The 57,151-nt window shown below is 71.9% G+C and carries 51 protein-coding genes and 3 rRNA genes (2 of these 54 only partly in view); 15 read left to right on the forward strand and 39 right to left on the reverse strand.

All coding sequences use genetic code 11. The annotated features are described in order from the left end of the window. Positions 1-345 carry the 3' portion of a TetR/AcrR family transcriptional regulator gene (locus EDD33_RS14055; protein ID WP_123391591.1) on the forward strand. The gene continues 384 nt to the left of window position 1, outside the view, so the window shows 345 of its 729 coding nt (coding positions 385-729); its start codon lies beyond the left edge, outside the window; it ends in the stop codon at positions 343-345. Continuing rightward, on the forward strand, positions 342-638 hold the full coding sequence (locus EDD33_RS14060) for a DUF4873 domain-containing protein (RefSeq protein ID WP_246003520.1): 297 nt from the start codon (positions 342-344) through the stop codon (positions 636-638). Before EDD33_RS14055 ends, EDD33_RS14060 begins: the two co-directional genes overlap by 4 nt. Positions 639-872: 234 nt before the next feature. Here EDD33_RS14060 and EDD33_RS14065 read toward each other — a convergent pair whose 3' ends face one another. The 4 genes from EDD33_RS14065 to EDD33_RS14080 are packed head-to-tail and all read right to left on the reverse strand — an operon-like array spanning position 873 to position 3,704. Then, a complete protein-coding gene (locus tag EDD33_RS14065) occupies positions 873-1,076 on the reverse strand; it encodes a zinc-ribbon domain-containing protein (protein ID WP_123391592.1) in 204 nt (67 codons plus the stop codon). Between the two features lie 41 nt (positions 1,077-1,117). Continuing rightward, a complete protein-coding gene (locus tag EDD33_RS14070; protein WP_148077103.1) occupies positions 1,118-2,467 on the reverse strand; it encodes a hypothetical protein in 1,350 nt (449 codons plus the stop codon). A 14-nt stretch (positions 2,468-2,481) separates the two neighbouring features. After that, the gene (locus tag EDD33_RS14075) at positions 2,482-3,183 is read right to left on the reverse strand and encodes an ABC transporter ATP-binding protein (RefSeq protein WP_123391594.1); all 702 of its coding nucleotides are present in this window, start codon (positions 3,181-3,183) and stop codon (positions 2,482-2,484) included. Beyond that, a complete protein-coding gene (locus tag EDD33_RS14080) occupies positions 3,180-3,704 on the reverse strand; it encodes a PadR family transcriptional regulator (RefSeq protein ID WP_123391595.1) in 525 nt (174 codons plus the stop codon). Before EDD33_RS14080 ends, EDD33_RS14075 begins: the two co-directional genes overlap by 4 nt. Positions 3,705-3,793: 89 nt before the next feature. Here EDD33_RS14080 and EDD33_RS14085 point away from each other — a divergent pair, with 89 nt between their 5' ends. The 5 genes from EDD33_RS14085 to EDD33_RS14105 all read left to right on the forward strand — a co-directional run bounded on the left by EDD33_RS14085 (position 3,794) and on the right by EDD33_RS14105 (position 8,415). Then, on the forward strand, positions 3,794-4,210 hold the full coding sequence (locus EDD33_RS14085) for a MarR family winged helix-turn-helix transcriptional regulator (protein WP_246003521.1): 417 nt from the start codon (positions 3,794-3,796) through the stop codon (positions 4,208-4,210). 25 nt (positions 4,211-4,235) lie between these two features. After that, positions 4,236-5,462: an MFS transporter gene (locus EDD33_RS14090; RefSeq protein ID WP_123391598.1), complete on the forward strand. Its 1,227-nt coding sequence runs from the start codon at positions 4,236-4,238 to the stop codon at positions 5,460-5,462. A gap of 156 nt (positions 5,463-5,618) precedes the next feature. Further along, on the forward strand, positions 5,619-6,347 hold the full coding sequence (locus EDD33_RS14095) for a GntR family transcriptional regulator (RefSeq protein ID WP_123391599.1): 729 nt from the start codon (positions 5,619-5,621) through the stop codon (positions 6,345-6,347). Continuing rightward, positions 6,344-7,366 (forward strand): 1-aminocyclopropane-1-carboxylate deaminase, encoded by a 1,023-nt coding sequence (locus EDD33_RS14100; RefSeq protein ID WP_123391600.1) that lies wholly within the window; start codon positions 6,344-6,346, stop codon positions 7,364-7,366. Before EDD33_RS14095 ends, EDD33_RS14100 begins: the two co-directional genes overlap by 4 nt. A 398-nt stretch (positions 7,367-7,764) precedes the next feature. After that, positions 7,765-8,415: an SPFH domain-containing protein gene (locus tag EDD33_RS14105; protein WP_123391601.1), complete on the forward strand. Its 651-nt coding sequence runs from the start codon at positions 7,765-7,767 to the stop codon at positions 8,413-8,415. A gap of 177 nt (positions 8,416-8,592) precedes the next feature. Here the strand turns inward: EDD33_RS14105 and EDD33_RS14110 are convergent, their stop codons facing one another. The 4 genes from EDD33_RS14110 to EDD33_RS14125 are packed head-to-tail and all read right to left on the reverse strand — an operon-like array spanning position 8,593 to position 12,170. After that, positions 8,593-10,395 (reverse strand): DEAD/DEAH box helicase, encoded by a 1,803-nt coding sequence (locus tag EDD33_RS14110; RefSeq protein WP_123391602.1) that lies wholly within the window; start codon positions 10,393-10,395, stop codon positions 8,593-8,595. Then, on the reverse strand, positions 10,392-11,402 hold the full coding sequence (locus EDD33_RS14115; protein ID WP_123391604.1) for a zinc metalloprotease: 1,011 nt from the start codon (positions 11,400-11,402) through the stop codon (positions 10,392-10,394). Before EDD33_RS14115 ends, EDD33_RS14110 begins: the two co-directional genes overlap by 4 nt. Next, a complete protein-coding gene (locus tag EDD33_RS14120; RefSeq protein ID WP_082534245.1) occupies positions 11,399-11,674 on the reverse strand; it encodes a DUF3039 domain-containing protein in 276 nt (91 codons plus the stop codon). The genes EDD33_RS14115 and EDD33_RS14120 overlap by 4 nt, the downstream gene beginning before the upstream one ends. A 13-nt stretch (positions 11,675-11,687) precedes the next feature. Beyond that, positions 11,688-12,170 (reverse strand): hypothetical protein, encoded by a 483-nt coding sequence (locus tag EDD33_RS14125; protein ID WP_123391605.1) that lies wholly within the window; start codon positions 12,168-12,170, stop codon positions 11,688-11,690. 126 nt (positions 12,171-12,296) lie between these two features. Between EDD33_RS14125 and EDD33_RS14130 the strand changes: the two genes are divergently transcribed. After that, positions 12,297-12,941 (forward strand): TetR/AcrR family transcriptional regulator, encoded by a 645-nt coding sequence (locus EDD33_RS14130; RefSeq protein WP_123391606.1) that lies wholly within the window; start codon positions 12,297-12,299, stop codon positions 12,939-12,941. Here EDD33_RS14130 and EDD33_RS14135 read toward each other — a convergent pair. From EDD33_RS14135 to EDD33_RS14155, 5 genes are all read right to left on the reverse strand, one after another. Beyond that, positions 12,929-13,975, reverse strand: a complete 1,047-nt coding sequence (locus tag EDD33_RS14135) for a DUF3048 domain-containing protein (RefSeq protein WP_170169831.1) — start codon at positions 13,973-13,975, stop codon at positions 12,929-12,931. The genes EDD33_RS14130 and EDD33_RS14135 overlap by 13 nt on opposite strands. 93 nt (positions 13,976-14,068) lie before the next feature. Then, a complete protein-coding gene (fabG, locus tag EDD33_RS14140; RefSeq protein WP_123391608.1) occupies positions 14,069-14,827 on the reverse strand; it encodes a 3-oxoacyl-ACP reductase FabG in 759 nt (252 codons plus the stop codon). 59 nt (positions 14,828-14,886) lie between these two features. Continuing rightward, entirely contained in the window at positions 14,887-15,300 is a 414-nt protein-coding gene (locus EDD33_RS14145; protein ID WP_123391609.1) for an HIT family protein, read from the reverse strand. 8 nt (positions 15,301-15,308) lie between these two features. Continuing rightward, positions 15,309-17,693 carry an FdhF/YdeP family oxidoreductase gene (locus tag EDD33_RS14150; RefSeq protein ID WP_246003522.1) on the reverse strand — a complete coding sequence of 795 codons (2,385 nt, stop codon included), beginning with the start codon at positions 17,691-17,693 and terminating at the stop codon, positions 15,309-15,311. Positions 17,694-17,759: 66 nt separating this feature from the next. After that, entirely contained in the window at positions 17,760-18,701 is a 942-nt protein-coding gene (locus EDD33_RS14155) for an EamA family transporter (protein WP_246003523.1), read from the reverse strand. An 84-nt stretch (positions 18,702-18,785) separates the two neighbouring features. Here EDD33_RS14155 and EDD33_RS14160 point away from each other — a divergent pair, with 84 nt between their 5' ends. Next, complete coding sequence (locus EDD33_RS14160; protein ID WP_123391611.1) at positions 18,786-19,667, forward strand: LysR family transcriptional regulator; 882 nt, start codon at positions 18,786-18,788, stop codon at positions 19,665-19,667. On the opposite strand, the gene EDD33_RS14165 is transcribed toward EDD33_RS14160, so the two are convergent. Genes EDD33_RS14165 through EDD33_RS14185 form a run of 5 tightly spaced genes read right to left on the reverse strand, consistent with a single transcriptional unit; the run spans position 19,664 to position 22,955 of the window. Further along, positions 19,664-20,047, reverse strand: a complete 384-nt coding sequence (locus EDD33_RS14165; protein ID WP_123393459.1) for a hypothetical protein — start codon at positions 20,045-20,047, stop codon at positions 19,664-19,666. The genes EDD33_RS14160 and EDD33_RS14165 overlap by 4 nt on opposite strands. Before the next feature lie 10 nt (positions 20,048-20,057). Continuing rightward, a complete protein-coding gene (locus EDD33_RS14170) occupies positions 20,058-20,561 on the reverse strand; it encodes a metallophosphoesterase family protein (protein WP_123391612.1) in 504 nt (167 codons plus the stop codon). 4 nt (positions 20,562-20,565) lie between these two features. Then, a complete protein-coding gene (locus EDD33_RS14175) occupies positions 20,566-21,360 on the reverse strand; it encodes an isoprenyl transferase (protein ID WP_123391613.1) in 795 nt (264 codons plus the stop codon). After that, a complete protein-coding gene (gene recO, locus EDD33_RS14180) occupies positions 21,360-22,091 on the reverse strand; it encodes a DNA repair protein RecO (protein WP_123391614.1) in 732 nt (243 codons plus the stop codon). Before recO ends, EDD33_RS14175 begins: the two co-directional genes overlap by 1 nt. Positions 22,092-22,106: 15 nt before the next feature. Further along, positions 22,107-22,955, reverse strand: a complete 849-nt coding sequence (locus tag EDD33_RS14185) for an alpha/beta fold hydrolase (RefSeq protein ID WP_123391615.1) — start codon at positions 22,953-22,955, stop codon at positions 22,107-22,109. A gap of 105 nt (positions 22,956-23,060) precedes the next feature. On the opposite strand from EDD33_RS14185, the gene EDD33_RS14190 reads away from it, so the two are divergent. Further along, positions 23,061-25,829, forward strand: coding sequence for a PAS domain S-box protein (locus EDD33_RS14190; RefSeq protein WP_170169832.1), 2,769 nt, complete (start codon positions 23,061-23,063; stop codon positions 25,827-25,829). Between the two features lie 13 nt (positions 25,830-25,842). Here the strand turns inward: EDD33_RS14190 and leuA are convergent, their stop codons facing one another. From leuA to EDD33_RS14210, 4 genes are all read right to left on the reverse strand, one after another. After that, the gene (gene leuA / locus EDD33_RS14195; RefSeq protein WP_123391618.1) at positions 25,843-27,567 is read right to left on the reverse strand and encodes a 2-isopropylmalate synthase; all 1,725 of its coding nucleotides are present in this window, start codon (positions 27,565-27,567) and stop codon (positions 25,843-25,845) included. 147 nt (positions 27,568-27,714) lie between these two features. Then, positions 27,715-30,198 (reverse strand): GH92 family glycosyl hydrolase, encoded by a 2,484-nt coding sequence (locus EDD33_RS14200; protein WP_246003524.1) that lies wholly within the window; start codon positions 30,196-30,198, stop codon positions 27,715-27,717. Between the two features lie 106 nt (positions 30,199-30,304). Beyond that, positions 30,305-31,735, reverse strand: coding sequence for a sensor histidine kinase (locus tag EDD33_RS14205; RefSeq protein ID WP_148077105.1), 1,431 nt, complete (start codon positions 31,733-31,735; stop codon positions 30,305-30,307). Positions 31,736-31,743: 8 nt separating this feature from the next. Then, on the reverse strand, positions 31,744-32,304 hold the full coding sequence (locus tag EDD33_RS14210) for a heme NO-binding domain-containing protein (RefSeq protein WP_123391621.1): 561 nt from the start codon (positions 32,302-32,304) through the stop codon (positions 31,744-31,746). Positions 32,305-32,532: 228 nt separating this feature from the next. Here EDD33_RS14210 and EDD33_RS14215 point away from each other — a divergent pair, with 228 nt between their 5' ends. Together EDD33_RS14215 and EDD33_RS14225 are read left to right on the forward strand one after the other, a co-directional pair. Continuing rightward, positions 32,533-33,354, forward strand: coding sequence for a septum formation family protein (locus EDD33_RS14215; RefSeq protein ID WP_123391622.1), 822 nt, complete (start codon positions 32,533-32,535; stop codon positions 33,352-33,354). Beyond that, positions 33,351-34,235, forward strand: coding sequence for a septum formation family protein (locus EDD33_RS14225; RefSeq protein ID WP_170169833.1), 885 nt, complete (start codon positions 33,351-33,353; stop codon positions 34,233-34,235). Before EDD33_RS14215 ends, EDD33_RS14225 begins: the two co-directional genes overlap by 4 nt. A gap of 15 nt (positions 34,236-34,250) precedes the next feature. Here EDD33_RS14225 and hisF read toward each other — a convergent pair whose 3' ends face one another. From hisF to EDD33_RS14260, 7 genes are read right to left on the reverse strand one after another with little or no spacing between them, the layout of a single operon-like run. Further along, entirely contained in the window at positions 34,251-35,012 is a 762-nt protein-coding gene (gene hisF, locus EDD33_RS14230; RefSeq protein ID WP_123391626.1) for an imidazole glycerol phosphate synthase subunit HisF, read from the reverse strand. Then, on the reverse strand, positions 35,009-35,818 hold the full coding sequence (priA, locus tag EDD33_RS14235; RefSeq protein WP_123391627.1) for a bifunctional 1-(5-phosphoribosyl)-5-((5-phosphoribosylamino)methylideneamino)imidazole-4-carboxamide isomerase/phosphoribosylanthranilate isomerase PriA: 810 nt from the start codon (positions 35,816-35,818) through the stop codon (positions 35,009-35,011). Before priA ends, hisF begins: the two co-directional genes overlap by 4 nt. A gap of 35 nt (positions 35,819-35,853) precedes the next feature. Continuing rightward, positions 35,854-36,495: an imidazole glycerol phosphate synthase subunit HisH gene (gene hisH / locus EDD33_RS14240; RefSeq protein ID WP_211332555.1), complete on the reverse strand. Its 642-nt coding sequence runs from the start codon at positions 36,493-36,495 to the stop codon at positions 35,854-35,856. 47 nt (positions 36,496-36,542) lie between these two features. Next, entirely contained in the window at positions 36,543-37,151 is a 609-nt protein-coding gene (gene hisB / locus EDD33_RS14245; RefSeq protein WP_123391629.1) for an imidazoleglycerol-phosphate dehydratase HisB, read from the reverse strand. Beyond that, on the reverse strand, positions 37,148-38,302 hold the full coding sequence (locus EDD33_RS14250) for a histidinol-phosphate transaminase (protein ID WP_425463853.1): 1,155 nt from the start codon (positions 38,300-38,302) through the stop codon (positions 37,148-37,150). Before EDD33_RS14250 ends, hisB begins: the two co-directional genes overlap by 4 nt. Continuing rightward, complete coding sequence (gene hisD, locus EDD33_RS14255; RefSeq protein ID WP_123391630.1) at positions 38,299-39,603, reverse strand: histidinol dehydrogenase; 1,305 nt, start codon at positions 39,601-39,603, stop codon at positions 38,299-38,301. The genes EDD33_RS14250 and hisD overlap by 4 nt, the downstream gene beginning before the upstream one ends. Positions 39,604-39,653: 50 nt before the next feature. Beyond that, entirely contained in the window at positions 39,654-40,532 is an 879-nt protein-coding gene (locus EDD33_RS14260) for an aldo/keto reductase (RefSeq protein WP_123391632.1), read from the reverse strand. A 66-nt stretch (positions 40,533-40,598) separates the two neighbouring features. On the opposite strand from EDD33_RS14260, the gene EDD33_RS14265 reads away from it, so the two are divergent. Together EDD33_RS14265 and ybaK are read left to right on the forward strand one after the other, a co-directional pair. After that, complete coding sequence (locus tag EDD33_RS14265) at positions 40,599-41,264, forward strand: LON peptidase substrate-binding domain-containing protein (protein WP_123391633.1); 666 nt, start codon at positions 40,599-40,601, stop codon at positions 41,262-41,264. Between the two features lie 4 nt (positions 41,265-41,268). Beyond that, on the forward strand, positions 41,269-41,769 hold the full coding sequence (gene ybaK, locus EDD33_RS14270) for a Cys-tRNA(Pro) deacylase (RefSeq protein ID WP_123391634.1): 501 nt from the start codon (positions 41,269-41,271) through the stop codon (positions 41,767-41,769). A 12-nt stretch (positions 41,770-41,781) separates the two neighbouring features. Here ybaK and EDD33_RS14275 read toward each other — a convergent pair whose 3' ends face one another. The 10 genes from EDD33_RS14275 to EDD33_RS14320 form a co-directional block, all read right to left on the reverse strand. Next, positions 41,782-42,330: a hypothetical protein gene (locus tag EDD33_RS14275; protein WP_123391635.1), complete on the reverse strand. Its 549-nt coding sequence runs from the start codon at positions 42,328-42,330 to the stop codon at positions 41,782-41,784. Positions 42,331-42,348: 18 nt separating this feature from the next. Next, complete coding sequence (dnaE, locus tag EDD33_RS14280; protein WP_123391636.1) at positions 42,349-45,870, reverse strand: DNA polymerase III subunit alpha; 3,522 nt, start codon at positions 45,868-45,870, stop codon at positions 42,349-42,351. Between the two features lie 221 nt (positions 45,871-46,091). After that, positions 46,092-46,208, reverse strand: a 5S ribosomal RNA gene (rrf, locus tag EDD33_RS14285). Between the two features lie 92 nt (positions 46,209-46,300). Continuing rightward, positions 46,301-49,417: ribosomal RNA gene (locus EDD33_RS14290) — 23S ribosomal RNA — on the reverse strand. A 396-nt stretch (positions 49,418-49,813) separates the two neighbouring features. Then, positions 49,814-51,332, reverse strand: a 16S ribosomal RNA gene (locus tag EDD33_RS14295). The 16S, 23S and 5S rRNA genes sit together here, the layout of an rRNA operon. Before the next feature lie 492 nt (positions 51,333-51,824). After that, positions 51,825-53,108, reverse strand: coding sequence for an MFS transporter (locus EDD33_RS14300; protein WP_211332556.1), 1,284 nt, complete (start codon positions 53,106-53,108; stop codon positions 51,825-51,827). Then, positions 53,072-53,839, reverse strand: coding sequence for a GNAT family N-acetyltransferase (locus EDD33_RS20720; RefSeq protein ID WP_123391637.1), 768 nt, complete (start codon positions 53,837-53,839; stop codon positions 53,072-53,074). Before EDD33_RS20720 ends, EDD33_RS14300 begins: the two co-directional genes overlap by 37 nt. Next, the gene (locus EDD33_RS14310; RefSeq protein WP_123391638.1) at positions 53,826-54,764 is read right to left on the reverse strand and encodes an RluA family pseudouridine synthase; all 939 of its coding nucleotides are present in this window, start codon (positions 54,762-54,764) and stop codon (positions 53,826-53,828) included. Before EDD33_RS14310 ends, EDD33_RS20720 begins: the two co-directional genes overlap by 14 nt. Then, positions 54,761-55,369, reverse strand: coding sequence for a signal peptidase II (gene lspA / locus EDD33_RS14315; protein ID WP_170169834.1), 609 nt, complete (start codon positions 55,367-55,369; stop codon positions 54,761-54,763). Before lspA ends, EDD33_RS14310 begins: the two co-directional genes overlap by 4 nt. Next, entirely contained in the window at positions 55,342-55,758 is a 417-nt protein-coding gene (locus EDD33_RS14320) for a TraR/DksA family transcriptional regulator (RefSeq protein WP_246003525.1), read from the reverse strand. Before EDD33_RS14320 ends, lspA begins: the two co-directional genes overlap by 28 nt. Positions 55,759-56,282: 524 nt before the next feature. On the opposite strand from EDD33_RS14320, the gene ileS reads away from it, so the two are divergent. After that, positions 56,283-57,151, forward strand: partial view of an isoleucine--tRNA ligase gene (gene ileS / locus EDD33_RS14325; RefSeq protein ID WP_123391641.1) — the beginning only. Its footprint extends 2,356 nt past the window's final position; only the first 869 of its 3,225 coding nucleotides appear in the window; it begins with the start codon at positions 56,283-56,285; its stop codon lies off the right edge, out of view.

The raw sequence follows: 57,151 nt of genomic DNA on the forward strand, positions 1-57,151 counted from the left end.
CTGATCGCCGCCCACCCGCACGTGTTCTTCCTGCTCGTCGAGCACCCCACGACCGACGACCCCCTGGCCGACGGCAAGGAGATGGTCGCCGCGACCATCGCCCGCACCCTGGGCGACGTGCTGCGCGACCTCGGCCTCGACGCCGCCGGCGCGGAGCCGTGGGCGCACGGCCTGGTCGGGCTCGGCCTCTCCACCGGCGAGTGGTGGCTGCGGCGCCGGACGATGAGCCGCGCGGCGGTCTCGCGCTACCTCAGCTCGTTCGTCTGGCACGCCTTCGAGGGCATCGCCTCCGAGCACGGCGTCGTCGTCGACCGCCAGGGCAAGCTGCGGCTGGTGGCCGAGTGAGCGCGCCGGGAGCCCCCGACACCGTGGTGGCGCACGAGCCCCAGGAGTCCTACGACGGCCCGGCGACCCTCGACGGCCTCGCCGTCCAGGTGCGGCTGCGCGGTCACTTCCAGCCCATCGACGGGCTCTTCCACTGGTGGGGCCGCGTCGCGGCCGACGACTCCCTGGACGACGCCCGGTCCGGGTCGCGCGTCACGCTGCGCACGGTGTACGGCGAGGCGCCTGCCCGGCTCTCCGACCGCGACCCCTGGGGTCGGTTCCGGGTCAGCGGGACGGGGCGGCCTCCGTTCTAGGGGGGCTCGCCGGGTGGCGTCGGAGCAACAACCCCGGCGGAGCGACCGACTCCCCGGCGCAGCCGCCCGGCGTACGTCGGCCCGCGGACCCACTGCTGCACCAGCGTCGCCGGTGCACCCCAGGTGCCGCGCCCGTGTGTCGCCCGCTCCTGATCACCCGGACGTCCGGGTGATCAGGACCTGACCGGGAGCGAGGGTCGCCCCACGCCGCACCGGAGGACCGAGGCGTCCCGCTCAGACGACGACCGAGGTGCCGCAGATGCCGCACACCTCGAGCTCCTGCCGCTTCCACCGGGCGACGGGGACGAAGAAGAGGGTGAACTGGCGGTACTGCCGCATCCGCGCCCACCGTGTCGTGTTGTGGCAGCGCGGGCAGGCGCGGGAGTCGCCCGGGCCGAGGTGGCGCTGCTTGGTGCCGAAGCCGAAGAGGAGGAACACCGCGCCAGCCTAGGCAGGCGGGCTCAGCTTGATCAGGCGGCTCAAGGGGTGCGCAGGTGCTCGGGGTCGACGACCCGACGCGCCACGGGGCCGGTCACCGCGACCGAGGCGCGCACTGCGCACGCGGCCAGCAGCGGCGTCACGAGGACGCACGCGGCGGCGAGGAGCAGGGGCAGGGGGCCGTTCGTGACGTCGAGGAGCCCGGACCCTCCTAGGGTCCACGTCCCGAGCAACGCCCCACCGAACGACATCGGCACGGCGACGAGGTATCCCTCCCACCGCTGCGAGCGCCGGACCTCGGAGGCTGGCACGCCGAGCGCGTGCAGCGAGGCCATGGAACGGCGACGATCTGTCAACGTCTCCACGGAGTGCACCGCCAGCGTCAGGCTCACCACCACCAGGCTCACCACCAGACCGAGAGCGACGAGCGCGTAGGAGACGACGAAGAAGAAGTCCGCACCGCCGGTCGCGGCCAGGTCCCCGAGCAGCACCCCGACCCCGCCTGCCACCAGGCCGACCCCTCCGACCGCCGCGCCGGCGCGCCCTGCCGACCGGGGATCCACGACCAGGCGCCGGGAGGCGAGCAGGGCGGGGACCGTGGTCGCGCGGGACTGCACCACGCGACCGGCGAGGTGCGCGACCCACGGGCCGGTGCTGACGAACGCCAGGACCGTGAGCGCGAGGAGCACGAGCGTGCCCACCCCGTCCAGCACCGCGTAGGCGACGCTCGGGACCAGGTCCGCGACCACGGTGAGGAGCACGAGGGCGGCGAGGACCCAGGCGCCCCAGTGACGGGGCGCGTACGCCGCCCCACGACGCGTCACGCCGTGGGGCGCGTCGGTGACCCCCGAGCCGGTGCGAAGGCCGAGCGCGACCCCGAGGCCGGTGACCCCCACGACCACCAGCACCACCATCCACCACGTCGGGGAGACCGAGGTCGGCACCAGCGCGAGCGAGTAGCCGTAGTCGCCGATCACCAGCGACGGACCTCCGTCGGCATTGCCACCGAGGAGCGACCGCAGCACGTGGAAGCCCACGACCCCGAGCAGCGAACCCACCAGCGCCGGGACCGCGACCTCGCCCGCCCCCAGGAGCCGCGCCTCGCCGGCCGTGACCCCCGCGACCCGCAGGCCAGCCAGACGACGCTGGCGCGCGGCGTTGCCGAGCCGCAGCGCCTGGTGGAGCAGGAGCAGCAGCGGCACCACGAGCAGGGTCATTCCGAACGCGGCGCCGTAGCGCAGCCCGGGTTCCTGAACCACGTTGAATAGCAGCTCGTCGGGAACGGCAGGCAGCATCAGCACGGCGACCACCACGAGCGCCAGCGAGGTCACCACCGCCGTTGTCGCTGCGACCAGGGCCGGACGAAGCCGACCACCCTGGAGCAGCAGCACCAACGCGAGCGTCGTCACCGCACGGCCGCCGGGTCCTCGACGGCACCGTCGCGCAGCACGACCTCGCGATCGGCGTACGCCGCGACGCGGTTGTCGTGCGTCACCAGCAGCACCGCGGCACCGGTGGACCGCGCGGTCGAGACCAGCACCTCCATGACCTCCTCGCCGCTGACCCGGTCGAGCGCACCCGTCGGCTCGTCGGCGAAGACGATCGACGGCCCCGTCACCAGGGCGCGGGCCATCGCGACCCGCTGGGACTCCCCGCCCGAGAGGTCGCCGGGCAGCGCGTCGGCCAGGCCGCCGGCACCGAGCCGGTCCAGCCACGCCAGCGCGGCGGTGCGGGCGGCGGCGCGGCCGTGCCGCTCCATCAGCAGCGGGACCATGACGTTCTGCACGGCGCTCAGCTCGGGCACCAGCTGGCCGAACTGCAGCACCAGCCCGAACTCGCGGCGCCGCAGCCGCGTTCGCGCCGCCTCGGGCAGGTCGTCGAGCCGTGTGCCGTCATGGGTGACCGAGCCGGCCTCGGGGCGGAGCACCCCGGCCAGGCACAGCAGCAGCGTCGACTTGCCACTGCCGGACGGGCCGGTCAGGGCCACCACCTCGCCCTGGGCGACCTCGACCGAGGCGCCGCGCAGGGCCTCGGTGCGGCCGAAGGACTTGCGCAGGGCGTGCGCCCGCAGCAGCGCCGTGGCGCCTGTCGCAGCAGAGCTGGTCATCGCAGTGCGTTCCCCTCGTCGGCGACCCGTGCGGCCGCGTCGTCCAGCCACCTCAGGTCGGCGTCGAGGTGGACGATGGTGTGGTCGAGCGCGATCCGCGCCTCGACGTCGGGCGCCGCGCGCTGCTCGGCGACCAGGGCCCGCATGCGCTCGAGGTGCAGCGCGCGCTGGGCGGCCAGGAACGGTCGGGCGTCCCGATGCAGGCGCAGCGCGGTGACGGTCTTGCGCACCAGCTCCTCCGCGGCGTACGGGCCGGGCTGCTCGGGGGTGGCGAGCCAGTCGAGCAGCGCCTCCTCGCCGACCTCGGAGATGGCGTAGACGGTGCGTTCGGGACCGCTCCCGCCCTCGGTGGCGGCGACCTGGACCTGTCCGTCGCGCTCGAGCCTCGCCAGCGTCGCGTAGACCTGGCCATAGGCCAACGGCTTGGCGCCGGGCAGCCGGGCATCGTGCTCGCGCTTGAGGTCGTAGCCGTGCGCGGGACCTCCGGCGAGGACCCCGAGCAGCACGTGGGCGGTGGACATGGCGCGACTATACACACAATGACTACTCGGAGTGAATAGCGCCCTTTGAGGGTTGCGCCTCGATAGCCTCCCTATGCATACTAGTTGTCGTGAGCAACCATGACCTGCAGGACCTCAGCAACGAGTTGGTGGTCCTCACCGCCCGGCTGGTGCGCGTCGTACGCCGCAACGATGTCGGCGTCCCGGCCGCGAGCACCCGCGTGCTGAGCCTGCTCGACGAGCTCGGACCCGCCACGGTGAGCGCGCTCGCCGAGGCCGACCGCTGCCGCCAGCCGACGATGACCGGGCTGGTCAAGGGCCTCACCGACAAGGGCTGGGTCGATCGCTCCCCCCACCCCGACGACGCCCGCTCGACCCTGGTCGCGCTGAACGAGGCGGGCCGGGCGCAGCTCACCGAGGTGCGCGCGCGCAACGCCGCCCTCGTCGCCGACCGCACCGCGTCGGCCGGGCTCTCGCCGGAAGACCTCGCCACCGCGGTGGCGGTCCTGCGCGAGCTCGTCTCCTGACCACCCACCACCTGCAGAGGAAGTCATGCTGAAGCAACCACGCGCCGTCTGGGCGGTCGCGTTCGCCTGCGTCATCGCCTTCATGGGCATCGGCCTGGTCGACCCGATCCTGAAGTCCATCGCCGCCCAGCTGGACGCCACGCCGAGCCAGGTCTCGCTGATGTTCACCAGCTACATGGCGATCATGGGCATCGCGATGCTGGTCACCGGCGTCGTCTCGAGCCGCATCGGCGCCAAGCGCACGCTGCTCTCGGGGCTCGTGCTCATCATCGTGTTCGCCGCGCTGGCCGGCGCCTCGGACTCGGTCAGCGCGATCGTGGCGTTCCGCGCCGGCTGGGGCCTGGGCAACGCGCTCTTCGTCGCCACCGCGCTGGCCACCATCGTGATGTCGGCCCGGGGCTCGACCGGTCAGGCGATCATCCTGTTCGAGGCGGCGCTGGGCATCGGCATTGCCTCCGGCCCGCTCATCGGCGGGGTCCTGGGCGAGCAGTCCTGGCGCGCGCCGTTCTTCGGCGTCTCGGTGCTGATGGTGATCGCACTCGTCGGCACGGCGATCTTCCTGCCGAGCACCCCGCCGACGGGGCGTCGTACGTCACTCGCGGACCCGTTCAAGGCCCTCACCCACACCCCGCTGCTGATCGTCGCGGTCACCGCGATCTTCTACAACATCGGCTTCTTCACCATCCTCGCCGCGGGCCCGTTCGCGCTGCCCGAGCTCGGCATCATCGAGATCGGCTGGGTCTACTTCGGCTGGGGCCTGCTGGTCGCCCTCGTCTCCGTGGTCGTCGCCCCGCTCGTGCAGCGGGCGATCGGCACCGTGCCGGCCATCCTGGCCACGCTCGTGCTGTTCACCGCCGACCTCGCGGTGATGGCGATCTGGGCCGACCACCCGACCGTCGTCATCGTCGGGATCGTCGCCTCGGGTGCCTTCATCGGCAGCAACAACACCCTCATCACCGAGGCCGTGATGGGTGCGGCGCCGGTCGAGCGGCCGGTCGCGTCCGCGGCGTACTCCTTCGTCCGGTTCACCGGTGGCGCCGTCGGCCCCTACGTCGCGCTGCGGCTCTTCGGCTCCGAGGCCGCCCCGCACGTCCACGCGCCGTTCTGGTTCGGCGCGGTCATGGTCGCGATCGGTGTCGTGGTGCTGGCCGTGGGCGCCCGCACCGTCGCTGCCACCACCCGCCACGGGGAGACCGCCGAGGAGGCGCAGCGCGACGAGGCCGAGGCGGTCCTCGTCGGCGACCTCGACTGACCGACCCGCCGTCCGGACCCCGCCCGCACGGCCCGGTAGTCCCTGACGTTCTCGCCCCTCCTCGCACCGATCCGGGGCCAGAACGTCAGGGACTACCCGTCTTGGGACCGCCCTCCCCACTGGCCAGCCCGCCCGATCCGTGCTGCAATATATTGCATGCCGCTCACCTCCACCCCCGTCCCGCGGCGACTGCTGCGCGACGACGTCCACGACCGGCTGCGCGACGCGCTGGTCAGCGGCGACCTGGCGCCGGGCGAGCAGCTGCGTGACGGTGAGCTCGCCGAGCAGCTCGGGGTCAGCCGTACGCCGGTCCGCGAGGCGCTGCTCCGCCTCGAGCGCGCCGGCCTCGTCGCCACCGTCCCCGGCCGCTCCACCGTGGTCACCACCCCGGACGCGCGCACCCTGCGGGAGGCCAGCGCCGTGGTCGCGGCGATGCACGAGCTGGCCGTCCGCGAGGCCGCTCCCCTGCTGACCGCGCCCGACCTGGAGGAGATGCGCCGGGCCGGCGAGGCGTTCGCCGCGGCGATCGCGGCCGGCGACGTCGAGGCCGCCCTCGCCGCCGACGACGTGCTGCACGGCGTGCCCGTCCGCGTCGCCGGCAACCGCGCCGTGGCCGACGTCCTCGACCAGCACACCCCGTCCGTACGCCGCGCCGAACGGCTGCGCTTCGCCTCGCTGGCCGGCCACGACTCGGTCGTCCGGCACGCCCGGCTGCTCGACCACCTCGCCGCCGGCCGCGCCGACGACGCCGCCGCCGTCGAGCGCGAGACCTGGCGATGCCTCGACCACCTGGTCGACCTGACCCCCGACCCCACCACCACCGGCCCCGCCACCCCCGACCCCACTACCACCGACCCCGCCACCACCGAGGAGCACCCCGCATGAGGCTGCACGACTTCGAGCGCTACCCGCTGACCTTCGGCCCGAGCCCGGTCCACCGGCTCGACCGCCTCACCGACCACCTCGGCGGCGCCGCGGTCTGGGCCAAGCGGGAGGACGTCAGCTCCGGCCTGGCGTACGGCGGCAACAAGACCCGCAAGCTGGAGTACATCGTCCCCGACGTGCTCGCCTCCGGCGCCGACACGCTGGTCTCGATCGGTGGCTACCAGTCCAACCACACCCGCCAGGTCGCCGCCGTCGCCGCCAAGCTCGGGCTGGGCTGCCGGCTCGTGCAGGAGCGGTGGGTCGACTGGGACGACCCGGTCAACGACAAGGTCGGCAACATCCTGCTCTCGCGGATCATGGGCGCCGACGTGCGCCTCGACGACAGCGGCTTCGACATCGGCATCCGCGCCTCGTGGGAGGACGCGCTGCGCGAGGTCGAGGAGTCCGGCGGCACGCCGTACGCCATCCCGGCCGGCGCCTCGGAGCACCGCCTCGGCGGGCTGGGGTTCGCCAACTGGGCCTTCGAGGTGGCCGAGCAGGAGCGTGAGCTGGGCGTCTTCTTCGACACCGTCGTGGTCTGCACCGTCACCGGATCGACCCACGCCGGCATGGTCGCCGGCTTCGCCGCGCTCGAGGACCTCACCGGACGGCGGCGCCGGGTGATCGGCATCGACGCCTCCGCGACGCTGGAGAAGACCCGCGCCCAAGTGGCCCGGATCGCCCGCCACACCGCGGAGCTGATCGAGCTCGGCCGCGACCTGCGCGACGACGAGATCACCGTGCTGGAGGGCTGGGCCGGCGACCTCTACGGCATCCCGGTCGAGTCCACGATCGAGGCCATCCGGCTCAGCGGGCGGCTCGAAGGGATGATCATCGACCCCGTCTACGAGGGGAAGTCGATGGCCGGCCTCGTCGACCTCGTCACCAGCGGCGACATCCCCCGCGACTCGACCGTGCTCTACGCCCACCTCGGCGGCCAGCCGGCGCTCAACGCCTACAGCGGGATCTTCGAGGGATAGATCTGTCCCCTAGGGCGGTGGGTCGGTGCGTCGTACGAACCGGCTACTCCGGCGACCAGCCCGCATGACGCATCGCGGGTGAAAACCCGTGACGCCGGCCCCCGCATCGTCGTACGTTCTCCCGCGGAGAGGCCAGCGGCCGGGGTCGGAGTTCCGCGCCCCGCGTCCCGCGCGTCGGCCGTCCGGGTCCTGCTCAGGCAGGGTGCACACCACGCACCCGAGGTTCAACTCCTCTCCTCCGCGTCGGCCGGTGGCCGTACGCCGCCGCACGCCCTGCGGCCCCGCCAGTCAGCACGACGGCGGGCGCCCCGCGCGCGGTGGTGGCCGCCGGCCGGCGCGGACCGCACCGCCCACCCGTCCCACCCGTCCCACCGTCGCGACCCGGAGGAGGTCCCGCCATGTCCCTGCTCACCCTGACCGTCCACGTCGGCGAGTCCCTCGTCGTGCAGCGCGCCGGACGCGCGAGCACCGCCCTGGGCCCCGGGCGCCACCCGCGCCCGTGGCGGGGCCGGGTGCGCCGCGTCGAGCTGCGCGAGCAGCTCACCCGGGTGCCGACCCAGGAGGTGCCGACCGCCGACGGCGTGGCCGTGAAGGTCTCGGCGGTGCTGCGCTGGCGCGTCGTGGACCCCGTGCGCCACGTCGAGGCCGCCGTGGAGCCGGTCGAGGTCGTCTACCTCGCCGTGCAGGTCGCGCTGCGGGAGGTCCTCGCCGCGCTGCCGCTCGACGAGGTCGCCGCGCGGGTGCGCACCGTCGCGGCCGAGCCGCTCCTCGCCGCCGCACGGCGTGCGGGTGCCACGACCGGTGTCGAGGTGCTCGAGGTGGTGGTCAAGGACGTCGTGCTGCCGGCCGAGGTGCGGTCGGCGTACGCCGAGGTCGTGACCGGGCGGCAGCGTGCGGTCGTCCAGCTCGAGGCGGCCCGGGCCGAGACCGCGGCGCTCCGGTCGCTCGCCAACGGCGCCAAGCTGCTCGACGAGCACCCCGCGCTCGCGCGGCTGCGGATCGTGCAGGCGCTGCCGCCCGGCTCCACGGTCCGGTTGGGCGAGGAGTAGCGGCCACCGGTGCGTCGTACCAGCTCGTCGTGGGCCGTCGCCGTACGACGCTCCACGGGCCGACAGCGCGAAGCGGACGATTCGGGCGCCGGCGCACCGAAACTGCCCGTGGCTGCCCGGTTCGTCCCGGTCCCGCGGGCAGTTTCACCGGCTGGCCGGTGAAACTGCCCGCCGCCCCTACCCCTTCGTCGCCCACTCCCGGATCTTCTCGATCCGGGCCTCGAGCTCGGTGGCGGTGGCGGCGGCGGCGGGAGGGCCGCCGCACTGCTTGCGCAGGGCGGCGTGGGTGATGCCGTGGGGCTGGCCGGTGCGGTGGAACCACGCGGCGACGAGGCCGTTGAGCTCGCGGCGCATCGTGGCGAGCTGCTCGTGGGTGGCGACCTGGCGCGGGGCGTGGTCCGCGACGCCCGAGGCCGCGGCGGAGGCGGCGGCCCGTCCCGCCGAGGCCGTACGCCGCGCGCGCTCGCTCTGGCGGTGGCGGAGCAGGTCGCGCACCTGGTCGGCCTCGAGCAGGCCGGGGATGCCGAGGAAGTCCATCTCCTCCTCCGACCCGACGTGCACCTCGCCCTCGTGGCCGAACTCGCCGCCGTCGTAGAGCACCCGGTCGAACCGGGCCTCGGAACCCATCGCCTCGAAGACGCCGAGCTGGTCGTCGCTCGCGCCCTCGCTCGCGTTGGCCTGGGCGAGCAGCTCGTCCTCGGCGGCGAAGATGTCGTCCTCGTCGGTGATCCGGCGGCCCAGCACGTGGTCGCGCTCGAGCTCGAGCTGGCCGGCGTGGCCGAGCAGCACCGGCACCGAGGGCAGGAAGATCGACGCGGTCTCGCCGCGCTTGCGGGCGCGCACGAAGCGCCCCACCGCCTGGGCGAAGAACAGCGGGGTCGAGGTCGTCGTGGCGTAGACGCCGACCGCGAGCCGCGGCACGTCGACGCCCTCGGAGACCATCCGCACGGCGACCATCCAGCGCGAGCCGTCCTCGGAGAACGCGGCGATCTTCTTCGAGGCGGCCTTCTCGTCGGAGAGCACCACGGTCGGCTTGTCGCCGGTGATCTCGGTGAGCAGCCGGGCGTAGGCGCGGGCCGAGGTCTGGTCGGTGGCGATCACCAGGCCACCGGCGTCGGGGACGTGGCGACGCACCTCGGACAGGCGGCGGTCGGCCGCCTGCAGCACCGACGGCATCCACGACCCCGTCGGGTCGAGCGCGGTGCGCAGCGCCTGGGCGGTCAGGTCCTTGGTGAGCGGCTCGCCGAGCCGGGCGGCCACCTCGTCGCCGGCGCGGGTGCGCCACTGCATCGCGCCGCTGTAGGCCAGGAACAGCACCGGGCGGACGACGTGGTCGGCCAGCGCGTGGGCGTAGCCGTAGGTGTAGTCGGCCACCGAGCGCGGCACGCCGTCCTCGCCGGGCGCGTAGGTGACGAACGGGATCGGGTTGACGTCGGAGCGGAACGGCGTCCCGGTCAGCGCGAGCCGGCGTCGCGCCGGCTCGAAGGCCTCGCGTACCGCCTCGCCCCACGCACGCGCGTCGCCGGCGTGGTGCACCTCGTCGAGGATGACCAGGGTGTTGAACCGCTCGGTCCGGATCCGGTGGGCGAGGGGGTTGGCGGCGACACCGGCGTAGGTAAGCGCGACCCCGACGAAGTCGGCGCTGGTGCGGCCCTTCTTGCCGCCGTACTCCGGGTCGAGGGCCATGCCCACCTTGGCCGCCGCCTCGGCCCACTGGGTCTTGAGGTGCTCGGTCGGGGCGACCACGGTGACCCGCTCCACGACCCGCCGCTGCAGCAGCTCGTTGGCGACCGTCAGCGCGAAGGTGGTCTTGCCGGCCCCCGGGGTGGCGACCGCCAGGAAGTCGCGCGGGTTGCGCTCGGCGTACGACGCCAGCGCTGCGGTCTGCCACGCGCGCAGGCTGCCGGCGGTGCCCCAGGCCGCGCGGCCGGGGTACGCCGGCGACAGGTCGATCTGCGCCGGGGGGTGAGCCTCGGTCAAGAGCGCCCGGACCGGTACTGCGCGAAGGCGGTGTCCATGCGGCGCACCTGGCCGGCCGTGAACTCGGTCATGCAGGCGTCCAGCGAGTAGTCCATGAAGTTGTGGATCGGGTCGAGGCCCGGATCGTCGGGACAGGTGTCGCGACCCTCGGTGCAGTCGAACTCCGGCTGGGCCTCGGCCGCGGTGTCCACGACGAGGTCGCCGCTGCCCTCGCAGCCGCCCTGGAAGGTGTGGAACAGGCCCATCCAGTGACCGACCTCGTGGACGAGCGTGTCGCCGGAGTTGTAGCCGCGGGCCAGCCCCCCGGGCATCGCGTCGACGTTGATGCTGACGTGGTCCAGCTCGGTGCCGGCCGCGCGCCACGGGAACCGGGCCCACCCGAGCACCGGCAGGCCGTCCTCGCCGCCGCGGTTGAGGTAGAGGTTGAGGGCGTCGGCGCCGCCGCGGTGCAGGGCACGCTTCATCCGGTCGTCGCGGGGGCCGTTGTTGTAGGCGTGGTACCAGCCGTCGCGCTTGGTGTAGTCGGTGCGCTCGAGCTCGAAGGTGTAGCGCGTGGGGGCGTTCTGCGCACCCTGCCCACCGGCGAAGGCGTTGTTGAGGATGCGCAGCGCCTGGGCCACGCGCTTGGGCCCGAACGGGTTGCGCTCGCGGGGGTGGGTGCCCTTGATGACGTGGACGTAGACCGGGACGGTCACGCGCGACGGCAGCACCGGCTCGACCTCGGCCCGCATCGAACGACGGGTGGTCTCCGACGGCACGACGGCCCGGAGGTCGGTCTCGGTGATGGTGGGGGTGTCCTCGAGCTGGCCACGGCGCCAGACCGGGACGTCCTGGTCGCGCAGCGCGGCACCGGTGAGGCAGGGCACGACCGAGACGGCCGAGGCCCCGGCGCCGGAGACGGCGCTCAGGTCGGTGGTCGCGGAGGCGTGGGCAGCCAGGGGCAGCGTGGGGGTGGTGAGCCCCAGCGCCGCCGCGGCCACGAGGGCCAGCGTGCGGCGGGGCCTCACTCGTCGCCCTCCTGGCCGCCGCGCATGGTCTCCCAGATCTCCTTGCACGACGGGCACACGGGGTACTTCTTCGGGTCGCGGCTGGGGATCCACACCTTGCCGCAGAGCGCGATGACGGGGGTGCCGTTGACCATGGCGTCCATCAGCTTGGCCTTGGGCACGTAGTGGGAGAACCGCTCGTGGTCACCGGAGTCGGTGGGCACGGTGCGTTCCTCGACGCGCGTGTCCTCCAGGACGCCGGTCCCGAAACCGGGTGTCTGTGGGCTGCTCACCCCGGCATCCTACCTACGCCGGGACGAGCGCCCGGATCCGATCGGCCAGGGCGGGTCGCACCAGCGCGCGGCCCTCGGCCAGCAGCGTGCGGCCGTTCACCGAGGCGAGGGGCACGCCGGCGGCACGGGCCAGCAGGCCGTGCTCGGCGGCGGTGGAGCGCTCCAGCAGCCGGCGTACCTCGGGCGAGCGGGGGTGCTCGGCCTCACGGTCCAGCAGCCGTCGTACGCCGCGCATCTGCTCGGCCGTGGTGGCCCAGGCCAGCGCCACGGCGCGCGGCCGGTCGGCGACCGGCACGTCGAGGGCGCGGTCCAGCTGGGCCCCGAGCCGGGCGTGCCAGCGCAGCGTCAGCGCGCCCAGGAGGTCGAGGTCGTCGGCGAAGGCCTGGTCGAGGCCGCGGACGTCCTGCGGCAGGACGCCGTCGAGCCGGCGGTCGAGCACCTCGACCACGGAGCGCAGCACGTCGCCGCGTCGTACGGAGGGGAGGGAGCGGGTCATGGGAAGCACCTTTCCGTGAAGGTTCACATACCGAAGGTACGTACTCTCAGTATGTACCCCGCGCCCCGGTCCGTTCACGGACCTCGCGGGTGACCTCACCCACACCCCCGGCCCTATGCTGCGCGGGTGTCCCCCGCCTCGCTGCGCCGGCGTCTCACCGGCTCCTCCCGCCGCGCCCTGCTCGACGCGGCGCAGGCGCAGTTCACCGAGCACGGCTACCGCGGCACCAGCCTGGACGCCGTCGTCGCGGCGGCCGACCTCACCAAGGGCGCGCTCTACCACCACTTCAGCGGCAAGCAGGCCGTCTTCGAGGCGGTCTTCGCGCAGGTCGAGGCCGACGCAACCCAGACGGTCCGCGACGCCGTGGCCGGGGTGGACGACCCGTGGGAGGCCGCCCTGGCCGGCCTGCGCGCCTTCCTCGTCGTGGTCCGGCAGCCGACCTACCAGCGCGTGGTGATGCAGGAGGGGCCGGCGATCCTCGGCCACGAGCGGTTCCGCGAGCAGGAGGAGCGCTCCAGCTACTCCCTGGTGCGCGAGGTGGTGGGACGGGTGCTGGAGGTCTCCGGCGACGACCTCGACGACGCCATGCGCGAGACCTTCAGCCGCATCATCTTCGGCGCCGTGCAGGCGGCCGGCGAGGACGTGAGCACCGCCCCCGACCCCGCCGCGGCCGTACGACGCGTCGAGGCGGCCATCGGCTTCCTGCTGCTCGGCGTCCGCCAGCTCGCCGAGCAGGGCGTGACGCTCACCGACCCCGGTCAGCCCGACTGACCGACCGAGACCCGACCGCCGTCCTCGTCGGTGGGCACCAGCTCGATCCAGGTGCGCCCCGCAGGCACGCTCAGCGGCCCCGTCTCGGTCTGCAGCCGCAACGGCCCGCCGGGCCGACGCTTGGTCCACGTGCCGCGCACCAGCTCGCCGCCGTGCAGGAGCATCGCCTCGCCGCTCCCGGCGAAGACCGTCTCGGGCACGCGGTTGCCGGCGGGGTCGAGGTAGCCCGCGTCGCGCTGCCGCACCCGCAGCACCAGCAGGGTGTCGGGGTCGAAGCGCTGACCCTGGGCGGCGAAGCTGTTGTCGTTGACGTACTTCCCGCGCGCGAAGCGCCACGAGGTGGTGTGCTCGTCGCTGAAGACCGCGTCGAGGCTGCGCGCCCGGGTCCCGCCCGGGAAGTCGGCCTCGCTCCCCCACGGCAGGTAGCTCGGCGGCACCACGGGGTCCTCGCTCAGCGACGCGACCAGCGCCGGCAGCCTGACCATGAGGTCGTAGGGCTTGGTCCGTGCCGCGTCGCGGTAGTAGCCGGTGCCGGTGAGGTCGTCGAAGGCGACGATGCCGGCGTCGCGCACCCGCTTCAGCGTCGACGGCGCCGCGCCGCTCGCGGCGACGATGCCGAGGGTCGGCTTGACGATCCCGATGTCGGTGGCACGCATCGAGCGCACCGGGCCGACCACCGCGGGGACGTCCTCGTAGAACATCACCGCCAGCCGGGTCATGCCGCCCTCGACGAGCTCCTCGGTGATCAGGTCGGCCTGGGCCAGCCCGACCTGCGGGGCGCTGGCGCGGGTGTTGTCGACCTTGGCCACCACGACCGGGTGGTCGGGGGTGCGCTCGGTGACCGGGCGGCCGGTGAGCGGCCACAGCGCAGCCAGCTCGGTGCCGCCGGACACCGGCTGCGACGCCGGCTCCTTCTCGGCGTCCGGAGCGGCGCTGCAGGCGGTCAGGCCGACCAGCCCGGCGGCGAGCAGGCCGGCGAGGAGCGACGCGCGGCGCCGCGGCACGGCGGCGGACGGGCGTCCGGGGGGCGTCATGGGCAGCAGCATGACCGAGCGGGCCCCGCAAACAGCGCAAGGCCCGCTCGTGTCCACCGACCGGTGCGGTCGGCGGTGTCGCCCGGGGCGACGTCAGATCTTGGCGCCACCGTCGACGTAGAGCGTCTGACCGGTGATGTACGACGCCTCGTCGCTGGCCAGGAACGCGGCGGCGGCCGCGATGTCCTCGGGGAAGCCGACGCGCTTGACCGGGTTGCGGTCGGCCGCCGCGGCGCGGAAGTCCTCGACGCTCATGCCGACCCGACGGGCGGTGTCGTCGGTCATCTCGGTGGCGATGAAGCCGGGCGCGATGGCGTTGACGTTGACGCCGAACTTGCCCAGCTCCAGGGCCAGGGTGCGGGTGAAGCCCTGCACACCGGCCTTGGCGGCGGAGTAGTTGGCCTGACCGCGGTTGCCGTTGGCCGAGACGCTGGAGAGGCCGACGATCTTGCCGTACTTCTGGTCCACGAAGGTCTTCTGCACGGCCTTGCTCATCAGGAACGCGCCCTTGAGGTGCACGCCCATGACGAGGTCCCAGTCGTCCTCGGTGAGCTTGAAGAGCAGGTTGTCGCGGGTGATGCCGGCGTTGTTGACGAGGATGTGGACGCCGCCCAGCTCCTCGACCACGCGCGCGACGGCCGCCTCGACCGACGCCGCGTTCGCGACGTCGCAGCCCACGCCGATGGCGCCGGCGGCTCCGCCGACCTCGGTCGCGGTCGCGGCTGCCTGCGTCTCGTCGAGGTCGAGGATCGCCACGGCGGCGCCCTCCTCGGCGAAGCGGCGTGCGATGGCGGCGCCGATGCCTCGTGCCGCGCCGGTGACGATGGCCACCCGTCCGTCGAAACGACCCATGTCGTCGGTCTCCTCAGTGATGGTCGGATCGGGCCGTGCGGCCCGTGGTTACCCGCCGGTCACTCTAACGAGGCAGCCAGGCGCGCGGCCCAGGTGTCCCGCTCGGCGACGTCGGCGTAGGTGGTGCGGGGCCAGAAGAAGCCCCGCAGCCCGTCGCCCTTGGTGCGGGGCACGACGTGGCAGTGCAGGTGCGGCACCGACTGCGAGACGGTGTTGTTCATCGCCACGAAGGACCCCTGCGCACCGAGCGCGTCCACCATCGCCGTGGCCAGACGCTGCGCCGCGACGAGGAACGGGTCGCGCAGCGCCGCGGGCAGGTCGGGCAGGGTCTCGACGTGCTGGCGCGGCACCAGCAGGGTGTGGCCCTTGAACAGCGGCCGGATGTCGAGGAAGGCGACGAGGTCGTCGTCGGCCCACACCACCGAGGCCTCGGCCTCCCCCGCCGCCACCTGGCAGAACAGGCAGGCGCGCACGGGTCCGGTCAGCTCATCACGTGCGGCTCGACGTCGGACTTGTGGCCCTCGTCCGAGCCGACCGCGTCCCCCCGGCCCTCACTGGCGTCCTGGTCCTGCTGCTGGGGCACCAGCCGGATGATGACCCCCTTGGAGGTCGGGGTGTTGCTGCTCTCGGCGGTGGAGTCGAGCGGGATCAGCGGGTTGGTCTCGGGGTAGTACGCCGCGGCGCACCCGCGCGGGGTGTCGAAGCGCACGATCCGGAACTCCGCGGCCCGACGCTCGGTGCCGTCCTCCCACTCGCTGACCAGGTCGACGACGTCGCCCTCGGACCAGCCCTGGTCGCGGATGTCGTCCTCGTGCATGAAGATCACCCGGCGGCCGTTCTCGATGCCGCGGTAGCGGTCGGAGAGGCCGTAGATCGTGGTGTTGAACTGGTCGTGGCTGCGCATGGTCTGCAGCAGCAGCCGGCCCTCCGGCACCTCCAGCACGCTCATCGGGACCACGCTGAACACGGCCTTCTCCTGCTTGGTGGGGAAGGTGCGGGTGTCACGCGGCGGGTGGGGCAGCACGAAGCCGCCGGGCTGGTCGACCTTCTCGTCGTAGGCCCCGCAGCCGGGGACGGTGATCGAGATGGCGCGCCGGATCTCGGTGTAGTCGGCGCGGTAGTCGCTCCACGGCACCGGGCCGCTCGTGCCCAGGGTCGCCTCGGCGATCGAGCAGACGATGTCGACCTCGGAGCGCAGGTGCGGACCGGCCGGCTGGAGCGGGCCCTTGGACGCGTGCACGGCCGACATGGAGTCCTCGACGGTGACGCGCTGCTCGCGACCGCCGGTGAGGTCCTTCTCGCTGCGCCCCAGGGGCGGCAGGATCAGCGCGGTCTTCCCGCACTTCACGTGGGAGCGGTTGAGCTTGGTGGTGACCTGGACGGTCAGCTCGGCCTGCTCCATCGCCTCCTCGGTGACCACGGTGTCGGGTGCCGCGGAGACGAAGTTGCCGCCCATCGCCACGAACACCTTGGCCTTGCCGTCGCGCAGCGCGCGGATGGAGTCGACGGTGTCGAGCCCGTGCTCGCGCGGCGGGGTGATGCCGTGGTGGGACTCGAGGGCGTCGAGGAAGTGGTCGGGGACCTTCTCCCAGATGCCCATGGTGCGGTCGCCCTGCACGTTGGAGTGGCCGCGCACCGGGCACAGCCCGGCGCCGGGCTTGCCGATGTTGCCCTGCGCCAGCGCGATGTTGACGAACTCCTTGATGGTGCCCACGGAGTTGCGGTGCTGGGTGATGCCCATCGCCCAGCAGTGCACCGTCGCGTCGGACTCGACGAGCATCTGCGCGGCCTCGCGGATCTGGGCCTGGCTCAGGCCGGTGGCCGACTCGACGCGGTCCCAGTCGAGCACGCGCAGGCCGGCGGCCCACTCCTCGTAGCCCACCGTGCACTGGTCGATGAAGTCGTGGTCGAACACGTCCTGGCCCGCGGCGTCGGCCTCGAGCAGGACGTGGCCGATGGCCTGCCACAGCGCCAGGTCGCCGTTGATCCGGATCTGCAGGAACGTGTCGGCCAGGCCCTGCCCGACCGTCATGCCCTTGACCGTCTGGGGGTTCTTGAACTTCATCAGCCCGGCCTCGGGGAGCGGGTTGATGGCGAGGATCTTGGCGCCGTTGCGCTTGGCCTCCTCCAGCGCGGAGAGCATCCGCGGGTGGTTGGTGCCGGGGTTCTGGCCGCTGATCACGATGAGCTTCGCGTGGTGGACGTCGTCGAGGCTGACCGAGCCCTTGCCGATGCCGATCGTCTCGGCGAGCGCGACCGAGGTCGACTCGTGGCACATGTTGGAGCAGTCCGGCATGTTGTTCGTGCCGTAGCTGCGGGCGAAGAGCTGGTAGACGTACGCCGCCTCGTTGGAGACCTTGCCGGAGGTGTAGAACACCGCCTCGTCGGGACTGTCGAGCCCGCGCAGGTGCTCGCCGATCAGGGCGAACGCGTCGTCCCAGGAGATGGGCTCGTAGTGCGTCCCGCCGGCGCGGCGCACGACGGGGTGCACGAGGCGTCCCTGGTGACCCAGCCAGTAGTCGCTGCGGTCCTGCAGGTCGGCCAGGCTGTTCTCGGCGAAGAACGAGGGCGACACGGTGCGCTTGGTGGCCTCCTCGGCCACGGCCTTGGCGCCGTTCTCGCAGAACTCCGCGGTGTGGCGGTGCTCCGGGTCGGGGTCGGGCCAGGCGCAGCCCTGGCAGTCGAAGCCGTCGGCCTGGTTGAGCTTGAGCAGGGTCCGCGCCGTGCGGTAAGGGCCCATCTGCTGCAGCGACCGCTTCATCGCGACCGCCACCGCGGTCACACCGGCAGCCTCGTGCTTGAGGCTCCCCACGTGCAGGTCGTTCTCGTCGATGTCGTCCATGGGGGTCTTGCGTCGCAGCGCCATGCGCCATGTGTACCCCGGAGGTCACAGCCCTCACACCGGCCCCTCCCCCGAGGTCGCGCCGCCGGGTCAGGCGGGGTGGGTCGGCTGCTCGACCTGGCGGGCGCCGGTCCGCTCGGCGCCGACGCCGGCGAGGACCACGAAGCCGATGCCGAGCACGGCCGGCCCGGTGGGCACCTGGCCGAGCAGGAGCAGCCCCAGCAGCAGGGCGAACCCGGGCTCGAGGCACATCAGGGTGCCGAAGGCCGCCGTGGTGAGCCGCCGCAGCGCGAGCAGCTCCAGCGAGAACGGCACCACCGGCAGCAGCAGCGCCAGGCCCAGCCCGGCCAGCCACAGCCCCGGGGTGAGCCGGTCGAGCACGTCGGCCCCGGTGAGCAGCACGTACGCCGTCCCGACCAGCGCCGCGACCGGCATCGAGACCGAGAGCCCCGCGAGCCCGGCGACCTGGTCGCCGACGCGCTGCGTCAGCAGGATGTACGCCGCCCAGCAGCACGCCGCCCCCAGCGCGAAGGCCACGCCCACCGGGTCGGCACGACCCGACCAGGGCTCGGTCAGCAGCAGCACCCCGGCAGCGGCCACGAGCGGCCACACCCAGCGGGCGCTCCCCCGGCCGCGCAGCACCGCGACCGAGAGCGGGCCCAGGAACTCCAGGGCGCTCGCCGTGCCCAGCGGCAGCCGGGCCACCGCCTGCATGAACAGCAGCGTCACCGAGGCGGTCACCACGCCGAGCGCGACGCAGGCGGCGAGCGTGGAGCGCGACGTCGCGCCCGACCGCAGCAGCCGCCACGGCCGGCCGAGCAGCGCGAAGAACGCCCCGGCCCACACCAGCCGCAGCCAGGCGGCCCCCTCGGCACCGACGGTGCCGATCAGCCCGACCGACAGCGCCAGCCCGAGCTGCACGCACAGCATCGAGGCGGTCGCCATGGCCGCGCCGGCGCGGGAGCCGCCGAGGACGGGCGTCCCGGCCGGCCCGCCGGGGTGCGCGGGGGCGAGGGGGGTGGAGGTGCTCACGACGAGCAGTCCACCCGACCACGACCGTCCGCGTCCACGTGAGCGTGCTGGACACACCGTCCAGTCCCGCTGGACGATGACGCCATGGACGTACGCCGGCTCCGGCTGCTGCTCGAGCTCTCCCGGCTGGGCTCGATGCGCGAGGTGGCCGATGCGACCGGGCTCAGCACCTCGGCGGTCTCCCAGCACCTCGCCGCGCTGGCCCGCGAGGCCGGCACCGACCTGCTGGAGCCCGTGGGTCGCCGGGTCCGGCTCACCCCCGCGGGCCTGCGGCTGGCCGACCACGCCGTGACGATCCTGGCCGCCGTCGACGCCGCGCGGCTCGACCTCGACCCGGACGCCGAGCCGGCGGGCACGGTGCGGGTGGGCGGCTTCGCGACCGGCGTACGACGATCGCTGCTGCCGGTGGTCCGCGACCTGGCCGCGACCCACCCGCGCGTCACGGTCACGGTGCGCGAGCACGAGCCGCTGGAGGCCCACGCCCTGCTGGAGTCCGACGACCTCGACCTGGCGCTGACCTACGACTACGACCTCGCCCCGGCCGCCGTCGCCCCGACCCTGCGGCTGGTCCCGCTCTGGAGCACCACCTGGGGGCTGGCGGTGCCGGCCGAGGAGCCGGTCCGCGACGCCCACGACCTGCGTCGCTGGGCCGACCGGCCCTGGATCGTCAACTCGCGCAACACCGCCGACGAGGACGCCGTCCGGATCCTCGCGGCGACCGCCGGCTTCTCCCCCCGCCTGACGCACTTCCTGGACAGCCTCGACCTGGTCGAGGACCTCGTCGAGCAGGGCCTCGGGGTCGGGCTGCTGCCCGTCGACCGGCCCACCCGCCCGGGCGTGCGCGTGCTGGACCTGGCCGGCACCGGGGTGGTGCTCACGGCGTACGCCGCCACCCGTCGCGGCCGCGACGCCTGGCCCCCGCTGCGCCTGCTCCTCGACCGGCTCCGCGCGCCGGGGGGCTCCTAGCCGTCGAGGTCGACGGGCAGCGGCAGCGGACGTACGCCGCCCAGCCGCTTGTGGAACCGGACGTGCTCGGCGCGCCGGCCGAGCGCCTCCCACAGCGCCTCGTGCGCCGCCCACGGGAGCGGCTCGTCGCCGGTGCGCCAGGTCGGGCCGAAGCCGACCCACACCGGCACCCACGTGGCCGCGCAGTCCCACGCGCCGCGTCGTCCCATCAGCAGCCGGCGCCGCACCTGGAACTCCTGGCGCGGGCCGTCCTCGCAGATCGGGGCGGTGCGGACCGGCCACACCCGCAGGTCCAGCGCCATCAGCGAGAGCTCGAGGTCGGCGAGCACGCACGGGTCCACCAGCACGGTGGCGACGTTCTCGTGGGGTGCCCGGCTCACCCGTCGCACGCTAGCCCCGCGGTCGGTCGACCGGGAAGATCCTGGCCGAGACGATCCGCCCCTCGGTCAGCACCAGCTCGCCCATCGTCGGGCGCGGCTGCCGGCGCTTGTCGGTCGGCGACCCGGGGTTGAACGCCCGCTGCCCCGCGTGGACCTCGTCCCACGGGATGTGGGAGTGGCCGAACACCACGAGGTCGGCCTCGGGGAACCGCTTCCGCAGCCGCGCGCCCCTGCCCTTCGCCGGTCCGCTGTCGTGCAGCATCGCCACGCGCACCCCCGCCAGCTCGGTCTCGAGCACGTCCGGCGCACCCCACGCCGCGACGTCGTCGCCGTCGTTGTTGCCGCGCACCACGAGCACCGGGGCCCACGCCGCCAGCTCGTCGAGCACCCCCGGCGTGCACACGTCGCCGGCGTGCAGCACCAGGTCGACCCCCTCCAGGGCGCGGGCCACCCCGGGCGGGCAGCCCTTCCAGAACCGCGGCGCGTGGGTGTCGGCGAGGACGGCGACCCGCACGCGGTCAGGCCTGGCCGTAGCGGCGGTTGCGGCCGGCGTACTCCTCGACGGCCGCCCACAGGTGGCGGCGGTCGACGTCGGGCCAGAGCACGTCGGTGAAGACCAGCTCGCTGTAGGCAGCCTGCCAGAGCATGAAGTTGGAGAGCCGCTGCTCCCCGGAGGTGCGCCACACCAGGTCGGCGTCGGCCAGCTCGGGCACGTAGAGGTAGCGCGCGAAGGTGCGCTCGTCGACCCGGTCGGGGTTCACGCGCCCGGCCGCGACGTCCTGCGCCAGGGCGCGCGCCGCGTCGGCGAGCTCGGCCCGGCCGCCGTAGTTGACGCACATCGTCAGCGTCAGCACGTCGTTGTCGCGGGTCAGCTCCTCGGCGACCTGGAGCTCCTTGATCACCGAGCGCCACAGCCGCGGCGCCCGACCGGCCCACCGGACCCGCACCCCGAGCTCGTGCATCTCGTCGCGTCGCCGTCGGATCACGTCGCGGTTGAAGCCCATCAGGAACTTCACCTCGTCGGGCGAGCGCGACCAGTTCTCGGTGGAGAAGGCGTAGGCCGAGATCGCCTTCACGCCGACCTCGATCGCGCCCTCGACGACGTCGAACAGCGACGACTCGCCCTCGGTGTGGCCGGCCGTGCGCGGCAGCCCGCGGTCCTTGGCCCAGCGGCCGTTGCCGTCCATCACGATCGCGACGTGCTGCGGCACCAGCTCGGCCGGCAGCACGGGCGCGGTCGCACCGCTGGGGTGCGGGTCGGGGCGGCGCACCTCGGTGCGCGCGGGCACGGCCCGCCTCGACGTGCGCCGCATCAGGTCTCGCTCAGGTGGGGCAGGGAGCGCAGGCCGCGCTCGAGGTGCCAGGAGACGTACGCCGCGACCAGCCCGCGCGACTCCTTGCGGTGGCGCTGCTCGGCGACGTCGACGACGTCCCAGTGGCCCGCCAGCAGCGCCCCCATCAGGGTGAGCGTCTCGCCGGCCGGGTTGGCCGAGCCGGGGACCCGGCACACGGTGCACAGCGAGCCGCCGGCCGCCGGGCTGAAGGCGCGGTGCGGCCCCTCGAGGCCGCAGCTCGCGCACGCCGAGAGCGAGGGGGCGTAGCCCGCGACCGACAGCGAGCGCAGCAGGAACGAGTCGAGCACGTCACCGGGGCGGTGCTCCCCCGCGGTCATCGCGCGCAGCGCCCCGACGAGCAGGAGGTACTGCTGCACCGAGGGCTGCCGCTCCTCGCTGACCAGCCGCTCGGCGGTCTCCAGCATGACGCTCGCCGCGGTGTAGCGGTCGTAGTCGGCCGAGATCACCGACCCGAACGGCGAGCGCGTCTCGGCCTGGGTGACGGTGTCGAGGTTGCGGCCCACGGCGAGCTGGAGGTCGACGTGGGTGAAGGGCTCCAGCCGGGAGCCGAAGCGCGAGGAGGTGCGTCGTACGCCGCGGGCCACCGCTCGGACGACGCCGTGCTCCCGGGTCAGCAACGTGATGATGCGGTCGGCCTCGGCCAGCTTGTGGGTGCGCAGCACCACCGCTTCGTCGCTGTACAGGGGCATGGGGACATTGTCCCCTCAGCTCCCCACGCTGCGCGGCACCGCCTCGCGCGCGAAGCACTCCGCGACGAAGTCCGAGGCCAGGCCGCTGAGCCGCGCGGGCCGGGCGCGCCACTCCAGGATCGAGCGCGCCTCCACGAAGCGGGCGTGGGGCATCTCCCCGGCCAGCATCGCGGCGTCGGCGGCGGGGTGGATCGGGTCGCTGGGGTGGCCGACCACCATCGCGGGCGCCTGGATCCGCTGCCGCATCCGCGACGAGGGCGCGATCCGGCCGAAGAAGATGCCGTGGATGGCCGCGGCCATCGGCGCCGGGCGCTGGTCCATCGTGTCCAGCGCGATGCCGGTCCAGAACGGCACCAGGCCCCGCGGCACCGCCCGGGTCACCGCCCGCAGCGCGGAGACGCTGAGCGGGACGAAGCGCGAGGCGAACAGCAACGGCGCGAAGGCGAGGATGCCCGCCTCGAGCGCGTTGTCGAGCACCGGCATCTCCAGCAGCAGGCCGCGGACCCGTTCGGGGGCCAGGGTCGCCACCTCGAGCGAGGTGTTCGCGCCGAGCGAGGTGCCGCCGATCACCGCGGTGTCGGCGCCGAGCTCGTCGAGCAGCGCGATCACCTGCTCGCCGAAGGCGGTCATTGAGTAGAGCAGCGGGTCGTCGGGCCGGTCGGAGCGGCCGTGGCCGAGCAGGTCGAGGGTGACGACGTGGTGGCCCTGGGCGGCCAGGTGGCGGGCCAGCGGCTGGTGCATCCGGCGCGGCATCAGCTGGCCGTGGAGCAGCACCACCCAGCGGTCGCCGCCGCCGTACTCGGTGAACTCCAGGCGGTGCCCGTCGTGGAAGAACTGACCGATGCGCTCGGAGACCAGGCTCATGGGGTCACCTTGGCAGGCCCACGCGAACCGCGCGACGGTCTCGTCCAGATCACGGAGGGGACCAAACGTGCCGTCCCCGGGCGGGTGAGGGGTGAGAATCACCGCGTGCCCACGGAGACCACCCGCCGTCGTCTGCTGCTGGCGGGCCTCGTCGCCGCGGCGTACGCCTCCGGCGTGGGTGCGCTGCTGGCCGCCTCCAGCCTGGACGTGACGGTCTCGTGGTGGCCCGCGGCCGGGTTCGGCCTGCTCGCCCTGCTCGCCTGCCAGCCGCGGGAACGGCCGTGGACGGCGCTGCTCCTGCTGGTGGCCTGGGCCGCCGCCAACCTGACCGCCGGGCGGCCGCCGCTGCTGTCGGTGCTGTTCGCGCTGGGCAACACCGCGGAGGCGGTCGTCGTGCTCGTGCTGCTCCTGCGCTGGACCGGCGGCCGGCTGCGTCGCCTCGTCGACACCTGGCTGCTGGTGGTGGCCTCGGCTGCGGGCGCCGTGGTCGCGGCCGCCGTCGTCGCCGTGGGCTACACCGTGGGGCTGGACCGGCCCTTCGGCCCGACCGCGCTCGTGATCGGACCCGCGCACCTGGCCTCGCTGGTGCTGCTCGGCCCGCTCGGCATGCTCGGGGACGTACGCCGCGGCACGGCCGGTCGCCGCGGCGAGGTCGCGCTGCACACCGGCCTGCTCCTGCTGGTCGCCGCGCTCGCGTTCGGCCCGGGCGGCGACCTGCTCCCAGGACTGGGCCTGCTGCCGCTGCCGCTGCTGGTGTGGGCGGCCGCCCGCTTCGAGGTGCGCACGGTCGTGCTCCAGCTGGTCGGGCTCGCGGTGGTGGTCTCGGTGGGCACCGCGGCGGGCTGGGGGCCCTTTCCGGTGCTCGGCGCCGCCAACGCGACCACCGCGGGCCTGGTCTCCCAGGTCTACCTGATCTGCGCGGCCCTGATCGCACTGCCACTCGTGCAGGCGATGCGGGAGCGCGAGCAGGCGCTGACCCGCACCGCGGCCAGCGAGCGCGTCTTCCGGCGCAGCTTCACCGAGTCGCGGGTGCCGGTGCTGCTGGTCCACCGGCGGCAGGGACGGCTGTGGGTCGCCGAGGCCAACCCGGCCACGGCCCGGCTGCTCGGCCGTCCCGCGCACGAGCTCGTCGGGCGCGGCGTCGAGGAGCTGCTGACCTCCCCCGGGCTCGACCTCGACGGGGCCGGCGGGAGCAGCGGCGCCGAGGGGTGGTCGGGCGACATGGGCGTGGTCGGCCAGCCCCGGACCCGCCTCGAGGGCATCCTCTCGCTGCTGGACACCGCCGGTGAGCAGGCGTCGTACTCCCTGCACCTGATCGACCTCACCCAGCCACTGGAGCTGCAGGAGCGGCTGCGCGCGGAGCGCACCTACACCCGTGCGGTGATCGACACCGCCTCCAGCCTGATCGTGGTGACCGATGAGCACGGCACCGTGATCGCGGCCAACCCGGCGACCTCCCAGATGACGGGGTACTCCGCCGAGGACCTCGTCGGCCGGCCGATCTGGGAGACGCTCGTCCCGGCCCACCAGCGGCTGCGGTTCAGCGAGCTGGTGGCCCACCTGCCCTCGCTCCCCCGCTCCGGCGAGACCACGGTGATGACCCGCGACGGCGAGCACCGCAGCGTGGTGTTCTCCAACGCGGTGCACACCAACGGGCCCGGCGAGCCGGTCACGCTGGTCTTCAGCGCCACCGACGTCACCGACGCCCGCGAGAGCGCGGGGCTGGTGCGCCACCTGCTCCGGTCGGCCACCACGATGGCCTTCGTCGGGACCGACCTCGACGGCCGGATCACGTTGTTCAACCCCGGCGCGGAGCGACTGCTGGGCCTGCCCGCGGCGCGGGCCGAGGGCCGGCTGCTCACCGACTTCCTGCAGCGGGTCGAGGCCGCCGACGCCGACGCCCCGCTCACGCTGACCGACCTCCTGGCAGGGGGCGGGTCCGAGCTCGCGCCGGAGACGCGTGACTGGCTGCTCCTGGCAGACGGCCGCTCACCGCTGCGGATCTCGATGACGAGCAACCCGGTCACCACCGGCCGCGGCACGGTCTTCGCCTACCTCTTCGTGGCCCACGACGTCACCGACACCCGTCGCAGCCAGGAGATCCTGGTCAACGCGCTGCGCCGCGAGCGCCAGGTCGTGGCGCGGCTCCGTGAGCTCGACCACGCCAAGGACGACTTCGTCTCCACCGTCAGCCACGAGCTGCGCACCCCGATGAGCAGCATCATCGGCAGCGCCGAGATGCTGCTCGACGGGCTCGTGGGCGACCTCGACCCCGCCCAGCAGCAGCTCGTCGAGGTGGTCGAGCGCAACGGCGCCCGGCTGCTCTCGCTGGCCGACGACCTGCTGCTGCTCGCCACCTCCGACGCCGGGGGCCGCACCGAGCAGACCCAGGACCTCGACCTGCGCGACGTGGTCCGGGAGAGCATCGCCTCGGTCGACAGCGCGCTCGCCGGCCGGCGGCTCGAGACGTGCTGGGACCTCCCCGACCAGCCGGTGCCGGTCAGCGGCGAGCCGAGCCACCTGGAGCGCGCCTTCACCAACCTGCTCACCAACGCGGTGAAGTTCACCCCCGACGGCGGGCAGGTCGCGCTGCGGCTGCGCCAGGCCCCCGAGCACCGCACCGCCCTGGTGGAGGTCACCGACACCGGCCTCGGCATCGACGCCGCCGAGCTCGACCAGGTCTTCGACCGCTTCTACCGCTCGGCCACCGTCCAGGAGCAGGCCATCCAGGGCACCGGGCTGGGCCTGGCCATCGTGCGCACCATCGTCGAGGCGCACGACGGCCGGATCGACGTCGCCTCGACCCCCGGGCAGGGCAGCACCTTCGGCGTCACGCTCCCCTTGCGTCGTACGCCGTCCGTCCGGCCCGGGTGAGCCGGACGCCGCCTCAGCGCCGGTTGACCGCCGAGATGACGGCCTTGAGCGAGGCGGTGACGATGTTGGCGTCCAGACCCACGCCCCACAGCACCTTCTCCCCCACCGCGCACTCGACGTAGGCCGCCGCGATCGCGTCGCCGCCCGAGGACAGCGCGTGCTCGGCGTAGTCGAGCACGCGCACGTCGAACTCGTGCGGCAGGGAGTTGATCGCGTCCACGAAGGCCGCGATCGGGCCGTTGCCCGAGCCGTGCAGCGACTGCAGCTCGCCGTCGACGTAGACCCCGACCTCGAGCTGGTCCTTCTCGCCCGCGGCCGAGGAGGTGTGCACGGAGTCCAGGCGCAGCGGCGTCGTGGGGTTGAGGTACTCCCCCTGGAAGGCCTCCCAGATGGCGGCCGGGCCCATCTCGCCGCCCTCGCCGTCGGTGCGCTCCTGCACCGCGCGGCTGAACTCGATCTGCAGGCGACGGGGCAGGTCGAGCTTGTGCTCGGACTTCATCACGTAGGCCACGCCGCCCTTGCCGGACTGGCTGTTGACCCGGATCACGGCCTCGTAGGTGCGGCCGACGTCCTTGGGGTCGATCGGCAGGTACGGCGCCTCCCACGGCTGCTCGCCCACCGGGCGGCCCGCGTCGGCGGCCTCCTGCTCGAGTGCCTCCAGGCCCTTCTTGATGGCGTCCTGGTGGGACCCGGAGAAGGCGGTGTAGACGAGGTCGCCCGCGTAGGGGTGGCGCGGGTGGACGGGCAGCTGGGTGCAGTACTCGACCGTGCGCCGCACCTCGTCGATGTCGGAGAAGTCGATCTGCGGGTCGACGCCCTGGCTGAACAGGTTCATCCCCAGCGTCACCAGGCAGACGTTGCCGGTGCGCTCGCCGTGGCCGAACAGGCAGCCCTCGACCCGGTCGGCACCGGCCATCTGGGCCAGCTCGGTGGCGGCCACGGCGGTGCCGCGGTCGTTGTGCGGGTGCAGGCTGATGGTGGTGTGCTCGCGCCGAGTCAGCTGGCGGGAGAACCACTCGATCTGGTCGGCGTAGACGTTGGGCGTCGCGACCTCGATCGTGGCCGGCAGGTTGAGGATGATCTCGCGCCCGTCGTCGGGCTGCCACACGTCGGAGACCGCCTCGCACACCTCGAGCGAGAAGGGCAGCTCGGTGCTGGTGAAGATCTCGGGCGAGTACTCGTAGCCGATGACGGTCTGGCCGAGGTTCTGCTCGGCGTACTTCATGAACAGCTCGGTGCCGCGCACCGCGATGTCCTTCACCTCGTCGCGGCTGGCGCGGAAGACGACCTTGCGGAACATCGGCGCGAGCGCGTTGTAGAGGTGGATGTTGGCGTGGTGGATGCCGACCAGCGACTGGGTGGTGCGGTCGATCAGGTCCTCACGGGCCTGGGTCAGCACCGAGATGGTGACGTCCTCGGGCACCTTATCGCGCTCGATCAGCTGGCGCACGAAGGCGAAGTCGGTCTCGCTGGCGCTGGGGAAGCCGACCTCGATCTCCTTGTAGCCCATCTTCACCAGCAGGTCGAACATCCGGTGCTTGCGCTCGGGCGACATCGGGTCGATCAGCGCCTGGTTGCCGTCGCGCAGGTCGGTGGAGAGCCACCGCGGCGCCTGGGTGATGGTCTGCGAGGGCCAGGTGCGGTCGGGCAGGTCGATCGGCGGGAACGGCCGGTAGCGCTGCACGGGCATGCCGCTCGCGCGCTGGGTGTTGCTGAAGCCTGAGTGCTGCAGGGTCATCGGGTGTCCTCGGGTTCGCTCTCGGGTCGCCCAGGTGGGCGGGCCGGGCACGACGAGCTCTCCGCAGCGAGGAGGTCCGGCGGGTCAGACCTCGCTGCGGCAGCGAAGGAGGAGGCTGCGCATCATCGGTGCCACCCTACCCACAGCTCAGCGGCCGTGGTCGACCGGCAGGTCGCGCGGGCCGGTCCCCCACCGGGTGTCGGGCCGGGTGGCGAGGTCGAAGCGCAGCTCGCCACCGCGGTTGAGCACCGAGGCGGGCAGCCAGCTGCGGGTGGTGCGGCGACCGTCGACGCGCAGCCCCTCGACGTACACCGCGTCGGCGGAGGCCTCGGGGGCGCGGACCGTGATGGTCCGACCACCACCCCGGTGGATCCGCGCCAGGGAGAAGGTCGGGCTGGAGAGCAGCACCTCGCCGCGGCTGGGGGTCTGGGGGTACATCCCCAGGGCGCCCCAGACGTACCACGCCGACATGGTGCCGAGGTCGTCGTTGCCGGGCAGGCCGGTGGGGCCGGTGCCGTAGACCAGCCGCAGGTAGGCCCGCACCGTCTCCTGGGTCTTCCAGGGCTTGCCCAGCGCGTTGTAGAGCCACGGGATGTGGATGCCGGGCTCGTTGGTCGGGTCGTAGCGCAGCGGGTCGACCGTGGTCGACCAGTCGCCGTCGGGGGTGCGGAAGAACGCGTCGAGCCGCTCGGCCGCGCGCTCCCGTCCGCCCATCAGCTCGGCCAGGCGCTGCACGTCGTGCTGCACCATCCAGGTGTACGTCGCCGACGTGCCCTGCGCGAAGCCGTCGCCGGTGGCCGGGGTGAAGGGCGAGAGCCAGGAGCCGTCGGCGTTGCGTGCCCGCTGGTAGCCGCCCTCGGGCGTAGCCGCCGGGTCGAAGGTGTTCTCCCACCAGCCGGCCCGCTCCGCGAAGCGGCGCTGGGTCGCGGTGCGGCCCAGCCGCCCGGCCCAGTCCGAGAGACCGTGGTCGGCGGTGGCGTCCTCGAGGGTCTCGGCGGCACCACCCCAGCAGTGACAGTCGTCCTGGGGCGCGTAGCCGAGCCGGAGGTACTCCGCCAGGTTGGGCCGCATCCCGGCGCACTGGCCGGGGCAGCCGTAGTCGGAGAGGCCGTCGGGGTGCGGCACGCTCGCCTGTCGCACCAGCGAGTCGAGGGCGGCACCGACCTCGAAGTTGCGCACCCCGAGCGCGTGCATGCCGGCCAGGGTGGGGCCGCTGGGGTCGCCGGTCATCACCCGGGTGGCGCCGTTGACGTGCACCCACCTGTCCCAGACGCCGCCCCGCTGCCGGGAGAGGTTGAGCAGCGACTGCGCGAAGTCGCCCGCCACGTCGGGGTTGAGCAGGGCGAGCAGCTGGGTGTGGGCGCGGTACTGGTCCCAGCCCGAGAAGTTGCCGTACTGCGCCTGCTGACCGAGGCCGAGCCGGCGCACGGTCCGGTCGGCCCCGGGGTAGGTGCCGGCCACGTCGCTGGTCACGTTGGGCTCCAGCGCCGCGTGGTAGAGCGAGGTGTAGAACGCGGTGCGCTCGTCCCGGGTGCCCCCGGCGACCTCGATGCGACGCAGCTGGGCCTCCCAGGCCCGCGACCCGGCGGCCGCCACCCGGCGCACCGTCGCCCGGCGGCCGACCTCGGCCTGCAGGTTGGCCTCGGCGGCACGGGCGCTGGTGTAGGACAGGCCGACCCGCATCGTCACCGGCCGGTTGCCGCGGGAGGTGTCGAAGCCGACGTACCCGCCCGACCCGCGGCCGCGTCGCAGGTCGCCGGTCTCGTAGCCCTCGCCCCCGCTCGCCCGGGTCGTGCCCGGTCGCAGGTCGCCGTCGACCCAGGTGCCGGTGCGCGCGAAGTCGCGGTCGAAGTGGGCCGTGAAGTGCAGCCGGTAGTAGGAGAACTTGTTGCTGCCGCCGCCGTTGGCCCGCCGGCTGCAGAACCCGCCGGTGAGCACCGAGCCTTTGACGGTGCGGGCGCGGCGGTCGATACGCACGTCGGCGTCCTCGCTGCCGTTGAGGGAGTTGGAGACCCGGAAGAGCAGGTTGGCCTCCTCGCCGCGCGGGAAGGCGATCGTGCCGACGCCCGCCCGGGTGGTCGCCGCGAAGTCGGTGCGCACGCCGTTGGCCAGCCCCAGCGCGTAGCGGCCGGGCTCGGCGACCTCGTCGTCGTGGGAGAAGTCGCTGGCGTACGTCGCGTCGGTGCTGTCGGCGCTGGGCGAGACCGTCATCGCCCCCACGTGCGGGAAGATCGGCACGTCGCCCGCGGCGCCGGGGTGGCACCCCGCCCCGTTGACGTGGGTGAGGGCGAACCCGCGCATCCGGGTGGTGTCGTACTGGTAGCCGTTGGCGGCGCCGGTGTCGGTCTGGTCGCCCGTGGTGCTGGTCGGCGACCAGGACAGCATCCCGAACGGACGCACCGCGCCGGGGTAGGTGTTGCCGCCGTTCGCGGTGCCGATCAGCGGGTCGACGTAGCGCACCACGTCGCGCACCGTGCGGTCGGTCTCGCGGGGGGCGGCGGCCGCCGCTCCTGCGGGTGCGCCGAGCGCACCGGGCAGGGCCAGTCCGGCGAGCCCCACGGCCAGGGCCAGGAGCGGGACCGTCCGGCGGGAGGCGGTGCGGCGTACGGCGGCGCGGGCACGAGCGGTCACGAGGAGCCTCCGAGAGCGATGGGGTGCTGAGCCCATCCTGCCCGCATGTACGCCCGGGGTCGACGCACCGAACGCCGGGCCAACGAGGTCCGGCTGGAGGACGGGCTCAGCCCGCCCGGGGCAGGCGTACGACGACCGTCGTGCCCTCCCCCTCGGCGGACTCGATCTCCACGGTGCCGTCGTGCCACTCCACCACCGACTGCACCAGCGCCAGGCCCAGGCCGGTGCCCTGGATCTCGTCGGCGACCGAGAGCGAGGACCGGAAGAACCGGGAGAACAGGCGGTCCTGCTCGGCGAGCGGGATGCCGATGCCGCGGTCGACGACCCGCATCACCACCTGCTCGTCCTCCAGGTTGAGCCGCACCGTCACCGACCCGCCGTCGTGGCTGAACTTCACCGCGTTGTTGAGCAGGTTGAGCACCACCCGCTCCAGCTGGGTCCGGTCGCCCACCACCGCCGGCAGCGCGGCCTCGGTGACCAGCGCCAGCTCGAGCTGCTTGGCGTGCGTCGCGGGCGCCAGGGTCTGCTGGCAGTCGGCGACGACCAGCGCGAGGTCGAGGGGCCGCAGGTCGAGGTTGACCTGCTCCGCGTCGTACGCCGAGAGCGCCAGGAGGTCCTCCACCAGCGACCGCAACCGGCCGACGTTGCGCTCGATGATCGTGATGCCCTGCGAGACGTCCTCGCTCAGGTCGCCCATCCCGCCCTCGCTCATCATCTCGAGGTAGCCGACGATGCTGGTCAGCGGCGTGCGGAGCTCGTGGCTGACCGTGGAGATGAAGGCGTCCTTGGCGCGGTCCAGGTCCTCGAGGCGGCGCACCGACTCGCGTTGCTGCTCGAAGGCCTGCACCTGCACCAGGGAGGCGACGAGGTCGTGCGAGACGCCCTGGCAGATGGCGATCTCGCGGGGTTGCCAGCCGCGGGGCCGGATCGAGGACAGCAGCAGCCACCCCACCACCTCGTCGCCCACCGCGATCGGGACCGCCGCCAGGGCGAGGACGCCCAGCGCCGCGACCACCTCGGCGGCGCCGGCCTCGTCGAGCCGGTCGTCCTGCTCGACGTGGGCGACCTGGAGCGGGACCAGCTGCTGGGCGGCCTCGAGCAGCAACGAGGTCAGCGGTTCCGGGAGGTCGACGAACGACGAGGGCTGCGGCAGGTCGGCCGCCTCGTCCGACCCGGTCCACGAGCCGCGGACGGCGGAGTAGCGGTCGGCGTCGACCAGCAGCACGTCGCAGCGGTCGACCATGGTGGCCTGGCCGACGGACTCCGCGGCGCGGTTGACCACCTGGGCGGAGTCGAAGTCCTGGCGCAGGGCGCGGGCCAGCTCGGTGACGACGCGGTCCTGGTCGGCCTTCTCGAGCAGCTCGGCCTGGGCGCTGCGGAGCTCGCGCACCGAGTCGTAGAGGTCGGCGGTTGCCCGCTCGCCGATGGACTCGGCCGCCTGGCGGCGGGCCTGCTCGCGGCGCAGCTGTCGGCGCAGGCGGCGTACCTCGGTCACGGGATCCGCGGACCCCGAGGTCTCGGAGGAGAGCAGTTCCATGCGGTCGATCAGCCTGTCCTGGTCGTCACGCGCAGCGTGCACTGGGGCGCGTCGTGGAGCTGGCACACCTGGTGGCGCACCTCGGTCGTCTCACCGTAGACGGTCCCGGTGCCCTCGATCATGCCCACGGCGAGCCAGCACAAACGACGCGCGGAGCGGTAGTGCACGTCCAGGGCACGGCCTCCTCCGGGCACGGGGCCTGCGACCTCGGTGACGGTGAAACGGGGCGGTGAGGCGTCCGGGTGGAGCTTGCGGACCTCGCGGTGGACGACCTCGTCGAGGGTCCGCAGGAAGCCGAGCGTGTCCTCGCAGCGGGCGAAGTGCTCGGGGTGTCGCTGCGCCAGGCCACGCGCCGCGTGACGGCCCAGGTCGCGGGCCAGCTCCTCGGGCGCGACGTCGAACAGCTGTGCACCGGCCTCGACCAGCAGCGGCAGCTCCTCGTCGGGATAGCTGCCCAGGCTGGTCCACGCGCCCTCGAGACCGGCCCGCTCCAGCAGGGTGTCCCAGACCTCGTCGCCGTGTGCCAGCACCACGGCCTCCTCGACGAGGTTCAAGATGACGCCCTTCATCCGTCCCCCCGTCCGCACCCGTGCCAGCACCGTCGGGACGGGAGCCTAGGTCGCGGGACGGTCCCACGCTCGGTGCACGACCGTGTCCTGGGCCCCGGTCTAGAGGGGTGGCCCGCGGGTGCGGCAAAGGCGCCCGGACCGGGTCCTGGACGAGGTAGGCGGACTTGCGTCGCGTGAGGTGACCTGGCGGTAGCATCGCCCCACCGCGCCGACCGAGAGGGGACCCCGGTGACGCAGCACCCGACCGGGGCACTCCGGCACGACCGGCGCGCAGCACCGCTGCTGCTGCTGCTCGCGCTGGCCCTGCTGCTCTCGGCCTGCTCCTCCGCCCCGCTCGCCCCCAAGGCGGCCTCGGACCGGGCCGACCCGCCCGAGCTGGGCGCCTGCTACCGGCTGGTGCCGAAGGACGTCGAGAGCCCGAGCAACGACGCCGAGCCGGTCGCCTGCGGGTCCGAGCACACCGCGCAGACGTTCGCGATCGGCACGCTCCCCGACTCCACGGGCGACGGCTACGACGACCGGGGCCACGGCAAGTGGATCTACCCCCGCTGCGAGGCCGCCTTCGAGAAGTTCCTCGGGGTCGACGAGAGCCTGGCGATGCGGATCCAGCTGAGCTGGGCGTGGTTCCGCCCCTCCGAGAGCGCCTGGGACGACGGCGCCCGGTGGTACCGCTGCGACCTGGTCGGCGGGACCACGGAGAGCACCGCCTACCGCGCGCTGCCCGAGCCGACCAAGGGCCTGTTCCGCGCCAAGCCCCCCGAGGAGTGGCTGACCTGCGCGACCGGCGCCACCGTGCTCGGCTCGACCAAGGTCCCCTGCTCGGAGAAGCACGACTGGCGGGCCGTGACCACCATCAAGCTGGGCGACAAGGGCGATCCCTACCCTGGCGAGCGGCTCACCCAGGTCCGCACCCGCGACTTCTGCTCCGACTCCGTCGGGGCGTGGATGAACTACCCGGTGGACTACGAGTTCGGCTTCACGTGGTTCAAGCAGGGCGAGTGGCAGGCGGGCAACCGGCGGTCGATCTGCTGGGCCAAGACCGACCGATGAGGCCCCCGGTCGCGCAGGGGCTGGCAGCCCTGGTCGCCACCGTCCTGCTGGCCGGCTGTGCCGGCGGGGCCGGGTCGTCCGGGTCGTCGGGGTCGTCGGGGTCGTCGGGGTCGTCGTCGTCGTCCGGGTCCTCGGCGACCCCGTCGGGCGGGTCGACGTCCTCCTCCCCCAGCGCCACCCCCGCGCCCGCCGCCCCCGCCGTCGGCGAGTGCCGCTCCTTGACGCTCGACCGCGCCACGGTGCCGGTCGACACCACGTCACCCGTGGGCTGCCGCACCCGCCACACCGCCGTGACCGTGAAGGTCGGGATGCTGCCCCTGGTCGAGGCCGGCCACCTGCTCGCGGTCGACTCGGCGACGGTCCGCGCTCGGGTCGCCCGGGCCTGCCCCGCCTCGCTGCTCGAGCGGGCCGGGGGCGACGAGACCGCGCGACGGTTGAGCCGGCTGCGGGTGGTGTGGTTCACCCCGTCGGTGGAGCAGGCCGACGCCGGCGCCGACTCCTACCGCTGCGACGTCGTCGCCGTGCGCGACGAGGACCGCCTGCTGCCGCTGCCACCCCGGCTGACCGGCCTCCTCGACCGACCCGGCGCGCTCGACCGGTTCGGGACCTGCGGCACCGCGGCGCCCGACGCCCGGGGCTTCCGCCGCGTCGCCTGTGCCGACCCCCACCGCTGGCGCGCGATCGACACCGTCGACCTGCCGGCGGACGCGCGCTACCTCGACGGCGCCGTCACCGACCGCGGCGACAGTGCCTGCGAGGACGTCGCCGCGTCGCGGGCCGACGGGGCGCTGCGCTACTCCTGGTCCTTCGAGTGGCCGACCCGGCCGCAGTGGCGCGAGGGCCAGCGCTACGGCTGGTGCTGGGTGCCGCAGGGCCGCTGACCGGTCGGCCGGAGGTCAGCGCACCGGGTGGCCGGCGTCGCGCAGGGCGGCCTTGACGTCGCCGATGCGCAGGGTGCCGAAGTGGAAGACGGTGGCGGCCAGGACGGCGTCGGCCCCGGCGTCGACCGCGGGGGCGAAGTGCTCGACCCGCCCGGCTCCCCCGCTGGCGATCACGGGGACACCGACCTCACGTCGTACGGCGCGGATCAGCTCGGTGTCGAAGCCGTCCTGCGTGCCGTCGGCGTCCATGGCGTTGAGCAGGATCTCGCCGGCGCCCAGCTCCGCGGCGCGGGCCGCCCACTCCAGCGCGTCCAGGCCGGCCGAGGTGCGGCCGCCGTGGGTGGTGACCTCGAACCCCGAGTCGGTGCCGGGGGCACGCCGGGCGTCGACGGAGAGCACCAGCACCTGGTTGCCGAACCGGTCCGCGATCTCGGCCACCAGCTCGGGGCGTCGGATCGCGGCGGTGTTGACCGCCACCTTGTCCGCGCCCGAGCGCAGCAGCCGGTCGACGTCGGCGACGCTGCTCACGCCGCCCCCCACCGTCAGCGGGATGAAGACCTGCTCGGCCGTGGCGGCCACGATCTCCATCGTGGTGGAGCGCCCCTCGTGGGAGGCGGAGATGTCGAGGAAGGTGAGCTCGTCGGCCCCCTCGGCGTCGTAGAGCCGCGCCAGCTCGACCGGGTCGCCGGCGTCGCGCAGGGACTGGAAGTTCACGCCCTTGACCACCCGGCCCCCGTCGACGTCGAGGCACGGGATGACGCGGACGGCGAGGCTCACGGCCGGAGGTCCGCGGGGGTCTCGGCCGGGTCGGCCGGGGGCCGCGGCCGGTCGGGCCAGGTGAGGTCGAGAGCGTCGGGCAGGGTGAACCGGCCCTCGTAGAGGGCGGTGCCCACGATGGCGCCCTCGACGCCGTCGGCCAGCAGCCCGGTCAGCGCCTCGAGGTCGGCGAGCTCGGTGATGCCGCCCGAGGCGACCACCGGCCGGTCGGTCTCGGCGCACACCGCGCGCAGCAGGTCCAGGTTGGGGCCCTGGAGCATCCCGTCCTTGTTGACGTCGGTCACGACGTAGCGGGCACAGCCCTCGGCGTCGAGGCGGGCCAGCACCTCGTAGAGGTCGCCGCCCTCCTGCGTCCAGCCGCGCGCGGCCAGGGTGCGACCCCGCACGTCCAGGCCCACCGCGACCCGGTCGCCGTGCGAGGCGATCGCCCGGGCGCACCACGCCGGCTGCTCCAGCGCGGCGGTGCCGATGTTGACCCGGCGACAGCCGGCCGTCATCGCGGCCTCGAGGGACTCGTCGTCGCGGATGCCGCCGCTCATCTCGACGTCGATGTCGAGGGTGCCGACGATGCGGGCCAGCAGGTCGCGGTTGTGACCGCGCCCGAAGGCGGCGTCGAGGTCGACCAGGTGGATCCACTCCGCCCCGGCCTCCTGCCACCGCAGTGCCGCCTCGACCGGGTCGCCGAACCGCTTCTCCGAGCCGGCGACGCCCTGCACCAGCTGCACGGCCTGGCCGCCCGCGACGTCGACGGCGGGCAGCAGCTCGAGGTGCGGCGCGGGGATCTGGCTGGCGGGGTGCTGGGTCATCGTGTCCTTCGCAGGTGGCGGGTCGGTGGGGCGGTTCAGGCGCGCGGCAGGGTCGCGACCCAGTTGCGCAGCAGCGCGGCGCCGGCGTCGCCGGACTTCTCGGGGTGGAACTGGGTGGCGGTCAGCGGGCCGTTCTCGACCGCGGCGACGAAGCGGTCGCGCTGGTCGCCGGAGCCGTGCTCGGCCCAGGTCACCAGCGGGGGGCGGGTGCGGCCGTTGGTCTGCAGCGTCCAGTCGCGCACGCCGTAGGAGTGCACGAAGTAGAAGCGCTCGCCCTCGATGCCGGCGAACAGCCGCGACCCCTCGGGCACCTCGACGGTGTTCCAGCCCATGTGGGGCACCACCGGGGCCTGCAGCCGCTCGACCACGCCCGGCCACTCGTCGCAGCCGACCGTCTCCACGCCGTGCTCGACGCCGCGCTCGAAGAGGATCTGCATGCCCACGCAGATGCCGAGGACCGGGCGGCCCCCGGCGAGCCGGCGGCCGATCACCTCGTGGCCGCGCACCGCGCGCAGGCCCTCCATGCACGCGGCGAAGGCGCCCACGCCGGGCACGACGAGCCCGTCGGCGTCCATCGCGGTGGCGTGGTCACTGCTGAGCGTCACCTCGGCACCGGCCCGCTCCACGGCCCGGACGACCGAGCGCAGGTTGCCCGACCCGTAGTCGAGGACGGTCACGCGCGGGGCGCCCGGGGCGGGGGCCGCCGAGGGAGCCTGACCGGCGCTCAGAGCGCGCCCTTGGTCGACGGGACGCCCGTCTCGCGGGGGTCCAGGGCCACGGCGTCGCGCAGCGCCCGGGCGACGGCCTTGAACTGCGCCTCCACGATGTGGTGGGGGTCGCGGCCGCCGAGCACCCGGACGTGCAGGGTGATGCCGGCGTGGTGGGCGAGCGACTCCAGCACGTGGGCGGTCAGCGAGCCGGCGTACGGCACACCGGAGCCGCCGATCAGGGCGTAGACCTGCCCCTCGGGCTCGCCGGAGTGCACGAAGTAGGGGCGGCCGGAGACGTCGACGACGGCCTGCGCCAGCGCCTCGTCGAGCGGGACCAGCGCGTCGCCGTACCGCTTGATCCCCCGCTTGTCGCCGAGCGCCTCGCGCAGCGCGGCACCGATCACGATCGCGGTGTCCTCGATGCTGTGGTGGCCGTCGATGTGGACGTCGCCCTCGGTGCGCACGCTGAGGTCGATCAGCGAGTGGCGGCCGAGGGCGTCGAGCATGTGGTCGTAGAAGCCGACGCCGGTGGCGATGTCGGTGCGGCCGGAGCCGTCGAGGTCGAGCTCGACGACGACCGAGGACTCGTTGGTCCGTCGCTCGATGCGGGCGGTGCGGCTCATCGGCCGCCTCCTTCGGTGGTGGTGTCGAGCGCGGCGGTGAGCGCGCTCCGGAAGGCCTGCATCTCCGCCGGGGTGCCGACGGAGACCCGCAGCCAGCCCTCGGGGCCGGTGACGCGGATCAGCACACCGGCGTCGAGCAGCTGCTGCCACACGTCCTGCCGGTCGGCGAAGCGGCCGAAGAGCACGAAGTTGGCGTCGCTCTCGGCGACCTCCAGCCCCTGCTCGCGCAGCCAGGTCACGGTGCGGTCGCGCTCGGCGCGCAGCTCCTCGACCCGGCCGAGCAGCTCGTCGGCGTGGCGCAGCGCGGCCAGCGCGGTCGCCTGGGTGACTGCAGAGAGGTGGTAGGGCAGCCGGACGACGCGCAGCGCGTCGCACAGCTCGGGTGCGGCGGCGAGGTAGCCCAGCCGGGCCCCGGCCAGCGCGAACGCCTTGCTCATGGTGCGGGTCACGACCAGGTTGCGGTGCGCAGGCAGCAGCTCGAGGGCCGAGGGCGTGCCGGCACGCCGGAACTCGGCGTAGGCCTCGTCGATGACCACGACGCCGGTGTCGCCGACCAGCTCGCACAGCGTGCCGATGACGTCGTGGGGCAGCGCCGTGCCGGTCGGGTTGTTGGGCGAGGGCAGCAGCACGACGCTGGGCCGGTGCTCGGCGATCAACCGCTCGGCCTCGGCGAGGTCGAAGCTGAAGTCGTCGTGCCGGCGACCCGCGACCCAGCCGGTCATGGCGTCCCGGGCGTACTCGGGATACATGCTGTACGTCGGGGCGAAGCTGATCGCCGTCCGGCCGGGCCCGCCGAAGGCCTGCAGCAGCTGCAGCATCACCTCGTTGGACCCGTTGGCGGCCCACACCTGCGCGGGGCCGACCTCGACCCCCGCCTCGGCGCAGAGGTAGGCCGCCAACCCGGCGCGCAGCTCGACGAACTCGCGGTCGGGGTAGCGGTTGAGCGTCGTGGCCGCCCGGGCCACTGACGCGGCGACGTCCTCGACCACGGCGGGCGAGGGCCCGTAGGGGTTCTCGTTGACGTTGAGCTGCACGGGGACGTCGAGCTGCGGGGCGCCGTAGGGCGAGGCCCCGCGCAGCTCCTCGCGCAGCGGCACCCAGGACAGGTCGCCGGGGACGACGGGGGTGCTCGCGGGGGTGGTGGTGCTCACCGGTCGAACCGGACGTCGACGGCGGCGGCGTGGCCGGGGAGGTCCTCGGCGTGGGCCAGCGTCGTGACGTGGCCGGCGACCTCGTCGAGCGCCTCGCGGGAGTACTCCACGAGGTGGATCGCGCGCAGGAACGACCGGACCGAGAGGCCCGAGGAGTGGCAGGCGCAACCGGCGGTCGGCAGCACGTGGTTGGAACCGGCGCAGTAGTCGCCCAGCGAAACCGGCGCCCACGGGCCCACGAACACCGCGCCCGCGTTGCGGACCCGGCGGGCCACCGTCGCGGCGTCGGCGGTCTGGATCTCGGTGTGCTCGGCGGCGTAGGCGTTGACGACCGCGAGGCCCTGCTCGACGTCGTCGACCAGCACGATGCCGGACTGCACACCCGTGAGCGCGGTGCGGACCCGCTCGACGTGGCGCGTGGCGGCCACCTGCTTGTCCAGCTCCGCCTCGACCTCGTCGGCCAGCCGCAGCGAGTCGGTGACCAGCACCGAGGCGGCCATCGGGTCGTGCTCGGCCTGGCTGACCAGGTCGGCGGCGACGTGGCCGGCGTCGGCGGTCTCGTCGGCCAGGACCGCGATCTCGGTCGGTCCGGCCTCGGAGTCGATGCCCACCAGGCCCTTGAGCAGCCGCTTGGCCGAGACGGTGTAGATGTTGCCCGGCCCGGTCACCAGGTCGACGCGGCGGCACGGGCCGGCCCCGTGGGCGAACATCGCGATCGCCTGGGCGCCGCCGACGGCGTACACCTCCTCGATGCCGAGCAGCTCGCAGGCCGCCAGGATCGTGGGGTGCGGCAGCCCACCGAAGTCGGCCTGCGGCGAGCTGGTCAGCGCGATCGAGCCGACCCCGGCCACCTGGGCGGGGACGACGTTCATCAGCACGCTGGAGACCAGCGGGGCCACGCCGCCGGGCACGTAGAGGCCGACGCGGTCGACGGGCACCAGCCGTTGCGTGACGCGGGCACCGGGACCGAGGTCGGTGACGACGTCGGACTCCAGCTCGGCCTCGCAGGTCAGCCGCAGCCGGCGCACGGACTCCTCGAGCCCGGCCCGGATCGCCGGGTCGAGCTCGGCCAGCGCGTCGCGGAGCGCCTGGCGGGGCACGGTGATGTCGGTCTGCTCGACGCGGTCGAACTTCCGGGAGTACTCCCGGATCGCCTCGACCCCGCGGTCGCGGACGTCGTCGCAGATCGGGCGCACCACGTGGACCGCCGCCTCGACGTCGAAGTCGGCGCGGGGCACGAGGGTGCGGTAGTCGGGATCGGTGCCAGCGGCACCGTCCCGCAGGTCGATGCGGCGGATCATGGCTCCATTCTAGGTGCCCGGGACGACGGCGCCGTCCCCGCGCCCACCGCCTAGGCGTCGGCCCCGACGAAGGGCGTGGAGTAGTCGTCGGCACCCAGCCGGTCGAGGGTCGCCTCGGCCTCCCCCGCGGCCAGGTCGCGACGCTGCTGCTCGGCCAGGACGGCCTGCCGCAGCAGCCGGGTCTCTCCCGCCGTCGCGATGCCGGTGACCTCGGGGTGGCCGTCCAGGACCCACGAGATCGCCGCCGTGACCTGCGGCTGCTCGTCGAAGGGCTCGTACCAGGTGGCGTAGCGGCGCTGGGCGTCCGGCCACGGTCGACGGGCGACCGCCTTGATCGTCATCAGGCCGACGTCGTCGGCGCGGACCGCCTCCACCAGGGCGGCGTAGTCCTCGGCGTACCCCGGGACGAGGCAGAGCGTGCGGTTGAGCGGCGTGAGCACGGTGTCGAAGGGGAAGCGGCGCAGCGCCTCGAGGTGCGTGGCCGGGGCCTCGTGGGTGTGGCCGGTGATGCCGATGGCACGCACCAGCCCCTCCTCGCGGGCCCGCACCGCCGCGCGCAGCGACCCGTGCTCGGCGGTGACCAGGTCGAGGTCGGCGAGCTTGCCCACCTCGTGCAGCTGCAGCAGGTCGACGTGATCGGTCCGGAGCCGCTCCAGCGACCGGTTGATCTGCGCCCACGCCTCCTCCTCGCCACGGAGACCGGTCTTGGTGGCGAGGAACACCCGGCCGCGGAGGTCGTCCATCATCGCGCCGAGCCGCAGCTCCGCGTCGCCGTAGGCCGCAGCGACGTCGACGTGGTTGATGCCCGCCGCCAGCGCCTCGGCGACCGAGGCGTCGGCGGTGTCCTGGTCGACCTCGGCGAGCGAGGCCGCCCCGTAGACGAGCACGGACGAGCGGTGCTCGAGCCGGCCCAGGCGTCGGGTCTCCACAGTGCCTCCAGCGGTGTCGGGGTGCGCCTGGCCACGCTAGCGCGGCCGGCGTCGTAGGTTGGCAGGGTGACGTCGGTGCCGCTGTTCCCGCTCAACGCGGTGCTGTTCCCCGGTGTCGCGACGCCGCTGCACATCTTCGAGGAGCGCTACCGCGCCATGGTGCGCGAGCTGCTCGGGATCGAGGAGGTCTTCGACCGCGTCTTCGGCATCGTCGCGATCCGCGAGGGTTACGAGGTCGGCGACCACGGGGCGCAGTCGGTGCACCGGGTCGGCACGCTCGTCCAGCTGACCGAGGCCGAGGCCTACGACGACGGTCGCTTCGACATCGAGGTGATCGGCCGGCAGCGGATGCGGGTCACCGAGCACGACAGCAGCGGCCCGTTCCTGCGCGGGGAGGTCGAGCTGCTCACCGACACCGACGAGCCGGAGGCCGAGGTCGAGGCGGCCCGCACGCTCGCCGCCTTCGAGCGCTACCGCGACCAGCTCTCCGAGCTCCGCGGGGGGCCGGTGCTGACGGGCCAGATGCCCGACGACCCGGCCTACCTCTCCTACGCGCTGGCCACCACCTGCCTGCTCACCCTGCCCCAGCGCCAGGCGCTGCTCGAGGCCGACGGTGCCCGGCAGCGCCTGGGCATGCTGCGCCACACGCTGCACGACGAGATGCGCGCGATGCGGGCGGTCCCGTCGCTGCCCGCGACCGAGGTCGCCCGCACCCGCTGGTCGCCCAACTAGCGCCGTGGCACGCCGACGCGCCGGAGGTACGCCGGCCACCGTCGCCCTCGAGCGGGCGGGGGTCCCGTTCACCAGCCACCCCTACGTCCACGACCCCGCGACCGCCTCCTACGGACTCGAGGCAGCCGAGCAGCTGGGCCTGGACCCGGCCGCGGTGCTCAAGACGCTCGTGGCCGAGGTCGACGGGCGGCTCGTAGTGGCGGTCGTCCCGGTCTCCACGCGGCTGGACCTCAAGGCCCTGGCCGCGGCCGTGGGTGGCAAGCGCGCGGCGCTGGCCGACCCCGCGGCCGCCGAGCGCAGCACCGGCTACGTCGTGGGCGGGATCTCCCCCCTGGGCCAGCGCCACCGGCTGACGACGGTGGTGGACGCGTCCGTCACGGCACTGGCGACCGTCTACGTCAGCGGCGGCAAGCGCGGCCTCGACCTCGGCCTCAGCCCCGCCGACCTGGTCGCGCTGGCCGGGGCCGTCGTGGCGCCGGTGGCGCGGGCCTCGTCGGGCAGCTGAGGGCCCGCGCTGCTAGTCGCGGCGCAGCACGAACAGGTGGAGCAGCGCCCCCAGCGCGGCGGCCGCCGGCCAGACCCAGACCAGACCGGGTGCCTGCAGCGCGAGCTGGAGCGGCGCCTGCGCTCCCTCGGCCCGTCCGTCCAGGACGGTCGCGGGGTCGGCCGGGCCCAGCACCCCGCCGAGCCGCGTCGCGACCTGGGCCGCGAGAGCCGCGCCCAGCACCACGAGCGCCACGCTGAGCAGCGGGTCGCGCCGGCGCCAGGCGAGCAGCACGACGCCGCTGACCAGGCCCAGGACCGCGGCGACGACCGCGAACCACCCGTCGACGGCGACCTGGCCGGCCAGCTCGCGGGCGGTGAGCGCGGGGCCGTCCGGGGTGGCGGTCGCCTGCGGCAGCGGGGTCACCTGCCACCAGACCAGTGCGCCGACGACGCCCGCCGCGAGCGACCACACCAGCACCACGGCGGCGTCGAGGAGGACCTCGCGCGGCGTGGCCGGGTGACCGACGTCGGGCCGGGGCCGGTCGTGGTCGACGGGGGCCCCCGGGTGCACGGTGCTCACCGGGGGATCATCGCAGGCTCACCCCAGGCACCCCGGGCCGAGCAGGTGCTTGAGGTCGCCGTAGAGCGCCGGCGACGCCGAGACGCGCAGCCGGTCGTCGAGGCGCAGCAGCTGGGTCCCACGGCGGCCGACCAGCTTGAGCCGGACCTCGGTGGTGCCGGGATGGGTCCGCAGCACCTCCTTGAGCCGCTCCACGACCGGGGGCGTGCACCGGGTCGCGGGCAGGTTGAGGGTGACGGGGCCGACCCCACGCTCCTCCATCACCGGCGTCGAGACGCTCTTGCCGCGCAGCTCGGGCTGGTCCTTGCTCCGGTCCAGCCGACCCTGCACGGCCACCACGGTGTCCTCGACGAGCAGCGTCGCCGCGAGCTGGTAGTCGCTGGGGAAGAAGAGCACGTCGATCGCCCCCTCGAGGTCCTCGACGGTGACGATGGCCCAGGCGTTGCCGGTCTTGGTGATCTTGCGGGTGACGGCCGTGATCAGCCCGCAGATCGTGGCCGGGGAGTTCTCCCCCCGGTCCTCGTCGGTGAGCAGCTGACCGATGGTGCAGTCGGCCGCCTGCGAGAGCACGTGCTCGAGCCCGGTCAGCGGGTGGTCGGAGACGTAGAGGCCGAGCATCTCCCGCTCGTGGCCCAGCAGCGTCGACTTGTCCCACTCCGGGATGTCGGGCACCGCGACGCTGACCCCGAAGCCACCGTCGTCCTCGTCGAGCCCACCGAACAGGGAGTCCTGCCCGATCGCCTCGTTGCGCTTGATGTCGACGTACTGGTCGACCGCCTGCTCGTGCACGGCGAGCAGCGCCCGCCGCCCGTGCTTCATCTCGTCGTAGGCGCCGGCCTTGACCAGCGACTCCACCAGGCGCTTGTTGCAGACCTGCGCGGGCACCTTGCCCATGAAGTCGGCGAAGTCGGTGAAGCGGCCCTTCTCCCGGCGGGTGGCGATGATCTGCTCGACCACGTTGGCGCCGACGTTGCGCACCGCGGTGAGGCCGAAGCGGATGTCCTCCCCGACCGGGGTGAAGTTGGCCTGCGACTCGTTGACGTCGGGCGGCAGCACCTGGATCTTCATGCGGCGACACTCGTTGAGGTAGATCGCCATCTTGTCCTTGTCGTCCTTGACCGAGGTCAGGAGCGCGGCCATGTACTCGGCCGGGTAGTTGGCCTTGAGGTAGGCCGTCCAGTACGACACCACGCCGTACGCCGCGGAGTGCGCCTTGTTGAAGGCGTAGTCGGAGAACGGCAGCAGGATGTCCCACAGCGTCTTCACGGCCGCCGCGGAGTAGCCCCGCTCCACCATCCCCGCGGAGAAGCCGGCGAACTGCTTGTCCAGCTCCTCCTTCTTCTTCTTGCCCATCGCACGACGCAGGATGTCGGCCTGTCCGAGCGAGTAGCCGGCGAGCTTCTGGGCGATCGCCATCACCTGCTCCTGGTAGACGATCAACCCGTAGGTCTCGCCCAGGACGTCGGCCAGCGGCTCCTCGAGCTCGGGGTGGATCGCCACCACCGGCTCCCGGCCGGTCTTGCGGCGGGCGTACTTGTTGTGCGAGTCCGCCCCCATCGGGCCGGGGCGGTAGAGCGCGCCGACCGCGGAGATGTCCTCGAACACGTCGGGCTGCATGCTGCGCAGCAGTGCCCGCATCGGGCCGCCGTCGAGCTGGAAGACGCCGAGGGTGTCGCCGCGCTGCAGCAGGGCGTACGTCGCCGGGTCGGTCAGCTCGAGGTCCTCGAGCACGACCTTCTCGCCGCGGTTGTTCTCGATGTTGATCAGCGCGTCGTCGAGGACCGTCAGGTTGCGCAACCCGAGGAAGTCCATCTTGATCAGCCCGAGCTTCTCGCACGTCGGGTAGTCGAACTGCGTGATGATCGCGCCGTCGGCCTCGCGCTTGAGCACGGGGATGACGTTCTGGATCGGCTCGCTGGACATGATGACGCCGGCCGCGTGCACGCCCCACTGCCGCTTGAGCCCCTCGATGCCGATCGCGGTGTCCACGACCGTGCGGACGTCCTGGTCGCCCTCGTAGAGCGAGCGGAAGTCGCCGCCCTCGCTGTAGCGCTTGTGGGCGGGGTCGAAGAGCTGCTTGAGCGGGATGTCCTTGCCCATGACCGCGGCGGGCATGGCCTTGGTGACGCGGTCCCCCATGGCGAAGGGGTAGCCGAGGATCCGCGAGGAGTCCTTGACCGCCTGCTTGGCCTTGATGGTGCCGTAGGTGACGATCATCGAGACCCGCTCGCTGCCGTAGCGCTCGGTGACGTAGCGGATCACCTCGCCCCGGCGACGCTCGTCGAAGTCGATGTCGAAGTCGGGCATGGAGACGCGGTCGGGGTTGAGGAACCGCTCGAAGATCAGGCCGTGCACCAGCGGGTCGAGGTCGGTGATCCGCATGGCGTACGCCACCATCGAGCCCGCGCCGGAACCGCGACCGGGCCCGACGCGGATGCCGTTGTCCTTGGCCCAGTTGATGAAGTCGGCCACGACCAGGAAGTAGCCGGGGAAGCCCATCTGGGTGATCACGCCGACCTCGAAGTCGGCCCGCGCCCGGACGTCGTCGGGGATGCCCTGCGGGTAGCGGTAGCGCAGCCCCTTCTCGACCTCCTTGATCATCCAGGAGGTCTCGTCCTCGCCCTCGGGGCACGGGAAGGCCGGCATGTAGTTGGCCGACTCGTTGAACTCCACGTCGCACCGCTGCGCGATCAGCAGGGTGTTGTCGCAGGCCTCGGGGAGGTCGCGCCACAGGTGGCGCATCTCGCCGGGCGACTTGACGTAGTAGCCGTCGCCGTTGAAACGGAACCGCTTGGGGTCGCTCATCGTGCTGCCCGAGGAGACGCACAGCAGGTGCTCGTGGGCACCTGCGTCCTCCTGGCGCACGTAGTGGGAGTCGTTGGTGGCGATCGGCGGGATGCCGAGGTCCCGGGACAGGCGCAGCAGGCCGTCGCGGACGCGCGTCTCGATGTCGAGCCCGTGGTCCATCAGCTCGAGGAAGTAGTTGTCCTTGCCCAGGATGTCCTGGAACTCAGACGCGGCCTGACGGGCGTTGTCGTACTGCCCGATCCGCAGCCAGGTCTGCACCTCGCCCGAGGGGCAACCGGTGGTGCCGATGATGCCCCGGCCGTGCTGTGACAACAGCTCACGGTCGATGCGCGGCTTGTAGAAGAAGCCGTCGATGTAGGCCTGCGAGGACATCCGGAACAGGTTGTGCATGCCCTCGGTCGTCTCGGCGAGGAGCGTCATGTGGGTGTAGGCACCCGAGCCCGAGACGTCGTCGTCGCCACCGTCGTTCCACCGCACCCGCTTGCGCACGTTGCGCGGGGTGTTGGGGGTGGCGTAGGCCTCCATCCCGATGATGGGCTTCACGCCGGCCGCACGGGCCTTGGACCAGAAGTCATAGGCCCCGAACACGTTGCCGTGGTCGGTCATGGCGATGGCATCCATGCCCAGCTCGGCGGTCCGCTCGAACATGTCACCGAGCCGCGCCGCCCCGTCGAGCATCGAGTACTCGGTGTGGTTGTGCAGGTGGACGAAGCCGTCCCGGGGGGAGGACATGGAGCGCGATCAGCCCTTTCGCGGAGTCTCGGCAGGACACCAGCCACCGCCCGGAGCTCACCGGCTCCAGGGGGTGCGGGGGGAAGAGGATCAACCCTACGACAGCATCGCAGCGACCCCTGACAGGGACACAGCCCTGACCGTCGTACGCCGTGCTGCCCGGGGCATGACACAGCTGAGGGCCGCCCCCGGGTGTCGGGGGCGGCCCTCAGTGAAGTGTTGTCCGGCGACGTCCTACTCTCCCACGACCTCCCGGTCGCAGTACCATCGGCGCTGTCAGGCTTGACTTCCGGGTTCGGAATGGGACCGGGTATTTCCCTGACGCTATGGCCGCCGTAACTCTATGGAGTTATCTACACAGTGGACACAAAAACTTCTCGTGTTCCCGTCCGTAACTCGGGAACCACACAGTGGACGCGCAACATCTTTGAGGGACAAGCCCTCGGCCTATTAGTACCGGTCGGCTAGGCATTACTGCTGTACACCTCCGGCCTATCAACCCAGTCGTCTACTGGGGGCCTTACCCGGTTAACCCGGTGGGAAACCTCATCTTGAAACGTGCTTCCCGCTTAGATGCTTTCAGCGGTTATCACTTCCGAACGTAGCCAACCAGCCGTGCTCTTGGCAGAACAACTGGCACACCAGAGGTTCGTCCATCCCGGTCCTCTCGTACTAGGGACAGCCTTTCTCAAGTTTCCTGCGCGCGCGGCGGATAGGGACCGAACTGTCTCACGACGTTCTAAACCCAGCTCGCGTGCCGCTTTAATGGGCGAACAGCCCAACCCTTGGGACCTACTCCAGCCCCAGGATGCGACGAGCCGACATCGAGGTGCCAAACCATCCCGTCGATATGGACTCTTGGGGAAGATCAGCCTGTTATCCCCGGGGTACCTTTTATCCGTTGAGCGACGCCGCTTCCACATGCCAGCGCCGGATCACTAGTTCCGACTTTCGTCCCTGCTCGAGCTGTCACTCTCACAGTCAAGCTCCCTTGTGCACTTACACTCGAAACCTGATTGCCAACCAGGCTGAGGGAACCTTTGAGCGCCTCCGTTACATTTTAGGAGGCAACCGCCCCAGTTAAACTACCCATCAGGCACTGTCCCTGATCCGGATAACGGACCTAGGTTAGATATCTAATACGACCAGAGTGGTATTTCAACGATGACTCCACACCCACTGGCGTGAGCGCTTCACAGTCTCCCACCTATCCTACACAAGTCGAACCAAACACCAATACCAAACTATAGTAAAGGTCCCGGGGTCTTTCCGTCCTGCCGCGCGTAACGAGCATCTTTACTCGTAGTGCAATTTCGCCGAGTCCACGGTTGAGACAGCGCCCAAGTCGTTACTCCATTCGTGCAGGTCGGAACTTACCCGACAAGGAATTTCGCTACCTTAGGATGGTTATAGTTACCACCGCCGTTTACTGGGGCTTAAGTTCTCCGCTTCGACACACGAATGTGTCTAACAGGTCCCCTTAACCTTCCAGCACCGGGCAGGAGTCAGTCCGTATACATCGTCTTACAACTTCGCACGGACCTGTGTTTTTAGTAAACAGTCGCTTGGGCCTGGTCTCTGCGGCCATCACCGCGTCTCACAGCAAGTGTGATAACGGATCCGGCCCCCCTTCTCCCGAAGTTACGGGGGCATTTTGCCGAGTTCCTTAACCATGGTTCACTCGATCGCCTTGGTATTCTCTACCTGATCACCTGAGTCGGTTTGGGGTACGGGCGGCGCACAGCTCGCTAGAGGTTTTTCTCGACAGCATAGGATCATCCACTTCACCCATACGGGCTCCCCATCAGGTCTCAGACTATATGAGAGACGGATTTGCCTATCTCTCGTCCTACACCCTTAGCCAACGACAACCATCGCGTTGGTTGGACTACCTTCCTGCGTCACCCCATCGCTTGACTACTACTGGATCGGGTCATGCGCTCTGCCACCATCGCCCCGAAGGGTCCCGGTGGTTTCGGGCACTTAGCATCACCAGCCTCGTCAGGGGCGCTGTTTTGCCGGTACGGGAATATCAACCCGTTGTCCATCGACTACGCCTGTCGGCCTCGCCTTAGGTCCCGACTTACCCAGGGCAGATTAGCTTGACCCTGGAACCCTTGATCATTCGGCGGAAGAGTTTCTCACTCTTCATTCGCTACTCATGCCTGCATTCTCACTCGTGTGGCATCCACGACTGGTTCACACCGCCGCTTCACTCGCCACACGACGCTCCCCTACCCATCCACACACCTGGACCCACCAAAGTGGGCCTGGATAACGCATGAATGCCATAGCTTCGGCGGATGACTTGAGCCCCGCTACATTGTCGGCGCGGAATCACTTGACCAGTGAGCTATTACGCACTCTTTCAAGGGTGGCTGCTTCTAAGCCAACCTCCTGGTTGTCTGTGCGACTCCACATCCTTTTCCACTTAGTCACCGCTTAGGGGCCTTAGCTGATGGTCTGGGCTGTTTCCCTCTCGACAATGGAGCTTATCCCCCACTGTCTCACTGCCGCGCTCTCACTTCCCGGCATTCGGAGTTTGGTTGATTTCGGTAAGCTTGTGGGCCCCCTAGACCATCCAGTGCTCTACCTCCGGGAAGAAACACGCGACGCTGCACCTAAATGCATTTCGGGGAGAACCAGCTATCACGAAGTTTGATTGGCCTTTCACCCCTATCCACAGGTCATCCCCTCAGTTTTCAACCTAAGTGGGTTCGGTCCTCCACGCGGTCTTACCCGCGCTTCAACCTGCCCATGGATAGATCACTTCGCTTCGGGTCTTGATCGTGCCACTCAAACGCCCTATTAGGACTCGCTTTCGCTACGGCTACCCCACACGGGTTAACCTCGCGACACAACGCAAACTCGCAGGCTCATTCTTCAAAAGGCACGCCGTCACCTGGTCCATAAATGGACTTCAGCTCCGACGGATTGTAGGCACATGGTTTCAGGTACTATTTCACTCCCCGCCAGGGGTACTTTTCACCTTTCCCTCACGGTACTTGTCCGCTATCGGTCACCAAGGAGTATTTAGGCTTAACGGGTGGTCCCGCCAGATTCACACGGAATTTCAGGGGTTCCGTGTTACTTGGGGTAACGCCACAGAGCTGAACGCTTACGTATACGGGGGTATCACCCTCTACGCCGGGACTTTCCAGTCCACTTCCACTTCACGATCAGTTTCTTACTCTGCGCTGGTTCGGCAGAACCAGCCAGGCGGCCCCACAACCCTCAAACCGCAACGCCTGCCGGCTATCACACGACCTGAGTTTGGCCTCATCCGATTTCGCTCGCCACTACTCTCGGAATCACTGTTGTTTTCTCTTCCTACCGGTACTGAGATGTTTCACTTCCCGGTGTTCCCTCACCACACCCTATGTGTTCAGGTGGGCGTAACTGGACATGACTCCAGCTGGGTTTCCCCATTCGGACATCCCCGGATCAACGCTCGGTTGCCAACTTCCCGGGGCTTATCGCAGGCTCCTACGTCCTTCATCGGCTCTTGGTGCCAAGGCATCCACCATGTGCCCTTAGTAGCTTGTCTTGCTACAAAGATGCTCGCGTCCACTGTGTAGTTCTCAAACTGCGGGCGGAACACCTGACAAAACCCCCGCTGACCCCCGCACCAGACCCCCACCAACAGTGGAGACCCAACACACGGGCAGTTCGAGGCATCAGGCGCCGCAAAGGTAACCGAGTCATTCCACTCGATCCCTCAGGACCCAACAGTGTGTCAAGCACTAACCGACGCACACGACCCCAGTTTTTCCACGCCCACCACCAGCGAACCAGTGACGGACAGTACTGACCAGGACCGCGCCTGCGGCCTGCACCAACTAATCGACGTTCCACCAAGCAGCTGACAGACGCGAGACACGAACGGCCCCGAACGACTGCCATGGACACCACCCCTACGGGGCAGCGCCAAGATGCTCCTTAGAAAGGAGGTGATCCAGCCGCACCTTCCGGTACGGCTACCTTGTTACGACTTCGTCCCAATCGCTCGCCCCACCTTCGACAGCTCCCTCCGTAAACGGTTGGGCCACTGGCTTCGGGTGTTGCCAACTTTCGTGACGTGACGGGCGGTGTGTACAAGGCCCGGGAACGTATTCACCGCAGCGTTGCTGATCTGCGATTACTAGCGACTCCGACTTCATGGGGTCGAGTTGCAGACCCCAATCCGAACTGAGACCGGCTTTTTGGGATTCGCTCCACCTTACGGTATCGCAGCCCTTTGTACCGGCCATTGTAGCATGCGTGAAGCCCTAGGCATAAGGGGCATGATGACTTGACGTCATCCCCACCTTCCTCCGAGTTGACCCCGGCAGTCTCTTATGAGTCCCCACCATGACGTGCTGGCAACATAAGACGAGGGTTGCGCTCGTTGCGGGACTTAACCCAACATCTCACGACACGAGCTGACGACAGCCATGCACCACCTGTACACCAGTGTCCAAAGAGACCCCTGTCTCCAGGGGCTTCTGGTGTATGTCAAACCTAGGTAAGGTTCTTCGCGTTGCATCGAATTAATCCGCATGCTCCGCCGCTTGTGCGGGCCCCCGTCAATTCCTTTGAGTTTTAGCCTTGCGGCCGTACTCCCCAGGCGGGGCGCTTAATGCGTTAGCTGCGGCACGGAACTCGTGGAATGAGTCCCACACCTAGCGCCCAACGTTTACGGTGTGGACTACCAGGGTATCTAATCCTGTTCGCTCCCCACACTTTCGCTCCTCAGCGTCAGGTAATGCCCAGAGAACCGCCTTCGCCACCGGTGTTCCTCCTGATATCTGCGCATTTCACCGCTACACCAGGAATTCCGTTCTCCCCTGCATACCTCTAGTCTGCCCGTATCGGAAGCAGGCTCAGGGTTAAGCCCTGAGTTTTCACTCCCGACGCAACAAACCGCCTACGAGCCCTTTACGCCCAATAATTCCGGACAACGCTCGCACCCTACGTATTACCGCGGCTGCTGGCACGTAGTTGGCCGGTGCTTCTTCTGCGCATACCGTCACTTTCGCTTCGTCTGCGCTGAAAGAGGTTTACAACCCGAAGGCCGTCATCCCTCACGCGGCGTTGCTGGATCAGGCTTTCGCCCATTGTCCAATATTCCCCACTGCTGCCTCCCGTAGGAGTCTGGGCCGTGTCTCAGTCCCAGTGTGGCCGGTCACCCTCTCAGGCCGGCTACCCGTCGAAGCCTTGGTGAGCCATTACCTCACCAACAAGCTGATAGGCCGCGAGCTCATCCTGCACCGCCAGAACTTTCCACCCAACGCGATGCCGCGCCAGGTCATATCCGGTATTAGCCACCGTTTCCGGTGGTTATCCCAAAGTGCAGGGCAGATTGCTCACGTGTTACTCACCCGTTCGCCGCTCGTGTACCCCGAAGGGCCTTACCGCTCGACTTGCATGTGTTAAGCACGCCGCCAGCGTTCGTCCTGAGCCAGGATCAAACTCTCCATTGAAAAACAGAAAATCCAAACCCCGGCAAAAAAACGCAACACTGACAAATCAAATTGCCAGAATCATCGTCGTTCTACCAAAGGAACCATCAACCATCCCCCACAACCCCCACAAACGAGAGCCACAGAAAACAGCCGACAGGTAAATTAATTCGTCGACTTTTGACACACTGTTGAGTTCTCAAGAATCAAGCGCGCACCGTGCAGATCGTTTCCGACCGGCTGCGGGGCAACCCGGTAAAACTTACCGGTCCGTGTCCGGCCCGTCAAATCGGGGCCTGAGTGACTTTCCGGCTGCTTCCTCCGACGAGCCAGACCGCGAGTCGTCCGCCCCGAGGGCGTGACGACAAGACCTGGATCCTTTCGGTGGAAGCTGTCTGCCTGGGGGCCGGCCACCCGATCGAATCTGGTGTCCCGCCGCACCCTGGCGACATCCAGAACAGTACACCGGGTCCGGCGCAGATGCACATCGAGGGGCCCTTCGGACGGGGTGCGCTAGCGCACGTCCCGCTCCTGTGCGTGTCGACTTGCCACGACCGGCGCGAGACGTCGTCCCCCAGCGAGGGTCACCACCCCGACCGCCACGCCCGCGAGGGCGACCAGCAGGCCCACCGACACGGCCACGCCGTCCCACCCGGCGCCCGTCCAGGCGGCGCCCACCCAGAGACCGAAGACGCTGGAGCCGGCGTAGTAGGCCATGACGTACGCCGCGCTCGCCCGGACCGCGGCGGGTCCGGCCACCACCGGGGCCCAGCCGCTCGCCACCGCGTGGGCGGCGAAGAACCCCGCCGTCAGCACCACCAGCCCCACGATCACCAGCACCAGGCGGTCCGGCACGGTCATCGCGAGGCCGGTGGCCATCACCAGCACGGCGACGACCAGGACTCGTGGTCGCCCCCACTGGTCGGCCGCCCGGCCCGCCGCGGCCGAGGCCACCGTGCCGGCGAGGTAGGCGAGGAACACCAGGCCGAGCAACGCGGGCGGCAGGTCGAACGGCGGCTCGGAGAGCCGGAACCCCAGGTAGTTGTAGACGGCGACGAAACCGCCCATCAGCCAGAACGGCACGGAGAGCAGCGCGACCAGCGCGAGCCACGGCACCCGGTCGGCCTCCGCACCGTCCCCCCGCGGCCCGGAGCCGGCGGCGGGCTCGACCGAGACGGGAAGGAGTCGCCAGAACGCCGCGGTGGCCAGGGCCGCCCCCAGCGCCAGGGCTCCCACGCCCCACCGCCAGGAGCCCAGGTCGGACACACCGGCGGTGACCAGGCGACCGAGCACCCCGCCCAGGGAGTTGCCGGCGACGTAGAGGCCCATGGCCGACCCCAGCCCGGCCGGGTGCACCTCCGACCCGACGTGCCCCATGGCGACGCCGACCACCAGCGCGAGGGCCAGCCCGGTCAGGACGCGGAGCACGACCAGGCTGGCGAACCCCGGGGCCACGGCCACCAGCGCGGTCAGCAGCACGGAGGCGACCAGCCCCCACCGCATCGTCGGACCACGGCCCCAGCGACGGCCGACCCACGCGGCGGGCAGCACCGCGAGGGCCAGCGCCCCCGTGGTGGCGGAGACGGTGAGGCTCGCGGCGCCGGCGCCGACACCGAAGTCCTCGCCCAGCTGCGGCAGCACGGGTTGGGCGGCGTACAGCATGCCGAAGGCCGCGAGACCCGCCAGGACCATCGCGCCGTTGAGGCGGGCGAACCCGGGGGTGCCCGGGCGGTGCAGGTCGTCGACCCCCGTGGCCGCGCTCACCGCGACGGCGCAGCGCCGGTCCGCTGCTCCCACGCCTCGATGCTCTCGCCGATCACGACGTCCATCACCCGCGCCAGACGCTCGGGCTCCAGTCCGGGGGCGTGCCGGCACATCCGGTCCACGATCTCGGCCTCGCGACCGGCGTCGCGGCCGCGGTGGCCACCGGCACCGCTCGCGGCGTCCTTGTGGTCCTGGACCGCGGCCGTGAGCGCCGTACGCCGCGCCAGCAGCTCGGCCAGCTGGTCGTCGACCTCGTCGATGGCCGCGCGCAGGTGCGCCAACGGCCGATCCCCCGGCCAGACCACCCGGACGTCGGGAGCCCCCTCCTCGGTGGCCGACCCGTCCGTCGTCTCCAGCTCCACCAGCCCGTGGTGGGCGTAGAAGGCACGCGCGGGTCGGTTGGTCGCGAACACCCACAGCCCGAAGCCGTGGGGCCGCTGCGCGCGCGCCAGGTCGAGCAGGGCCGAGCCGACACCACGTCGCTGGTGCGCCGGGTCGACGTAGAGGTCGTCGAGCCAGGTGCGGGTGAGCACCAGGAAGCCGGCGACCGACCCGCCGGTGTCGGCCACCCACACCTCGCGGTCGGGGTCGGAGACGACGGCCCCGAGGTGGGACCGCACCTCGTCCTCGTCGTGCACCGGGAGCGGGAGGTCGGGCGCCGCGGCCCGTCGCGCCGCCAGGAAGACCGAGGTGAGCGCGGCGACCTCGTCAGGCCGCGCGGGGCGCAGGGTCAGGTCGGGCGGGGTCGGCTCACTGGCCGTCACGGACGACCTCGAGCGCGTGCGCCAGGTCCTCGGGGTACGCCGACACGAACTCGACGCGCTCCCTCGTGCCGGGGTGCTCGAAGCCCAGGCGCACCGCGTGCAGCCACTGCCGCTCCAGCCGCAGCCGTCGGGCCAGGGTGGGGTCGGCGCCGTAGGTGAGGTCGCCGACGCACGGGTGCTTCAGCGCCTGCATGTGCACCCGGATCTGGTGGGTGCGTCCGGTCTCGAGGTGCACCTCGAGCAGGCTGGCGAACCGGTGGGCCTCGAGGGTCTCGTAGTGGGTGACGCTCGGCTTGCCGTCGTCACGGACGGCGAACCGCCAGTCGGAGCTGGTGTGGCGCCCGATCGGGGCGTCGACGGTGCCCTGCAGCGGGTCGGGGTGGCCCTGGACCATCGCGTGGTAGACCTTCTCGACCGTGCGCTCCCGGAAGGCGTTCTTGAGCAGGGAGTAGGCACGCTCGCTCTTGGCGATGACCATGACGCCGGAGGTGCCGACGTCGAGTCGCTGCACGATCCCCTGCCGCTCCGAGGCCCCGCTGGTCGCGACCCGGACACCGGCGGCGCGGAGGTGGCCCACGACGGTCGGCCCGGTCCAGCCCATGGAGGGGTGGACCGCGACACCGACGGGCTTGTCGACGACGACGAGGTCCTCGTCCTCGTGGATGACGTGCAGGCCCTCGACGGGCTCCTCGACCACCTCGAGCGGGTCGGTCTCGACCGGGAAGCTGACGTCGAGGCGGGTGCCGGGCAGCAGCCGGTCGGACTTGCTGGCGGGGGCGTCGTCGAGCTGCACCCGCCCGGTGGCGATCAGCTCGGCGGCGCGGGTGCGGGAGACGCCGAAGAGGCGGGCCAGGCCCACGTCGACCCGCTCGCCGGCCAGGGTCTCGGGCACCTCGAGGGTGCGCTCCTCCGAGGAGTCGCTCATCGGGCCGCCTCCGCGGTGGCGTCGTGACGGGTGCCGTCGGGGTTGATGCCGCGGAACAGCAGCAGCACCAGCAGCGCGCCGGCGACGTTGATGCAGATGTCGGCCACGTTGAAGACCGGCCAGTTGGGGAGCGCGAAGAAGTCGACGACGTGGCCCCGCAGCGGGCCGGGTGGACGGAACAGCCGGTCGACGAGGTTGCCGCTCACGCCCGCGAGCAGCAGGCCGAGGGCCAGCGCCCAGGCACGGTGACGGACGCGGCGTACCTGCCAGAGCACGACGACGGTGGCGAGGATCGCGATCACCGAGATCACCGGGGTGATCGAGGCGCCCGCGCTGAACGCGGCGCCGGGGTTGCGGACCAGCACCAGCTGCAGGAACGAGCCGAGCACCTCGACCGGCTCGCGGCCGGTGAGCTCGCGCACGGCCAGCACCTTGGTGACCTGGTCGACGACGAGCCCGGTGACGCCGACCGCGAGGGCCAGCCCGGTCGTCCGCGCGGGACGCCCCGCCGTCGCGGAGGTGGGGTCCGCGCCGACCGTGTCACCGGCCGGCGGGTCCCCAGGACGCCCGGTCGCGCTCAGCGACGCTCCTCGCGCTGCTTGCACGTCAGGCACAGCGTCGCCCGCGGGAAGGCCATCAACCGGTTCTTGCCGATGGCGTTGCCGCAGATCTCGCACTGGCCGTACGTCGCGTCGGCGATCCGCTCGAGCGCGTGCTGGCTCTGCTCGAGCATGTCGCGCGCGTTGTTGACGATCTGACGCTCCTGGTCGCGCTCGAACGAGGCCGAGCCGACGTCGGCCTGGTCGTGGCCCGAGCCCTCGCCGGAGTTCTCGATCATCCCGGCCAGGTCACCCTCGACCTCGGCCAGCTCGCCGGTGAGGCGTCGGACGTCGTCCTGCAGCTGCTCGCGCACCTGCTCCAGCTCCTCCGAGGTCCACGGGCTCTCCTTCTCGAGCACCACGAGGTCCTGGGGAGCAACCACCTTGTCAGCCACGTTGGGCGTCGCCTTTCGCATGAGTCGTACGAGCTGCACGCACCCGGTCGGGCGGTGACACGCAGCGTGTCGTCTGGTTCGTCGGTGCGGCGGCGATCGTCTTCACTGCCGGTGGCGTGCCCCTGGCGCTCCTCGCAGGAGCGGCGCACGTGTGGCGAGAGGATATGTGCCGGGTCCGACGCCTTCAAACCACGGCGTGGTCGCACGGCGTCCACGACCGCGGCTAGAGTTGTGCCACCGCACGGCGTGGACGGGACGAGTACCCCTCTGCACGGCCAGGAGCGAGTCGGGGACGGTGGGAGCCCGGTGGCACGGCAGGGGCGAAGATCACCCCGAGCCGCCGGAAGAAACGGCTCCCAGCACCACCGGGGACCGGAGTAGACCCGGCAGCGGTGGACCCTCCCGGGTCACCCACGAAGTGGGCCGGCACGCACCTGCGCCGGCCAAGGAGGGTGGTACCGCGGGGCCCGGCCCGGCCGGTCCTCGTCCCTTCGGTCAGCACCGCACCGGACCGAAGGACGACCGTGACCCAGCCCGACGCCCCGACGGGTGCCCCCACCGGGGCACCGCCCGCGTACCGCCCCGTCCCGCCCCAGGTGGACCTGCCCGCGCTCGACCGCGAGGTGCTGGGGTTCTGGAAGGACCGGGGCATCTTCGAGAAGTCCGTGGCGCGCAACGCCGGGGCCGACACCTGGACCTTCTACGAGGGCCCGCCCACGGCCAACGGCCGGCCCGGGACGCACCACATCGAGTCGCGGACCTTCAAGGACGTCTTCCCGCGGTTCCGGACGATGCAGGGCTACCAGGTCAACCGCAAGGGCGGCTGGGACTGCCACGGCCTGCCCGTCGAGCTGGCCGTGGAGAAGGAGCTCGGCTTCTCCGGCAAGCCCGACATCGAGGCCTTCGGCATCGAGGAGTTCAACGCCCGCTGCCGCGAGTCCGTGACCCGCTACGTCGGCCTCTGGGAGGAGATGACCGACCGGATGGGCTGCTGGCTCGACATGCGCGAGCCCTACCGCACCATGGACCCGGAGTACGTCGAGTCGGTCTGGTGGGCGCTGAAGCAGATCCACGGCAAGGGACTGCTGGTCGAGGACTACCGGGTCGCGCCGTACTGCCCCCGCTGCGGCACCGGGCTCTCGGACCACGAGCTGGCCCAGGGCTACGAGACCGTGACAGACCCGAGCGTCTACGTGCGGCTCCCCCTCACCTCGGGCCCGTACGCCGGGACCGGCGGCCAGCAGGGCGCCAGCCTGCTGATCTGGACCACGACCCCCTGGACGCTGGTGTCCAACGCGCTGGTCGCCGCGCAACCGGGGCTGACCTACGTCAGCGTCACCGACGGCGTCGAGACCCTCGTGATGGCCGAGTCGCTCGTGGCGTCCGTGCTGGG

The organism is Nocardioides aurantiacus, assembly GCF_003752505.1.
Classification (GTDB): Bacteria; Actinomycetota; Actinomycetes; order Propionibacteriales; family Nocardioidaceae; genus Marmoricola; species Marmoricola aurantiacus.

Excerpts from the sequence above, each read along its gene's own strand:
- fabG (WP_123391608.1), bottom strand. The coding sequence starts at position 14,827 with ATGGGTCGTTTCGACGGACGGGTGGCCATCGTCACCGGCGCGGCACGA.
- EDD33_RS14210 (WP_123391621.1), bottom strand. The coding sequence starts at position 32,304 with ATGAAGGGCGTCATCTTGAACCTCGTCGAGGAGGCCGTGGTGCTGGCA.
- EDD33_RS14075 (WP_123391594.1), bottom strand. The coding sequence starts at position 3,183 with ATGACCAGCTCTGCTGCGACAGGCGCCACGGCGCTGCTGCGGGCGCAC.
- EDD33_RS14205 (WP_148077105.1), bottom strand. The coding sequence starts at position 31,735 with ATGGAACTGCTCTCCTCCGAGACCTCGGGGTCCGCGGATCCCGTGACC.
- priA (WP_123391627.1), bottom strand. The coding sequence starts at position 35,818 with ATGACCCAGCACCCCGCCAGCCAGATCCCCGCGCCGCACCTCGAGCTG.
- EDD33_RS14090 (WP_123391598.1), top strand. The coding sequence starts at position 4,236 with ATGCTGAAGCAACCACGCGCCGTCTGGGCGGTCGCGTTCGCCTGCGTC.
- EDD33_RS14105 (WP_123391601.1), top strand. The coding sequence starts at position 7,765 with ATGTCCCTGCTCACCCTGACCGTCCACGTCGGCGAGTCCCTCGTCGTG.
- EDD33_RS14310 (WP_123391638.1), bottom strand. The coding sequence starts at position 54,764 with ATGAGCGACTCCTCGGAGGAGCGCACCCTCGAGGTGCCCGAGACCCTG.
- hisD (WP_123391630.1), bottom strand. The coding sequence starts at position 39,603 with ATGATCCGCCGCATCGACCTGCGGGACGGTGCCGCTGGCACCGATCCC.
- dnaE (WP_123391636.1), bottom strand. The coding sequence starts at position 45,870 with ATGTCCTCCCCCCGGGACGGCTTCGTCCACCTGCACAACCACACCGAG.
- EDD33_RS14175 (WP_123391613.1), bottom strand. The coding sequence starts at position 21,360 with ATGCGGCGCACGTCGAGGCGGGCCGTGCCCGCGCGCACCGAGGTGCGC.
- EDD33_RS14185 (WP_123391615.1), bottom strand. The coding sequence starts at position 22,955 with ATGAGCCTGGTCTCCGAGCGCATCGGTCAGTTCTTCCACGACGGGCAC.
- hisB (WP_123391629.1), bottom strand. The coding sequence starts at position 37,151 with ATGAGCCGCACCGCCCGCATCGAGCGACGGACCAACGAGTCCTCGGTC.
- EDD33_RS14100 (WP_123391600.1), top strand. The coding sequence starts at position 6,344 with ATGAGGCTGCACGACTTCGAGCGCTACCCGCTGACCTTCGGCCCGAGC.
- EDD33_RS14225 (WP_170169833.1), top strand. The coding sequence starts at position 33,351 with ATGAGGCCCCCGGTCGCGCAGGGGCTGGCAGCCCTGGTCGCCACCGTC.
- EDD33_RS14080 (WP_123391595.1), bottom strand. The coding sequence starts at position 3,704 with ATGTCCACCGCCCACGTGCTGCTCGGGGTCCTCGCCGGAGGTCCCGCG.
- EDD33_RS14150 (WP_246003522.1), bottom strand. The coding sequence starts at position 17,693 with ATGGCGCTGCGACGCAAGACCCCCATGGACGACATCGACGAGAACGAC.
- EDD33_RS14125 (WP_123391605.1), bottom strand. The coding sequence starts at position 12,170 with ATGACCCGCTCCCTCCCCTCCGTACGACGCGGCGACGTGCTGCGCTCC.
- recO (WP_123391614.1), bottom strand. The coding sequence starts at position 22,091 with ATGCCCCTGTACAGCGACGAAGCGGTGGTGCTGCGCACCCACAAGCTG.
- leuA (WP_123391618.1), bottom strand. The coding sequence starts at position 27,567 with ATGACCCTGCAGCACTCAGGCTTCAGCAACACCCAGCGCGCGAGCGGC.
- EDD33_RS14160 (WP_123391611.1), top strand. The coding sequence starts at position 18,786 with ATGGACGTACGCCGGCTCCGGCTGCTGCTCGAGCTCTCCCGGCTGGGC.
- EDD33_RS14095 (WP_123391599.1), top strand. The coding sequence starts at position 5,619 with ATGCCGCTCACCTCCACCCCCGTCCCGCGGCGACTGCTGCGCGACGAC.
- EDD33_RS14135 (WP_170169831.1), bottom strand. The coding sequence starts at position 13,975 with ATGACGCCCCCCGGACGCCCGTCCGCCGCCGTGCCGCGGCGCCGCGCG.